Source organism: Corynebacterium felinum (genome assembly GCF_030408755.1).
Classification (GTDB): domain Bacteria; phylum Actinomycetota; class Actinomycetes; order Mycobacteriales; family Mycobacteriaceae; genus Corynebacterium; species Corynebacterium felinum.
This window is the reverse complement of sequence record NZ_CP047209.1, coordinates 2,652,346-2,710,016: the sequence shown is the minus strand read 5'-3', so window position 1 is coordinate 2,710,016 and position 57,671 is coordinate 2,652,346. Positions and strand designations below refer to the sequence as shown.

Sequence of the window (57,671 nt, the reverse complement as noted above, 5' to 3'; positions counted from 1 at the left end):
TGATAATAAGGTTGAGTTCACCAACACTTACACCCGCGATACCGGTACTTTTACCCTTACTAAGAATTTTGAGGGTATCGATGCCAAGGATGCGAAGCTTGTGGCCAAGACTTTCAACTTCACCTACACCTGTGGTGATGCCTTGAAGGATGAAAAGCTCGTTATCGAAGCGAAGGATGGCGTCTGGGCATCTGCTACCTCCAAGCCAGTACCAACTGGCCAAGAGTGCACCATTACCGAAGCCGCGCCTGAAGAAATCGAAGGCTGGGTGTGGCTAGGTTCCAAGGGTGCTGATGGTGCTGTAGCAAAGGACACCACCATCACTGTTCCAGCAGGTACTAAGGATCAAGTCCAGGCAGTGACCGCAACGAACGTGTACGAGCGTGCTAAGACCACTTTCACTGTGGCGAAGAAGCTCGAAGGCGATGCCAAGGATCACGCAAAGGTCACTGCGGCAAAGTTCGGTTTCACTTACACCTGTACCGTTGACGGCAAGGCTGTAGAAATCGACAAGCCAAACTTTGAAATCACTGGTGCTAGTGAATGGACCAGCCCAGAGATTCCGGTTGGCGCTGAGTGTGTTGTTGAAGAAACCAAGGCTGAGATCCCAGGATTTATTTGGGCTGAAAAGCCAGCAGCTGGCGCGAAGGTGACGAAGACCATCAACGAGCTTGCTGTTGCTGATAACAAGGTTGAGTTCACTAACACCTACGCCCTTGACGCCCGCAGCGTGAAGATCAGCAAGAAGGTAGCTGTCGCACAACCTGAACCAGCCCAGGCTGACAACGAGTTCGTTGCCGAAGCAGCTGAGGTTGCAAAGGATAAGGACTTTAACTTCCGCGTTGTGTGTACTTCCGCACTCGTGGAAGAAAACAAGGTGGACAAGGAATTCACGCTGAAAGACGGCGCGACCGAAACCATCGAGAATGTGCCAGCAGACGCAGTCTGTGTGATCACTGAGAATGATCCAGCTGTCAAAGATGCTTCCCTGACCGTGAGCGCAGCTACTGGCGAAGTGGATAAGCTTGGCGAATCCACGGTTGTTGCTGAGGTTGAAAAGACTGAAGCTGCCACCAACGTTGAGGTTGTTAAGGATCTGAGGTTTGGCAAGAACAATGCTGAGGTCGCTGTCACAAACGCATACGCTGCGCACACCGGTACTTTGACTGTTGCAAAGCAGCTTGAAGGCACTGCTGCGAAGCATCCTGTTGCCCAGAATGCACAGTTCGATGTGACTGTTATCTGCGCACAGGATGGTACGGAGTACCTGAACAAGGATGTGAAGGTTTCGGCGAAGAAGAACTTTGTGTTCAAGGGTATCCGCCCTCATTCCGAGTGCACCGTTGCTGAAAAGCTTGACGACGCCGCCATCGCTGAACTGGAAAAGCAGGGTCTGCGTGTGAACAAGGAAGCATCTGCGAAGGTTTCGGAAATCCCAGCCGTGACCAAGGATCAGCCGAATGCTGTTGTCACTGTGACGAATACAATTGATGAGCTTGGTAAGATCTCTGTGACCAAGGTTTTGGCTGGCTTGACCGGCGAAAACCAAGGTAAGGACCGCGAATTCACCATTACCGCCACCTGGAAGGAAGGCGAAGGTGACGCTGCTGTTGAGAAGACTCAGGAGCTTAAGGTGCGTGCCGGCGAGACGAACATCGAACTTCCAGCGCTGCCAGTAGGTACCGAGGTTACTTTGGTGGAAACCATGCCGGAAGATAGTGCTCTTGCAGCATGGAAGACCCCGGAGTACTTCGGTGAGAAGGTTACCGATAGCGGTGCGAACAAGGCAGTTGTCGTTGTTACACCAGACACTTTCGGTGAGGCACTTGCCGTGACCGTACGAAACACCGCGAACCCACCAGCATGGTGGTTGCTCATTGGTCTCGTGCCAGTGCTGGGCACGCTTGTCGCCGCATTTGCACCGAAGATGCCACCGGCTCCAGCGACGCCGGTAGCTCCACAAGCACCTCAGGGTGCTGGTCAGGTAGCACCGCAGGCTCCTCAGGGTGCTGGTCAGGTAGCACCGCAGGCACCATCGAAGGGCATTGCGAAGCAACCTACTCAGGCACCTTCGAAGGGTATCGCTAAGGGTGAGCAGGCGACGCCTGCTACTCAGGCGAAGTCGCAGCGTCAGCTGGCCCAGACCGGTGCGAGCGTACTAGCCGTGCTCCTTATCGGCCTTATTCTTGCTGTACTCGGCGTATTCCTGATTCGCCGGAAGAACAGCTAAAAGCTCCCACACCTGCATATTTTCATTCCCACGGCTTCGCTCCAAACCTCCACCAATAAGGGTGGGGGTACGGGGCAGGGGATGAAGGTGATGTGTGGTGTTGGGTCAAGCGCCCAGTGCGCACAAAGGGAAACGTTTTCTAAGAGAGAAACGTTGCACCTTTGTGTGTCGCTGGGCGCTTTTGTATGCCCTATGTATACAAATGAGCTGGGGGAATGTGGGAGAGGGGTGGCGGGGGAATGAAAGGGAGCGTCTAGGTGTTGTTCACGTGGTTGTGGAGTTGAGGAGGGGGTGGGGCGAGATTTTTTGAGTTTCTTTAAGAAATGTCGCGCGCGGCAGAGGGTGGTGAATGGGGGGATCTTAGAAAAATGGACAATGGTGTACGGGGGAGAACTCAGGCCAAAAAAATGGGGCATATAAAGAGGGAAAGATTTTTAGGCAGTAATGTTAGTGCAGGTTAGGGCATGTTTTGTGGCTGCAGTGATTAAAATAAATAGAGCCTATGAGTGATATTGCGCAAAGGGGTAGTGTGTGCTGTTTTATCTATCACAAAGAGTCTCAAAATAATATAAGTAATTACTGAGAGTTAAAAGGGGAAGGAAAAGCGGCAATAGATATTGTTGAACAATGCCCAGGGTGGAGGTGGGTGGGAAAGGTTGCTGTTGGGGCGGAGAGGTGGCCAAAAGTATGTGAATGTCAAACCCGTTAAAAATTGATATCGACTATCGATATAGTCGGTGAAATTCATGCTTATCGTGTGTGGCGGGGGTGCTATGCAACTTTCGATCGACCAGCATTTTCTGCAGGATCGTAGCTATGAGAGGATGAATATAAGGTGTGTGAGCGGGGGATTGTGGTGGGTGCTGTGGGGTGAGCTTCTGTTGCCAGGTTGTTGATGGGTGAGGGTTGATAGGCGCAGCCTTGTTTCTGAGAAAGATTATTCGTCTGAGTCAATTGAACATAAATTTCATTTGATCTGGATTTGTCTAATTTCTAAGCTAATTTTTGTTTTTCACGAGCAGCCTTTTTCGGGGCGCATTTTTTATGCCCAACAAACACAGACGAAAACATCTTGTGGTTGGTGCACAATCCAGACGATAGGAGACGAACCCAGGTGGTTCAGGATTTTTCCAATAAGCGGCGCGGAGGCGCGCGTGCGCGGGTAGCACTCATTGTTGCAACCCTCGCAGCCTCACTCACCAGCGTTGTAGGCCCAGTCGCTCACGCCGAGGAAGGCGTCGATAAGCGAAAAGACTATGCCACAAGCATTGTTGCCCGCCACAATAAGCAAGTAGTCACCGAGGACACAAAGCCCATCGCGCTCAGCCCAGGGACCAGCTTCGAGCTCACCTTCCATTGGGCGGTGGGCGATAAAGCAAAGCCAAAAGCAGGCGACTACATGCACTTTAAACTGCCTGCGTGGATGGTACCGACAGTTACTAACAACAACCTAGCTGCCGGCGACTACACCACCTGTTCCTTCGAAGCAGGTAAGCCTGATGTGCGCTGTACATTCACCGATTTTGTCGAATCAGCCAACAGCAAAAACATGGATGGTTACTTCGGAATCGAGATGAAAGCACTGGCCACCGACAACCCTGAACCGGTGCGCTGGAACGAAACCGCCACCAATATTTACCAGATGCTCACCAAGCAGCCGACTGGTCGCATTGTTGCCGCTGGTGTCAAAGGCTCCGACGCCAGCAGCTCCCCGCTGGCCAAGGGCGCTAACTGGTCTGCTGACGTCACCCACGAGGGCGCAAAGTATCAGCAAATCCTGTGGTCGGTGGTTGTTCCACCATCAAAGCTGAAGGCCGCGCCAGAAGGCGTGCTGGAAAATAATCGCTTGGTCATCAGCGATGTGCTCCAAAACCTAGAAATCACCCACCCAGATACGGGTGCAAAGGTTTCCTTGCCCCAATTCTTTAGCCCCAAGATTAATGTCACTCTCTCACGCCGCGATGGAGCAGCAGTGACGGATGGCGTGTGGAATATCTCTGGCAGCGGTGGCTGCACAGCTAAGGCTGGCGGTGATCCTGCTGACAAGAGCTACTATCAGGGCACTGATATTCGCTGTGCCGAATCTGTCGCCACCGTCAGTGTAGCCGACGGCACCGTGAACGTGCAGAACGTAAAAACTGAGACAGTGACGGCAACGATGCCACGCGCGGGTCAGATCACGCGCAACAACGAAGTGTCGATTGTCATCGACAACCCTGTACCAGATGCGGCATACCGTCTCACCATGTACACCTGGCTGCCGATGGATTTGCTGCCACCGAACCGCGATGGTTTCGAGCAGTACACGTTGCACAACACCGCGCAGGTGGGCACTGAGGCTGTTGCTGCGCCCAATGGCTTCCACGCATATACTCGCGCGTGGGGTGGTTCGAAGGGTGACCCTGACTTCACCACGGTGAAAATCGCGAAAGCAGTGAAGGAAAACGTTGCAGGTCAGCTGCGTGATAGCGCAGAATTTACAGAAACTGCCTTCCCGGTTGTGGTTAAGGTTGATGGTCAGGTCAGCCAAGACTGCACGGCGGTTTCGTCGCTGAAGCCCTGTGAGGTGAAAATCTCGAAGGGGCAGTCGCTGGAAATCACTGAGCCGAAGCCAACAGTGGGTGGTTTTGCGTGGAAAGACGGTGTGTTTAGCGTCAAGGACGACCCATCACGGAAGACTCAGGTTGAGGTTGCTGGAAATGCCGTGCGCATTCCGGCGGGCGCTGGTGTGTTGGGTGAGAAATTCACTGCTGTCTTAACCAATGAGTTTTCTAAGACTGGCGGCAGCTTTGCAGTGCGTAAGTCGGTTGTGATTGATGATCAGGCTGTGGCGGCAAACAAGGAGTTCAGCTTCGAATACGTTTGCGAGCTTGGTGATGAGGTTGTTGGTCATGGCACGATCACAGGTGTGCGCGAAGGTGTGGCACAGAAGGTGGATAAGACTTTCCCTATCGGTGCTGTGTGTGAGATCGCTGAGAAGCGTGACGACGCCGCCATCACCGGATACACACTCGGCCAGACCCCAACCCAGCGCGTAACCATCGGCAACGCCGGTGAGGTAGCTACCGCTGAGTTCACCAATACCTACAGCCGTGACATGGGTAAGTTCCAGGTTCAGAAGGTACTCACCGGTGATGCGGTACCCCGCAACGACTTCACTGTTGAGTACACCTGCACCGACAACCCAGCGCTCAAGCGCACCTTGACTTTCGCAAAGGGCGACACCACAACTCAAGATTCCGTGGCGTTGCCAACCGGCACCAAGTGCACCGTGACTGAAAAGGATGCACAAGTTCCAGGTTTCACGTGGACCCACAGCATTAAGAAGGGCGAAGAACTCAGCAACGAAGTTGTGATCGCTGCGGATAGCACCCCTGTGGTGACCGTGACCAACAACTACGCAACCCAGTACGGTGGTTTCCAGATCGCAAAAACTGTGGTGAACCAGGGTGCTGATATCCCTGCCACCTACGATTTCACTGCAGTGTGCAAGGACAACGCTGGCGTGGAAATTCTGAATAAGGACTACACCCTAACCCCAGGCACCCCAACCGAGCAGGTGAAGGTTCCTGTTGGTTCCACCTGCACCATCAGCGAAAAGAACGATCCAAGCGTTGATCCTGTGAAAGTGGGTTGGACCAAGTCTTTCACCTTGGCTAAGGACGATGCGCAGCCTGAGGCTGTTGCTGGTGAGGATGTCACCTTTACTGTTGAGAACGAAAACACCGTGTACTTGGTTCATGCAACCAACACCTTTGTTCGCCACACGGGTACCGTGACCGTGGCTAAGACCGTGTCTGGTCCTCAAACCGACGCATTGGCTGCACGCGACTACACCTTCAACCTCACCTGCACCGATGGTCAGAAGGCGACTGTGACCGCGAAGGGTGATGGCGTTGCAGTTCCTGCAGGCATCGACGTTCCGGTGGGCGAGAGCTGCACCGTAACTGAAGATGCTGCTACTGCTCAGGCAAACAACTTCGACCTGGTTGTACCAGCTGCCCAAACCGCAGTTGTTGAGCGTAAAGATCAGGTTGTTCCACTGCGATTCGATAACGCCTATACGCAGCACACCGGTACTTTCAGTGTGGCTAAGAAGATCGACGGCCCACAGTTGCCGGTACTGGTGGACAAGGAATACATCTTTAACGCAACCTGCACCGACGGCCAGAACACCACCGTGAAGGTCAAGGGCACTGGCGAAGCTGTTACCGCCGATGTGCGTCTGCCAATCGGCATCGAGTGCACCATCACGGAAGATGCTGCCGCAGCGCAGCAGGCACACTTCGACGTGGTTGTTGCACAGCCACAAAAGGTAACGATCGCGAAGAAGGATGAGGTTGTTCCAAGCACCTTCACCAACACCTACTCTCAGCACATGGGTACTTTCAGCGTGGCTAAGCAGGTCAACGGCTTGATGGATTTCATGGCAGCAAAGCACGAGTTTGCTTTCAACATCACCTGCACCGATGGTCAGAAGGCAACTGTGATTGCCAAGGGTGATGCGAAGCCTGTCGCTTCCGGTGTGATCGTCCCCGTGGGCACCGAGTGCACCATTGCCGAGGATGCCGCTGCAGCCCAGGTCACCGCATTTGATGTGACCTTGGCACCGGAGCAGAAGGTGGTTGTTGAGGCGAAGGATGAGAATAAGACTCTTACCTTCATCAATGAGTATGCGATCATGCCGTGGGTTCCAGCAGTTGCGATTGCTGTGCCACTGGTGGCTGCCGGGGTTGGCGTGCTGGCGAGCATGCCAGTAAACCCAGCACCTGTCGCGGTATCCCCACAGGGCCCAGCAACTGTCGCTGTTTCCCCGCAGGGTCCAGCATCTGCACCTGAGCAGGCTCAGGTTCTGGCGAAGACCCCAGTGCAGAAGGGTATGGCTAAGCAGGCCGCTCCTGCTGCGAAGAAGCCTGCACTGGCAAACACTGGTGCAAGTGTTCTGGGAATCGTAGTTTTGGCTCTTGCCTTGATGGCAGCTGGCGTATTCTTCATGCGCCGTAAGCAGAGCTAAACCAAACACATAAATTTCTACCCTTCCATCTCAAAACCATGTACTTGGGTGCGAGGTGGGAGGGTAGTTTGCTCGTGCGTGATTCTTATTTTTGCAGGCGGGCAAAATTGTGAAAAAGGTGCGTGCACGAGAATGAAAATGTTCTGTGCGCTTGCCAAGTGTTCGTGTTAACCCGCTGTATGCCTGAGCATTGTATTTCACGAAAGATGAAGGGAATAAAGTTGCGGGAACCAGCGAGTTAACCCAGTTCTGTGAGTTTATCGATCAGCGCGGGCATCGCGGAGGCACAAGTTCTCTCACCTTGACTTGTGAAATGTGGATTGAGTTCAAGGTGATCAATATTTGCACAAGCTTGAGCGAATTCTGCGATGGGAAAATCCGCACAGATATTCTTTTTCCCGACAATAAACCCTAGCCCGGATTTTTCATGGGTGTGGGGTGAAAAGGTGAGCAAAAAGTAAAGAAAGTGCTTCTTGACCTGCTAGAATAGAGATGTTTTGAAGTCAATAATCTAGGCAGAAAGAAACACTTTCAAGGTGAAGACTACCACATACATTCCACGGGTTGCTAGCTGTTCTCATCTTGTATCCGGTGCGGGGGTGTTACCGTTTGCTCACGTAGCCGAATTGGTGGGAATAAGTGACTGCCTTGATTCCGCTTTGCCGCGTTCTGGGCTCACGCACACGTTAGGGGATGTGTGGGTGAATCTGGCTTTATCGTTGATTGCTGGTGGGGATGATGTCCACGACATCACCTTGCTTTCTTCTGTTTCAACCGCGTTAGCATCAAAATCGTTACCGTCAGTGACAACCGCATGGCGGCGGATCACAGAATATGCAGATACCAGCGAGCATGTGCGAGAAGGGTTTATCCACGCAGCGAAACAAGCTCGCACTAGGGTGTGGGATTTGTTAGGTGATCACGCTCCGCATCGGGTGGCAACAGTTGAACAACCACTGGTTATCGATATTGATGCCACGTTGATTACCGCACATTCCGATAAGGAAAACGCGACGCCTACCTATAAGAAAGGCTTTGGTTTCCACCCGTTATGTGCCTTTATTGATTACACCAGCATCGGTCTGCCTGGTGGGGAGTTTCTTAACTGCCTGCTTCGACCAGGAAATGCCGGGGCAAACACAATTCGTGATCACTGCCAGCTTGTTGACGAGATTCTTGCCACCCTGCCTGATCACAGTGATGGTCAACCCTGGGGCAAACGATTAGTCATCCGTGCTGACAGTGCTGGTGGGACAAAGAAATTCATCAGTTTCCTCAACGATCACAACCTTGGGTATGTTCTGGGTTATTCCGCCCCGCCGACAGCGCGCATCACCCTTGACCATCACCTTCAATCCCAACAAACAACCAACGCTGATACACAACACTTGGGAACCAGTGCTCACACAGGCAAAGACTGTGATCGGTGGGATACTCGGGTGCCGATTGTGCGTGCTTCAGGGGATCTGGTTTGTGATGAGAACCATTTCCTTGAAGACATCACCGGACTACTGCGCACCGCAAATATAGATGAGCACCAACCTTTGGTGAATCTTCTAGCTGACTACCCCGAGGATATGCGTGTTATCGCACGAATCGAACCACCCCACCCAGGGTGCCAACACAGTCTTTTCAACCAACATGGTGTTCGCGCCCAACTGTGCGTAACGAACCTTATTGGGAATATTCAACACATTGACTACTGCTACCGTAATCGGTCTTTATGTGAACAACACATCAAAGACACCAAAGACCAAGGCCTTAGTAAACTGCCGTTTAAACAATTCGGGGCGAACCAAATCTGGTGTTTGATCGTTGCACTATCCCACCAACTTCTTACCTGGACGAAACTCATCGACGCCTGCCACCACAAGGATCATTCACACCAAGAAACAAGCAAGCCTTGGTGGACATGGGTGCCGAAGACTATCCGTGTAAGGTTTGTTGCGGTTGCATCAAAAATCACCACAAGCAGCAGACGCATCATCCTCCAGCTTGACCAGCACAACCCCCACACCCACACACTGGTCACGCTTATTGGCTACACCCAGAGCCTTCTACAGCCACGCTGGAAGAAACGAAAACCCTAACACCCCTAGGCCCACACACGCGATCTGGCAGCCACACTGCAGGCACACCCCAACCCCCAAACCCCACACAACTTTATGGACGCACACCTTGCCCTAAAAACCACGAATCAAAGGGCGAAGGTGAACCAACCAACCCCACAAACACACCACCCCAACCCACCACCACCAAACCCACCCCATGAAAAATCTGGGCTAGCTTCTTCAGCTCTTTTTGAATATGCGACCGAGGAAAATGGACGCCACAAAGCCGACGATGATGTGCGAAGAGCCAAGAATCAAAACTCTCGTATGAGACCACAACGTAGTGCTGCGTGTGCTTCGTTTTCGATTCCTTCGCCTCGCTGACAGCGCGGTTGATTTGATCATCGGAAGATTCGTCAACGTCAATCACATAGAATACATAGGTAAAAGGGCTATTTTTGTCACGATTAATTGACTGCTTGGATCGCGATACGATTAGCTCAGGTGAATGGGGAACAGCCTTGATTGAGACATTGGATAAATGAAGGATTTCTTTTAACCTTTCGAAGTAGACCCTTTCGGTAAGCTCTCCCTGTACAACCAACATGACAGATGGTTTCGTATCACGGCTTCCGGCTTTCCCACGCCGTCGAGGCTTCACGTTTCTAGCCATGGGCGTACTCATTTACTGGTGACTTCAGCTTTTTACGCAGCGCAGAAAGCGCTTCCGCGATTTTGCTTGTTTGCGCAACAGGCAACGCGCCAAAGACTCCCTGGAAATACCGTTTCTCGATATTGTGCTGTGCGCGAACAGGAAACTCCGACAACGCAAAAAAATCTGAGTATGTATCTTTCTTCTCCGTGAACCACACTTCGGATGCACTGAGGGCTGAATCAGGGTGATTACCTAATAAGGTTGAATCGTGTGTGGTGAAGATCAGCTGTGCACCTTCAGTATTCAAATGCTCATCGGCAAAAAGGCCAATGAAAGCCCGAACAAGTATCGGGTGAAGGCTCCCATCTAATTCGTCAATGACTAAAAGGCGTCCATATGCCAATGCGTAGACCGCAGGAAGAATATGGTCGATCCACGCGCGAGTGCCTAAGGACTCATCATGTTCGGAAAGTGCAAAGCTCGCTCCATCATTTCCGTGATGGAATTCGAGGAAGCGCAAGTAGCTTTCAAAGTCCTCGCCATCGGGATGTGATTTTGCAACGACTATTTCACTACCTCGGGTTTCTTCACTGCTGAAGAAGAACTCCAAGTCGTTAGGAAGCTGTTCTTCCTTGACGCTTACGTCATTGATGCCTACATCTGCCGCAGCAGCCACATGCGCAATCAGCTCCAACCATTCCACATGTTCAGCTGCCATGTTTGTGATCCATCCATGCCTACCCTCCTGATCGAAACGACTTTGGTCAATGATGGGAAGAAGGCTGTCGAGCCACCATTCGGCGGCACCAAAGAATGAGCCCTTAGATTTCACGCGACCCCACGCGCTCAAAGTAAGCGACCACGGTGTGAGGAACTGGCTAATGTTCTCCGCAGTGGCCTTTTTAATACCAGAGGCAGGGTGGAAAACGATATCGTTTCGACTCCGCTCGAAGATCGGCCGCCAAGTGCGTACGGCGTTAGCAAAAACTGATTCGAAAACTACACCTTCCTTATCCACTTTTAGTTCCCACCGGTAGCGAACATCGTTCCGCACATACTCAGTGATATACGTGGTAGAGCTGGTTGTATGGAGTTTGTGGGGTGAAAAGAGAGCTTTACCTGGAGTATTCGATAGTAGTGATTCGCAAATTGCCTTCTGGAGTAAGCCTAGTGGTTTGAGAATAGTTGACTTACCTGATGCGTTCGGGCCAAAAATAGCAGCACGCTTTTCCACCACATCTACCCACTTTTCATCACCGCGCGGGCGCACTGTATGAAAAGTGGGTTTTTGCATGTCAAGAGTGGTTTCTTTGGCAAAAGGGCGAAAGTTCTCGACTGTGAGTGAAAGCAACATGCTCTCCATCTTATCCATGCAAAAGTCAATTTTTGCAGTTTTTATGCAGAATTTATCTAACTGGCAGCAAAGCTGTTCAAACAACTAACGATTTTTACATAAATCCTACAAAATCAAGGCGACGTGATGGCGGCGTCGACAAGCTTTGCTGTGCTTAGATTTTTGGGCGCAGGTGGACTACGCTTTGATAGCGTGACTGACGCAAAAAAGACCCCAGCAAACGACGTCCCCGAGCAGCTGCGGATTCGCCGCGAAAAGCGCGCCAAGCTGCTTGCCGAGGGCAAGGACGCATATCCTGTCATCGTCGACCGCACTATCTCTATCACCGACCTGCGCAAGCAATTCGTGGTACTCAACGATGACAACCGCGATGACGCCAAGGTTGATGGGGTCACCTACCTCGAAGCTGGCGACGAAACCGACGTGGAAGTTGCCATCGCCGGGCGTGTCCTGTTCATTCGCAACACCGGCAAGCTTTGCTTCGCAGCCCTGCAGGAAGGCAACGGCACCCAAATCCAGGCCATGCTTTCGCTGGCAGTCGTTGGCGAAGAACAGCTCGCGAGCTGGAAGTCCGATGTTGACCTCGGCGACATCGTGTCGGTGCGCGGCAAGGTCATTGCCTCCAAGCGCGGCGAGCTGTCCGTGATGGTGTCCAGCTGGCACATGGCATCGAAGGCACTGCGCCCACTGCCCGTCGCTTTCGCCGACATGAGCGAGGATTCGCGGGTGCGTCACCGCTACACCGACCTCATCATGCGCGAAAAGGCGCGCGAAAACGCCATGACCCGCATCAAGGTGATGCGGGCACTGCGCAACTACCTTGAATCCCAAGGATTCCTCGAAGTTGAAACCCCCATGCTTCAGACCCTGCATGGTGGTGCCGCAGCGCGCCCATTCATGACCCACTCCAACGCCCTCGACATTGATCTGTACCTGCGCATTGCACCTGAGCTTTTCCTCAAGCGCTGCGTTGTTGGTGGCATTGAGCGCGTTTTTGAGGTCAACCGCAACTTCCGCAACGAAGGCGTGGACTCCTCCCACTCCCCAGAGTTTGCCATGCTCGAAACCTACCAGGCGTGGGGCACGTACGACGACGGCGCTGAGCTGATCAAAAACCTCGTGCAGCAAGTCGCACTCGATGTTTTTGGCACCACCACAGTCACGCTTGCCGACGGCACCGAATACGACCTCGGTGGCGAATGGAAGAGCATCGAAATGTATCCTTCCCTCAACGAAGCGCTGCAGCGTAAATTCCCCGGCCAGCCTGAAGTGACCATCCACTCCACCGTGGAAGAGCTCAAGGATATTGCGAAGGTGATCGGCCTCGACGTTCCCGCAAAGGGCGGTTGGGGACACGGCAAGCTTGTTGAAGAAATTTGGGAAGTGCTGTGCGAAGACCAGCTCGAAGGCCCCATCTTCGTGCGCAACTTCCCAGTCGAAACCTCCCCACTGACCCGCCAGCACCGCGAACTGGAAGGCGTGACCGAAAAGTGGGACCTGTACGTGCGCGGCTTTGAGCTTGCCACCGGCTACTCGGAGCTTGTCGACCCAGTGATTCAGCGTGAGCGCTTTGAGGACCAGGCACGCCTTGCGGCCGGCGGTGATGATGAAGCGATGGTCTTGGATGAAGACTTCCTCGCCGCAATGGAACAGGGCATGCCACCGACAGCCGGTTGCGGCATGGGCATCGACCGCCTGCTGATGGCACTGACCGGCCTTGGCATCCGCGAAACTGTTCTGTTCCCAATGGTGAAGCCTGAGCGTTAACACTTCGTACCCAAGCGCGAAACCTCAAGCGTGTGTGTTGGCGTCATACCAACGCACACGCTTTAAATGTGCGCACACTCAGTGGCGAAATGTATGAATGTTCGAGCAGGGGCTTAGAACATAATGGGTTTTCTTATCGGGAATTGCAGTGTGAAAAGAACACTGGGGAGCCGACGAAGCACTAAAGCTTGATCGACCTGATTGGGCAGGATACGCCCTGTACACCACGCGCCAAAAGCATACCTATGAATACGCGGGGATTGATTCAAAAATACTGATTCGACTTTCAGCAAACAGGTGAAAAATTGACCTGCGGTTTTACAGGTAGCACTTGCTCTATGTCGAATCAATAATTTCCTTATATATAGAACAAAGCCCTCATGCCTCTACCAAGTACAGTGCTACCGTTGCGCATACGATCACAGATTAGATGCGCTCAACGCTACGCCCGTGAGTCACAATCCGACTTCCGTACCCATCGGCATGTAAGGCTGAAGGTTACGCTCGGTAAGTTGCAAGCCACGAAAGCAAGTGAAGCGGAACATGCAAGCTTGCACGTGTTTAAGATCAGCGTGATTTTGATGATCCCAAACCACTACGTACCTCTGCATACTTGGTCACGGAGCTCCACCCACCAAACCTTCATAACCGCAGGTTAGGGGTTCACAAGCGGTTTTCTTCTGAGAAAAATTCAATAAATTTTGCCATCTCAAAACCCAATACGCTCTGGGGCGGTGAAGCGAAACTAACAAGTGTAAAAAGGGCGCAGATACCTACAGCGGCGGGAGGGGAGTGTGGTAGGGGATTGTAGTGCGAATTGGTGTGGCCGCTTTAGAAAAGAGGTATCACTTGTGATTTTTTGCTTGGGCAACAGCACACCTTAACGGGGGTATAGCGGGGTAGAACATGTGCATTATTCTATGAATAACTTGGGTCAAACCCTGCTAAAAGTAGATTTTTGCTTAATGTTGGTTTAGTTCTCCCTGATGTGCGGAGCCTGGGTGTTCTGACAGGCTTTGGGTGAGGGCAAACTATGGCCGGTTGTTGTGAAGTAGCGAAAAGATGGTATGCATGATGCGCTAGTGCTATGGGTGGGGGTGGTGATCATGCGGTATTGAAACTCGTGCGTAAATAAACATGTGCGGGAAATATTGTAGTTACAGCAAAAGGTTTTTCCGCTGGGTGACGCGAGATGTATGCCTTTTTGCTTACACTTAATTTCGAGTAAGAAATCTAGGGATTTAGTGAGGGATCGGTCTGGCTTTGGGGTGTGGGATTCCGGTATTGCTTGACGTGGCGGCTCAGAAAGTAGCAGATAGTATGTGGGTTTTGTTTGTGCTTAATTCCGGTTATGCCCGTTTTTAAAGTTCGCATATATTCCTTATTGCGGGAATATTACTTAGATAGCTGCTGGTGGGTGCGTAACTGAAGGAGATTTGCTATTAATATGAGCTTTGTTTGCGAGGCCTTCTTGACCCCGCCGGAACAAACGCAATCATTCATACTCATGGATAAGTTTCATAAGGAAAGAATGAGAGTTTTCTTCTTGCGGGGGAATGAGGTTGCGCACTTGTAGGCATTGCGCCGACCGTGCTGGGCGTCTCTGGTGCGGGAGAAGTACAAGGAGTTAATTGGAACCATGAATCATTCCACGCATGCGGATGATCGAACTGTGTGGCACAAGCCGTGGCGGAAAATACTATCTGTCGTTGCAGCTGCCGCAATTACGGTTGTTGGAGTTCACGTGGTGCATTCGCACTACCTGCCCGCTGCTTTCGCTGACCCAGCAGCCTCAGTATCACACGGCGACAAATACGCCACTGGAGTCCGTATTAGCGGAACCGCTGGGCGCAAGATCCCCTTCGACCAAGCACGCGATTTGAAGGAAAATGAGAGATTCATTTTTAATTTCGACTGGGCAGTAGGCACGCATGAGCGTCCAAAACCAGGCGATACCATGACCATTACCCTGCCGGAATGGATGCTTTCGGACGTGTCAAACCAGTCGGTGAAAGACGCCAACGGGTATACGAACTGTGTTGTCACCGCCAAGAGCACCGAAGTGGTGTGTACATTCAGCGAAGCAGTAGCCACAGCTAATTTGATGAATCTGCGCGGATCTTTCCAAGCGGAGCTTACTGCCCAAGGTGGTAAATCATCCAGCCCAATTATCTGGGGTGGAGAGGTCAATGCCTATAAGCGGATCACTGGCAAAGACAGTGGTGTGGTGGAAAAAGCCCCTATTGTGGGAGCTAAGGTTGATGGAACCGAGGTAAAAAAAGGAGGTGTGGTTGCCAGCGAGCATACACACCAGGGGCAAACTTACCTTCAGGTTTTGTGGACTGTTGAACTTCCACCAGCTGTTGTTGGGAATGAAATTAAGGTCAAGGACCAACTTCAGCCCTTAAATATCGAAGATCCTGACACCGGAAAAACGATTGAACTTCCGCAATTTCTTCCCCCAGGACACATTGGCGGAGGTAGATTTACCGTTATGCGTCGTGACCACCCCGATCGCCCTGGCGATTGGTCTGACCATGACGGGGCTCTTTGTCAGCCCGGCGGGGATTATCATAAGTTTGACCTTGACTGTGGTAAAAAAGTTGCGGTAGCTAACTGGGCTAATGGCGCAATCGAAAACGGAGATCACCGCGAAACGGAAGTTTTTACTCTCGATGGTGTACCGGGTGAACATAACTGGGATAAAAGCACAAACTTCACCTTGACTATGTCTTCGCCCAAAGAAGGTGCGGCCTACCGTATCAGCTTTTACACCTGGATACCGAAGCATCCTGCGATTAAAGGCGATCAAGGTGTGAATAATCCGAAACTTCACAACACTGTGGTGATCAACGATAAGGAAGAAAATCAGCCTGCTGGCGCGGCTTCTATTCGTGCAATTTTTTCCTCTGAGGCGTTTGCTGATCTGACCAAGACCCGCATCATTGTGCGCAAAGAAGTCGAAGGTCCTGCAGGGGTGGAGTCGGATGTGGAATCCTTCCCACTTGTTCTCACCCAAGACAATAAGGCAGACCAGGCATGTAATGTCACGGTGAATCAGCCTTGTGTTCTTGATATCGAAGCAAATACACGGGCAAGAATTGTTGAAAATGCTGTAGCCCAGTCTCAGCACCAATGGCAGCCTGGTGTATTCACCCTTCCAGCCAGCCAAATTGGGAAGAACACCACATATGATATTCAACCTAATCAGCTGAATATCACGAATGGCGCACCAGGTGAGGCTATTACGTTCATCCTGACCAACCGTTTTACTGCTGCCGCCGCAGAAGGAAAGTTCAAGGTGCGCAAGCAGGTAAATAAGCCTAATGGCCTTGACCTGGCTCAAGCCTTTAACTTTAACTTCCGCTGTGAAAAAGGCACGGATGTTGATCCAATTCTCGGTAACTTCACCATCCCCGCAACTGGTGGTGAGTACACTTCCGATCGGATCCCAGCAGGTTTTGAGTGCACCATCATTGAAGACACCACTGTCACGAGGAACGAGGCAGAAGGGAAAAATCACACGCATGCGGTGGATGAAGAAAGCAAAGTTGTCACCATCGAGGCGGGGCAGGATAAGCAGGTCGAGTTCACCAATACGTATAGTCCTGTAGCAACCGGCTTTTTAGCGGTGCAAAAGAATGCACGAGGATTGTCGCAAGGCGCAACCCTTCAAACGGTCAATGTTTCCTTCACCTGTAACCGGGATTCCAAGAGCCAAGGCGATCAGCAATTCGTAGCAAACACGCCAAAGATTGTGCCCATTACAGTCGGCGGACAAGCGCAACAAGTAGGTGAATTCTACGTAGGCACTGTTTGTACCTTCGATGAGGTAGAGGATTCGGCCAAGGTTGCTGATCACACCGGACCAGAGGTCAGTTACATGCCTGGTACTCAGCGGATTGAAATCGGTGAAGGTCAGGGAGAATCCAACACCGCAGTGATCACCAATACCTACACGCCTGTGAATTTTGGCGTGCTGAAGGTGAAAAAGACCGCATCGGTTGCAGGGGCTACCACTGCTGAATTGCCAGCAGAAATTCCTGCAAACGTCACTGTGAAGCTGCGCTGCGATAAGCCATCGCGAGCCGGAAAATACACTGCTAACACCGACTTCGCCGTTGAGGTGCCACAAAATGGTGCAGAGGTCAGCGTTGATGAAGGCTTCGCACACGGAACCAGCTGTGCATATGTCAGCGAAGAAGGTGCAGGGCACGCCAACTACCAGTTGGCAACACAGGCAAGCCAGGCTGTGACCATTGGTGCCGATGCTGATGCGAACCGCATTACGGTGACAAACACCTACACCCCGAAGACAAACACCTTCACTGTGGTGAAGAATGTGCAAAAGCCAGCTGAGCTAAATCTGACCAAGCCATTCCGCTTCACCTACACCTGTAACGGTAGTGGTGGTGAAGAAACCGGCGAGCTGGAAATCCCAGTAGCAGGCGGGCGAGTAGAGACGAAGCCTTTTGCAGTAGGTACTGAGTGCACCATTACAGAGCAGGTGGATGAAACCGCTGCTGAGGCGAAAGCCGCGAACCACATTCATCAGGTCGATCAACCAAGCCAGCAGGTGACCATCAAGGTTAACCAGAAGGTGGAAGCTGCGTTCACCAACACCTACCGTGAGGAGGAAAAAGGCACGCTGTATGTGAACAAGGCGGTTGCCGGTTTGGCTCCTGGTGCTGAACTTGAGTCGGTGACTGTGGCGGTGACCTGTGATCGTGATTCGGTCAGCACAGGGGAGAAGGCCTTGAGCAAGGACGTGGTCAAGAACATCCAGGTATCGCCGAAGGCTGCTGCTGTTAACGTAGGCGAGTTCTATGCGGGCACCCAGTGCCGCTTCGAAGAAGTGGCAGACAGTGCAAACGTGGATAACCATGCCACCCCAGCGGTTACCTATAATCCCGCTAACCAGATTGTTTCGGTACAGCCAGGTGATCAGCCAGACCGCAACCGGATGGACATTACCAACACCTACACCGAAAACCCCAAGGGCGTGCTGTTTGTCAAGAAAGATGCAGTTGGTGTAGCCCAAGGTGTCACCGCCCCAACCGTGACTGTGGATATCAGCTGCAACGCCCCACTTGTGGGGGAGACCGCAGCGTTGAAGCGCACAGTACAGCTGGTGCCTGGTGCTGAGGCAACCCGCATTGGTGAATTCTATGCAGGGGCTGCCTGCACCGTTGTTGAGCAGGCTGATACAGCGCAGTTGGCTGAGCATAAAGGCCCTGTGGTCAGCTATGAACCAGCAGGTGGCGCCATCACTGTAAAGCCTGGTGCGACTTCCCAAGAGAACCTCGTTACAGTGACCAATAACTACACTGAGGTGCTTTTCGGTGCGCTGCGGATTAAGAAGAACACCACTGTTGCTGGTATCGAAGGTGCGCAGGTGCCACAGTCGGCTCAGGCTACTGTCACCGCAAAGGTGACCTGTGATCGGGATTCCCGCAAGGGTAAGTATGTGCGCAACCGTGCCTTTGATGTGCCGGTTGAGCAAAATGGCCCAGTGGTGGTCGTCGATGAAGAATTCGAGCACGGCACGGTGTGCAGCGTGAGCGAAGAAATCGGTGCTGAAGCGCAGGCGTATACCCCAAAGGTGTCTATTGACCGCGCTGTCACCATTGGTGCTGATGAAGCACAGAATCTGATTACTATCAGCAACACCTATGAGCCACAGCAAGGTTCGTTTACTGTGATCAAGCGGGTTGATGATGTTGCTGGTGCACTTCCGGCGGGCACGAGCTTCCACTTCGATTACACCTGTGTGCATCCGCAGTTTGCTGAGCTGAATAAGTCGGGCACGCTGACTATTCAGGGTGCAGGTCAGGCTGTTGTTGATGGTTTGTCGCAGGGAATGACCTGTACGGTTGTTGAAAAAGATGCAGGCATTGATCATGTGGAGTGGAAGGTAACTGCGGATCAGCAAGATGCGCAGATCACCGTTGCTGATGGGCAGCCCGCAACCATTACTTTCACCAATACCTACACCGTTCCCACAGGTGGGTTGAGTGTGACAAAGAAAGTTGTGCGCGAAGATGCTTTAGGTTTGGGTGCATCCATTGCGATCGACCCCAATAAGGAATTTACTTTCACCTACACCTGTGAGTTGCCTGGTGCGCAAGGTGCTGGCACACGCGCGAATTTGGGTGAGCCTTCACGCGGTGAGTTGAAGGTGAAAGCGGGCGGCACTGAGTCGGTGACCCGTATTGTTGCCGGTTCGTCCTGCCTGGTTCAAGAGGTTGCTGAGTCGGCGCAGGTGGACAATGCGACGGTGACGTTGCCGCGGCCGCAGCGTGTCGACGTCGATAAGCGTGGGCTTTCAACGCTGAGCATGACCAACACCTATGCTGCCACGACCGGTTCCATCACGGTGCACAAGCAGCTCGAAGGCTCGGCAAAGGGCTTGCAGCACGTACGCGACCACGCCTTTGACATGAACGTGCACTGCACCAAGGAAGCGTGGAAGCTGAACAAGGCGCTGAAGGTTTCTGCCACCACACCGGTGACAGTCACCGATATTCCAGCGGGTGCGAACTGTGCGGTTACTGAAGAGCTTGCAGGTATCCAGATTGCTGGGGTGCGGGTCGATACCGATCCAGCCGCAGTGACCAATGTGCCGGTAGCGCCGGTAGTTGCCGGGCAGACTACGGATGTCACGGTGCGCAATGTGGTCACTGAGCTTGGGCGAGTGCAGATTGTCAAGACCCTTGCCGGGCTGAGCGCTGGCCAAGGCGAAGCCCTGGAATTCCAGGTAAGCGCGACGTGGCAGGACAAGAATGAGCACAAGGAGCACGTGCTGCGACTGAAGGCGAATCAGCCTGTTGTTCTTCCCGATGTGCCCGTGGGTACGGTGGTGAAGTTGGTTGAGACGAAGCCTGCGGATACCGCTTTTGCGGTGTGGAAGGACCCCGAGTTTATCCTGGGCGAGACTTCAGTCAATGATGCTGATGGTGCCGGTGTGGTGACTGTTGCGGCGAATACTTTCACCCAGCCGATGGCACTAGAGCTGCGCAATACGGCTAATCCGCCGTGGTGGTGGGGCTTTGTGGCGCTGATTCCACTGGCTGGCTCCCTGATCCCGATGGTTCCACAGCCACCTGCGCCACCGGCAGGTGCAAATCATCCTGCTCCACCTGCTGAAAATGGCGGGAATGCTGCTGCGAAGTCGCAGGCCAAGGGGCAGGCGAAGCAGGCTGCGGGTGAACCTCAGTTGGCTGCTACAGGTGCGGATGTGCGCGTGCTGTCTGTGCTGGCGCTGCTGCTTGTGACTTCGGGCGCGGTGCTTGCGTTGCGACGTCGAAATAGCTAAAGCGCTATTATAAAAAGTTTTGTGGCCCTTAAGATTTTTCTTGAGGGCCACAAAGCTTGAACGGGTTACCTGGGGTGACTATCCTGCGAAAAGGGGGCGTGCAGGCGGGGTGAAACTGAGTTTTCTCAGCCAGATTAGTGCGTGTCCACTTTGTTTCCGGCTAAAAATTTGGCGGGTGTAAACCCGTGGGAAATGCGCCTTGTTGAAAACCTTTTCCCAGCAAAAAGCCAATTTTGTGGGACAATTGTGCTCTTGTCAACAACCTCCAGTGAAACCAGCATCTATTAGTTTGAATTTATTTATCACTGGCCATCACCCCCTTTGGGGTACTCGAAAAGGGGTAGGGACTTAACATTTGTTCATCTTTTGTGGGGGTTTGTTTGAAAAATTGAAGATTAGTTATGTGTCATGTGACAAATCCTGATACCAATAAATCGGACTATTTGAACATTGTTGCTTTGAAAGGATTTCGAAGAACTATGAAGCGATATACTCTGCTCTCCAAGGTGGGTGCTGTCTCTGTTGCAGTTGCCCTCGGCGCTGCATTCTCCCCAGTGGCTACCGCCCCCGCCTTTGCTTCCGAAGACGAACTCGTCATTGAGTACGGCGGCGACGAAGAATTTGACCCTAATGCTGAATACCCTGATTCTCTGGGCATCCCAGAAGAGGAGTTCCGCGAGGGTAAGGAGCGCCAAGAGCGCGAGGCTGAAGAAGCGAAGAAGCGCGAGCAGGAAGCTGCCGCTGCAGCTGCACAGACAGAATCGACTGAGCAAGCTGAGGCACCCACCGGCCAGGCTGAAGCATCCTCCACTGAGCAGAACCAGGCTCCTGGTGCTGCCCAAGGCTCCGAAGCTGCCGCTGGCGAGAGCGAAGGCGACATCTCCATCGATCTTGAAGAAAATCCTGATCTTGTTGTCAGCGAAGATGGTGGCGTAGGCGTACCGAAGCAAGAGTACGACGAAGGCGTACGCCAGCAGGAAGAAGAAAAGAAGAAGGCTGAAGCAGAGGCTCAGGCACAAGCTGAGGCGCAGCAGAACGAGCAAACTCAAGCTCCTTCCGGCTCTGCTCAGAGCACTGAGGATGCCGCTGCACCGACTACTTCTGAGCAGGCACCAGCTCCACAGGCAGATGCTACCGCTGAGCCTTCTGCGCCTACAGGTGATCCCTTCACCCCAACCCCTGATCACGGGGTAGATGTTGACCTGCCACAGAAGGATCTTGAGCTTCCACCTGTGAAGGCACCAAGCCCTGAACCAGAACTGCCTCCAAGTGGCCTGCAGCCTCCGCACGGTCCTGAAGACAAAGTTGAGATCGAAGTACCTATTTCCGATCTGACGGAAAAGCCCACCGTGGAAGAGCTTGACCGTATGCTCAATGAAGCACGTAAGCAGCGCGATGACCTTACTGGTCAGGTAGCGGAAGCGGAAAGGAAGCTTGCTGAGGCTGAGGCTAAAGTTCGTGAAAAGGAAGAAGCGCTGCAGGCAGCTAACGTAGAGAATGCCGCTGAACTGGCTAAAGCGAATGAGGCTACTCAGAAGCTTCGCGAAGAACTCGAAGCCGCTAAGGAAGAGCACGCTCGTGCATTGTCTGCAGAGCAGATCAAGTCCATGACTGATTTGGCAGATGCTCGTGCAAAGGCACTGCAGGCAGTTGCAGATGCAGAAAAGAAAGCTGCCGACGACTTGAAGGCTGCAGAAGAGCGCGCTGCTCAGGAACTTGAGGCAGCAAAGCAAACGGCTGCTCAAGAATTGGAAGCTGCGAAGCAAAAGGCAGCCAAGGATCTTGAAGATGCTCAGACTGCAGCACAAGAAGAGAAGGCAGCCCTAGAAGAAAAGGCTGCTCGTGATTTGGCAGTCGCGAAGGAAGAAGCCGCAGAGAAGCTGAAGGTAGCTGAGCAGAAGGCTGAAGAAGATTTAGCCGCCGCTCGTGCAGAAGCAACCCGCCAGTTGCAGCAAGCACAAGAAGCTGCTATTGCAACTTTGCGTGAAGCTCAAGAGCAGATGGATCGCGAGGTTGCTGCCGAGCGCCAGAAGGCCACGGAAGCGCAAGCTAAGGTGAAGGAAGCTGAAGATGCGCTTGCCGCTGAGCGTGCAAAGCTCGAAGCTGCTGTTGCTGCACAAAAGAAGGCTGAAGCTGACCTTGTGAAAGCGCGTGAGCAGGCAGCCGCTGAGCTGGAGGCCGCAAAGCAGAAGGCCGCTGAAGATAAGGCTGCTGCGTTGAAGGCTGCTGCTGATGAGAAGGCTGCGGTAGAGCGCAAGGCTGAGGCTGATCTTGCTGCTGCTCGTGATAAGGCTGCTAAGGATCTTGCCGCGGCTGAGGCTAAAGCCGCTGAAGATAAGGCAGCTGCGCTGAAGGCTGCTGCTGACGAGAAGGCTGCAGTTGAAGCTAAGGCAGCTGAAGAAAAAGCTGCGCTTCTTGCACAGGCAGCCGCAGAAAAGGCAGAGCTGATCAAGCAGCATGAAGCAGCGCAAGCGGAGCTGGAAAAGCAACTTGCCCAGGCGCGTGAGCAAGTAGATTCGCTGAAGAAGAAGGTTGCTGATACCGAGCAGAAGCTTGAAAAGGCCGAAAGCAAGGTTGCAGAACTTGAAAAGAAGGTTGAAGAAGACAACAACGGTACCTTCGGGGCGATCAAGAAGGTGATCAACACGATTGCTGGTTTCTTCAAAGGCATCTTCGACTGGTTTGCACAACTGTTCAAGTAAAAAACTCAAGGTGTAAAACCTTAAAACCCCCCTCATTCTTTACCCACGGGAAAGAATAAGAGGGGTTGTTCCCATCAGGGGTGCACACAGGGGGAGTGGTAGTTAGGGTAGCTTCACCATTAGTAGCCCCACCGCTAAGGTGTGTTGCTATGGAAGAACACGCGCAGCACTCCCCACCGCCAGCGCAATTCGGGAGGAAAGAAAAACAACTCCTCGCCGTGCTGGTGCTCACCACAACGGTGATGATTCTCAACGAAACAGTATTGGCGGTTGCGTTGCCGGCAATCATGGTTGATTTTGCTATCACGGAGTCTGTGGCCCAATGGCTCACCACAGGTTTCATGCTCACCATGGCCTCAGTAATCCCCATGACAGGGTGGGTGATTGAAAGGTTCAGCACCCGGCGCGTGTTCTTTGCCGCCATCAGCCTGTTTTTCCTCGGCACCGTGATCGCGGCCAGCGCCCCGATCTTCGCATTCCTTTTAGCCGGGCGCATTATTCAAGCAACTGGCACCGCCCTTGTGTTCCCCCTGCTGATGACCACTGTGGCTAGGGTGGTGCCGATCAATCAGCGCGGTCACATCATGGGTATTGTCACCGTCGTGATTGCGGTCGCCCCAGCCCTAGGTCCAACCACATCCGGTGTGATTTTGCGCTACGCCAGCTGGCATTGGGTATTTTTGTTCATGGTGCCGTTTGTTCTGCTCAGCGCGGTCGCCGGTTTTGTGTTGGTGCGCGATTTCGGCCCGGGGCGCGCAAGCAGTCTTGATTTTTATTCCATCCCGTTAGCCGCGGGTGGTTTTGGTGGTTTAGTCTACGGTCTAAGCACGATTGGCACTGTGCTTTCCACCGTGATCCTGGGGGTGGCGCTTGCGTGCATCGTGGCGTTTGTGCACCGCCAGCGCAGGCTTGTCGACGCCGGAAACCCCCTGCTTGATCTGCGCACCTTTGAAAACCCCACCTTCCGTAACGCGCTGATTATCATGGCGCTTTTGCTCGGCATGTTCCTCGGTAGCGTGACCATCATTCCGATCTACCTCCAAAAAGGATTACTGGTAGGCACGGTTGTCTCCGGGCTTGTGGTGATGCCCGGCAGTTTGATTCAAGGATTAACAGGGCCCAAAATTGGTGCCATCTTTGACAAAGTAGGGCTCAAACCACTGCTGATCCCAGGAGTTCTACTCGTGACCATAGCGACAATTGGCATGTATTTGACCACCGCTAATACCGATTCGTTAGCGCGCTACAGCTTCCTTGAGCAACCACTGGCGGTCAGCCTAGTGGCATTGTGCTTTATCCTCAACGCCCTAGGGTTGGGATTATCAATGACACCGCTGATGACAACCTCGTTAAGCGTATTGCCCAAAAACCTCTACTCACACGGCTCTGCCACCATTGCCACCCTCCAACAACTCGCTGGCGCTATAGGCACCGCCGTGCTCATTTTGGCGCTTTCACGTTCAGCGCACACCCCCACCGGCGCGTCCTATTCTTATCTCGTGGCCATTCTCATCGCAGTCATCGTGATCTTCTTTGCGCTGCGCATGCTCCCCCACATCCCCACTCAACCAGCACCCAAACACCCACAATGACCAGCTACAACCCTAACCCTTTTCGCCAACCCCAACCCCAACCTCGCAGCACACGCACCACAGTGATTATCACACTCGTTGTAGTGGCAGCGGTTATTAGCGCACTGATAACCTACATGCTGACGCGACCCACCGATCGGCAGCCTGTTGCCGCGCAGCCGACTGCGACTACCGTCGTGATAAGCCACGAACCCAGCACCCCAACACCAAGCACTCACACAGCCACTGTCACCGCTACCCCACCCCCTGTTACAGTAACTGTGCCAGATACGCAGGAGGCGACGTCGACAAGCGAGAAATGCGATGGACGCTACATTCTCATCGTGCACTCAGCACTCGCCGCGCCGGGAACATACCCGCAGGAAGAAATCAGCACCGCCCTATCCACCTACCCCGGATCACAAGTAGGAACACCCGGATTCTGCTCCTCTATTCGCGGCCAACTCAACGGGCACACCATCTACCCCATCTACATCGACTACGGGCACAACCCCGAAGCCGCCTGCGCCGGAAAAACCCAACACGGCGGCAACGTACGCAGCCTCAATACCCGCAGTGACTTCTCCGCACCCTGCTAACAATCACTGCGCGGGTGGCTTCGGCGCATCCTTTTTCGGGCGTCCGCGCTTCGGCAACTCACCCGCCGACTTCGGAAGCCTGCCACGCTGGTGCAAATTCTCCCGCAACATCAACTCGATCTGCGCATTCACACTCACCATACTGTCGTGAGCTAAACGAGCAATTGCATCATAAATAGCGGGATCAATGCGCAAAGGAACGCTCTTACGGGGCATAGAACCACTCTCACCTCCACCCAGCAAGCCAGCACTTCATTAGCTGTACAGCGAACCAGTATTAACCACCGGCTGCGCCGAGTATCCGAACACAAAACAACCAACAAATTAGACACCATCGCTGCACGGCGCTCCGGATCAAGATCCACGATCTCGCGGCGCTCCAACTCCTGCAACGCCGAATCCACCATAGTCACAGCGCCCTCAACAATGGTCTCGCGGGCATCAACCACAGCAGCAGCCTGCTGACGCTGCAACATCGACTGCGCAATCTCAGGGGCGTAGGCCAGCGCAGACACACGCGCCTCAACAATATCGATACCCGCAACCGCAGTACGCGCCGACACCTCATGCGCCAACTCCTCACTGACCACATCAGTGCTGCCCGACAGGGAAGGAACGTGGGCAATATCTTTAGAATCATAAGGGTGGGTAGTTGCCACATGGCGCAGTGCCGACTCCGCCTGCGAATGAATGAACTCTTCCACATCCTCCACCGCAAACGTCGCTTTCGCAGTATCAGCAATCTGCCACACCACAATCGCACCAATATTCACAGGATTGCCGTTCAGATCGTTGACCTTCAGCGTCTCAGTTTCAAAGTTACGCACGCGCACACTTAACTTCTTCGTGGTGTGCAGCGGCAAAATCATGTGCAAGCCATCAGCACGCACCGTGCCCTTATACTTACCGAAAAACTGCACCACCAAAGTGTGGCCAGGGCTGATCACGCGCACCATGGATGCAAGAAGGACGCCAAAGAAAATCAAAACAACGCCGATAGCAACCTGCGCAATGTTCTCACTGTTTCCACCGAAGGCGACAAGGCCAGGACCGCTGATCAAAAGCAGCGCAATGATAACCAAGCCAATACCGGCACCAGCCCCAGACAGTGAGGTGGCGGGAGTTTCAGTGACTGTGACATTCGTGTGGGAGGGCGCGGCCAAGGGCTGCGGGATGGAGTTCTTCACCGGGGCGGTGGGGGCGGGTTGGGACATGGGGGTGAACCTTTCTGTGTGAATTCTTCTGCGCACATCACCGTGACCCCCTTAAGGGGGAGTGGTGTGGTAGCTGGGAAGATCCTCGTGTGTGGGACTCTTGTGAGTTGAAATATGTGTGTTGAAATACGTTGGGATAAGGAAGCACGAGGGATCGAAACGAAGAATAATGTGATATCAGATTAACAAAAAGTGATATCACATTCAAGCGGGTGTGCTTGGTGGTCTAAGGGGTCGCTGTGTTTGGTTCGTTGTGGCTGAGTTGTGGCAATGCGCCTAGCACATTGCAAGAGCGGGGCTTCACAGTGGGGCTTCACACTGGGGTAAACCACAAGCGCCAGCTGCCAGACTTTGCCACCACAAGCCTGTGTTCGCTACTGGCGTACAGCTACGAAAACCCCCTGTGAACTGCGATAGTGCTCATTTCGGTGCAACCTTCGGCCAGATTGGTGGTATATGGGCGAAAAGGCTGCGTTAAAGTGGTGAGCATTAGATTTTTAGAACCAAAGAAGGAGTAGCGAGAATGTTCGAGCGTTTTACAGACCGTGCTCGCCGCGTCATCGTATTGGCGCAGGAAGAAGCCCGGGGACTGAACCACAATTACATCGGCACCGAGCACATCCTGCTCGGGCTTATTCATGAGGGCGAAGGCGTCGCAGCCAAAGCGCTCGAATCTATGGGGATTTCATTAGTCGCTGTCCGCCAAGAAGTCGAAGAGATCATTGGCAAAGGCGCAGAACCCCCAGTTGGGCATATTCCTTTTACTCCACGAGCAAAGAAAGTTCTGGAACTCTCTTTGCGCGAAGGCCTGCAGATGGGGCACAAGTACATTGGTACTGAATTCCTGCTGCTCGGCCTCATCCGCGAAGGTGAAGGCGTCGCTGCCCAGGTGCTGGTGAAGCTCGGCGCTGACTTGCCGCGCGTACGCCAGCAGGTTATTCAGCTGCTGAGTGGTTACGAGGGCGATAACCCTGAGCAAACTCACGACGGCGGGGATGCTGTCGGCGCAGGTGCTGGCCCAGGTGCCGGTGCTGCCGCTGCCCGCGGTGGTCGCGGTGGTGGGGAGCGCTCCACCTCTTTGGTACTCGACCAGTTCGGTCGCAACCTCACCCAGGCTGCCCGCGAGGGCAAGCTGGACCCTGTGGTGGGCCGCACCCAGGAAATTGAGCGCATTATGCAGGTTCTTTCCCGCCGCACCAAGAACAACCCCGTCCTGATCGGTGAACCCGGTGTGGGTAAGACCGCCGTGGTTGAGGGCCTAGCGCTGGACATTGTTAACGGAAAGGTCCCAGAGACCTTGAAGAACAAGCAGGTGTACTCGCTTGATTTAGGTTCCCTTGTTGCAGGTTCCCGCTACCGCGGTGATTTCGAAGAGCGCCTCAAGAAGGTACTCAAAGAGATTAACCAGCGCGGCGATATTATCCTGTTCATCGACGAGATTCACACCCTGGTTGGTGCCGGTGCAGCCGAAGGTGCTATCGATGCCGCTTCGCTACTGAAGCCAAAACTGGCTCGCGGTGAACTGCAGACCATTGGTGCCACCACCTTGGACGAGTACCGCAAGCACATTGAGAAGGATGCTGCGCTGGAGCGCCGCTTCCAGCCGGTGAACGTGCCAGAGCCTTCGGTGGAAGACACCATCGAAATTTTGAAGGGTTTGCGTGACCGCTACGAAGCACACCACCGTGTTTCCATCACCGATGGTGCACTCGCTGCGGCGGCGAATCTCTCCTCCCGCTACATCAACGACCGTTTCTTGCCAGATAAGGCCGTTGACTTGATTGACGAGGCTGGTGCCCGCATGCGTATTAAGCGCATGACCGCACCGGAGTCGCTGCGTGAGGTTGATGAGCGTATTGCGGCTGTGCGTCGTGAGAAGGAAGCTGCAATAGACGCCCAGGACTTCGAGAAGGCCGCTGGTCTGCGCGATAAGGAGCGCCAGCTGGGTGAGGAGCGCGCTGAGAAGGAAAAGCAGTGGCGCAACGGTGATCTGGAAGATATCGCCGAGGTTGGCGAGGAGCAGATCGCTGAGGTGCTGGCACACTGGACCGGTATTCCTGTGTTCAAGCTTACCGAGGAAGAGTCCTCGCGTCTGCTGCACATGGAAGATGAGCTGCACAAGCGCATCATCGGCCAGGACGATGCCGTGAAGGCTGTGTCCCGCGCGATCCGCCGCACCCGTGCTGGCTTGAAGGATCCACGTCGCCCTTCCGGTTCCTTCATCTTCGCTGGTCCTTCCGGTGTGGGTAAGACTGAGCTGTCGAAGGCGCTGGCGAACTTCCTCTTCGGTGAGGATGACGCGCTGATTCAGATTGATATGGGCGAGTTCCACGATCGCTTCACCGCATCTCGCCTGTTCGGTGCTCCTCCGGGATACGTGGGCTACGAAGAGGGCGGACAGCTGACTGAGAAGGTTCGCCGCAAGCCGTTTAGCGTTGTGCTTTTCGACGAGATTGAAAAGGCGCACAAGGAAATCTACAACACCTTGCTGCAGGTCCTCGAAGATGGCCGCCTCACCGACGGCCAAGGCCGCGTGGTGGACTTCAAGAACACCGTGCTGATCTTCACCTCCAACCTGGGCACCCAGGATATTTCCAAGGCTGTGGGCATGGGCTTTAGTGCTGTGGGTGAGCAGGATGCGCAAGGCCAGTACGAGCGCATGAAGAACAAGGTGCACGATGAGCTGAAGAAGCACTTCCGCCCCGAGTTCCTCAACCGTATCGACGATATCGTGGTCTTCCACCAGCTCACCCAGGAGCAGATTGTTCAGATGGTTGACCTTCTGGTCGGTCGTGTGGAGAAGGCTCTGGCAGCGAAGGATATGGGCATTGAGCTGACCGAGAAGGCAAAGAACCTGCTTGCTAAGCGTGGCTTCGATCCTGTTTTGGGTGCTCGTCCGCTGCGTCGTACGATCCAGCGTGAGATTGAGGATGCACTGTCGGAGAAGATTCTCTTCGGCGAGCTAGGCGCTGGTGAGATCGTCACTGTGGATGTTGAAGGCTGGGACGGTGAGTCCAAGCAGATTCAAGATGCCAAGTTCACCTTCACCCCTCGTGTGAAGCCACTGCCTGATCTTCCTGGTTTCAGCGCAGCTGAGCAGGCACAGGAGGATGTGATTGAGGCTGCTGAGGTGGTAGTTCCAGAGGCTGTGGACACCCTCGAAGAGCCAGCTGGCCGTCACGCGAAAAGCGATGACGACCTCGCCTAATCTTTAGCACAAACACCGTGTGTGTTGTGAGCATCGCAAGACGCTCTCACACACACGGTTTTTGTCTACCTAGGCTTTGTGGAAAACCTTGCTGTAGCGCCCAGCCGTACACCGTGAAAAGTGCCTATGAATGTCAAGTTGATTGATTCAAAAATAATAGTTAGAGTTTCAGCTCGTGGGTGGAAATTTGACCTGCGGTTTTAGTGGTAGCAGTTGCTCTATCTCTAACTGATATTTTGCTAAGCTCCATCCGCGCAAGGCTTATGTGCCCCAAAAGGGGGAAACCTCCATGCTTAAGCACAGTTGTTGGGGGCGGGTTCATCGTTGAAACGGTCAAACATGTACTTCAACGATTCAGGAGCCGCCAAAAACAGGGGCATAGAATGCGTCAGCGCAGAACCCGGGATCACCTGGATCGGCTTGATATCCCACTGCCGCATGAGCACCTGCCCGCCTTGGGCGCAGAAATCTTGGGCCATTTGCTGCACCTGATCGTTTGGCACGATATCGTCTGCGGTGGCGGTGCCCACCATCATGGGGGCGTTCAGTGGCATCGTGCCAATGCGCTGCTGCGCTAAGGTTTGGGCGATTGCTGGCTCATGGAGCAAGATCTCACCCATGCGCCTGCTTGTGGTAGAAAATTCCGAGGTTGCTTTGAATCCGTCCCGCAACGCAAGATCCGGTACACAACTGGTAGCTGCGCGCGAAAGGAAGATCTTGCCTTCGTCGGTGAGGTATTTTTCAATGGCATTTTTGAAATCCATATTGCGGGCGGCGAACCCATTGATCGCCATGCCCAGCACCCCGGATAAGATTGTGCCGTCCACGGTGAAAAAGACTTTCTCCAGATCGGCAGGGGGTGCGCCGGCAAAAGTTCCTTTCACATTGAGCTCAGGGGCATAGGACTGGGCGTGCTCCGCCGCAGCGGCCACAGCGCCGCCACCTTGGCTGTAGCCATAAAAGCCGACAGGGGAGTTGTGGGGCAGATTATTTACTCGCAGGGCTGCGCGGGCGGCGTCGAGTACGGCGTGCGCTTGCTCAATGTTGTTGACATAGGTGTGAACCCCTGGTGTGCCGAGCCCAATATAGTCGGTGACTACTACGCGCATGCCGGAGGCGGCGGCGAGGTATTGGAGGGGTAATTCGTAGTTGAAACCAATCGCATGATCGGCAGTATCAACAGCACTGGTTAACCATGGTCCGCGTGAGGGCGCGCAAATATTGCCCTGCCCTCGTGTGCCTGGTGCGAACACGAGGGTGGGAACCTCACCTTTGCCTAGCCACGGATTCGCAGGCTCAATCACATAGCCTGTCACCGGCACTGGGTTGTTGTCCTGATCCCGCGAGGTGTACATGATTTTTTGGGCGTAGGCGCGAAAACCTGGGCCCAGCACGTTGAGAAGGTGCGGGGCGGGTTGTGTTTTAATGATTGCGCCGGGGGTGGGGTCGAACTGTGCGGGTGGCTGGTAGAAGGCGTCGTCGCTGGGGTTTTCAATCCACGAATCGGCCCTATTGGTTGCTGCCCAATTGAGTCCTTCGACAAGCTGATGAGGAGTCACCGCGTGTGCTGGTGTGTGCACACATAGGGTGCTCAGCGTGGCAAGGAGAGTGACTGACATTAGCCGGACAAATAAGTTCATGCGCAAAAGTTTATCTGTCTTAGGCGGGTAGATGGAATTTCTCCTTGGTGTGTTCGGCTAATCCGTCTTCAACTAACGAAAATAGGCAGCGGTCAAACTGGGCGGCATCCGGCCACACTTGTGCCAGCTCGCTGCGTGGAACAGGTTCGGTGGCTGTGCGTAAGACATGCATAATTTTGCCGCGCACCTGCCTATCGGTGCCGTGAAACTTCTGCACCCTTCCTTTGGCGCGTTCGACTTCTTCGGCGCTCGGCTTAGGGCACCCCAGCTGTTGCCAGGTGCACAGCTGTTGCACGGGGCATTGTTCGCATAGTGGGGCAGGGCGGCAAATCAGCGCCCCGAGTTCCATCAATGCGACGCTGACAAGCGGTGCGCCTTGTTGTGGCAGTAGCTGTTCTACTTGGGCTAGGTCTTTTTTCGTGGTGGTATTGCTGCGCACCAAGTAGCGTCCGTCGAGTATGCGGCGCACAACCCGGCGCACATTTGTGTCAATCACCGGCACGCGCTGCCCAAACGCGAACGCTGCGACCGCCGAGGCGGTGTATTGTCCAATGCCGGGCAAGGCTAGGAGCTCTTCAAGGGTGTCGGGCACCTTACCGCCGTGGCGTGTCGTGATGGCACTGGCGCATTCTTTAAGCCTTAATGCGCGGCGTGGGTAGCCGAGTGAGCCCCACGCTTTGACGACGTCGGCAGTGGGGGCGTCGGCGAGTGCGGCGGGGGTGGGCCAGGTGTTCATCCACTCGCGCCACGCGGGCTCCACGCGGTTGACGGGGGTTTGTTGGCTCATTACTTCGCTGAGCAGAATTCCCCAAGGGGAGGTAGCGGGGGTGCGCCAGGCGATGGTTCGGGCGTTCGCCTGGTACCAGCTGCTTAAAGCCTTGTTCAGAGCGGGTATTTCGACGGTGTTGAAACTGTGGTGGGTCATGAGAATTAACAATTGTAGTGAAGAAAATCCGCAAACTATGCTTCCGCGTGCGAAAATAAGAAGTTATGAACGATATTGCTCGCGATCCGAAAGCGGTATGGCTTGGCCTTCTCGAAGGCAACCGGCGCTTCGCGGAAGGCGTCCCCGTCCACCCCAATCAGTCCGTGTCCCGTCGAGAACAATTGCAGATGGGGCAGGCACCACGAGCAGCGATCCTCACCTGCGGCGACTCCCGCGTTCCCGTCGAGTTGCTTTTCGACGTCGGCCTCGGCGACCTGTTCGTTGTGCGCACCGCTGGCGAAGTCGTTGATTCCGCCGTGCTCGCCTCCCTAGAATTCGCCGTTGCGGAACTCGGCGTTGAAGTACTCGTGGTTTTAGGCCACGAATCCTGCGGTGCCGTGGGCGCTACTGCCAAAGTTGTGCTCGACGGCGAGGATGTACCCATAGGGCACCAGCGCACCATCGTGGAACAAATCGCTCCGTCCATCTTGGAGGCGAAGTCGAAAGGCGGGCACTCCGCCGAACATTTCGAGCGCGCCCACGCCCACGCGATTTTGCGCAAAATCATGCAAGTATCCCCAGTGATCAACACTGCCGTGGACAAGGGACGCACCGCTGTGGTCGCTGGACGGTACCGACTCAAAGACGGCCGCGTCGAAACTGTTTGGACCGAAGGCGTCTAAAACCCTCAGATTCCACAAAAACCCTAGCAACACACCTTGGCTTAAACCCCAGTTGCTAGGGTTTTGCATTTAGGCTGGTTATTGTGGAACGCCGAAACAGAAACTACTCATACTCCCGCCCGCCATCACGGCCAGCGCCCGAACCCGCCGAACCACGCCTCCCACCCGAGGTGTACTACCGACGCCGACGCGCCGCAGCCATCATTGGTCTGGCAGCCGTCGCGGTACTCATCATGGTCATCGCGGCACTCGTGAGCAAAGAAGACTCACCAACCCCTGCAGCCTTGATCACCAGCAGTGCTGCGCCGACAGCGCACAGCACACCGGCGTCGACAAGCGTGGTGAGCGAAACGACAAGCAGCGAACAGGCCAAGGATGAGGGTGTGAAGGAAGTCGACCCCTCACAGTCAGCTGAACCCACCGAAGACCCTGAGCGCAAAACCACCTGTAATGTCGATGACCTCGAAATAAGCGCCTCCACCAATCACCCCTTTTATGCTGCGGAAGACCTGCCAAGCTTCTATATGACAGTGAAAAACCCCACCAGTGCTGATTGCGTGATCGATCTCGGACGCGACCCGCTGCGATTCGAGGTATATTCACTCGACGCCAACCAGCGCGTGTGGTCCGATATTGACTGCAACGCACCAGTAGGCACTGGGGAGCAGACTTTTAGGTCAGGCCAGGAGCGCAAGTTTGAGGCGAAATGGTCGCGCACCACCTCCACACCGGAAACCTGCCAGGGCCGCCAATCTGTTCCGGCGGGCAGCTATTATCTGCACACAGTGATCGGCACGAACGCGTCCGCGCCGATCGACTTCCACCTCCAGTAACCTCCCGCTTAGCTTAAGATTCGCAGCGCATCGGTCAGAGTTTCGACTTCCACCACTTTCATCCCCGCCATCGTCACCGAACACTTCGGGACGATGGCGGTGGTGTATCCCAGCCTCTTTGCCTCCTGCAAACGCCGCTGCACATTTGGCACACGGCGAATCTCGCCAGCTAAACCAACTTCACCCAACACCACCGTTTTCTTCGGCAACGGGGTGCGTGAAAGCGCTGAGGCGGTGGCAAGCGCAATAGCGAGGTCTGTGGCAGGCTCACCCACCTTCATACCGCCCACGGTTGCCACATACACCTCTTTATCGTGAGTTTTCTTCCCCGCACGCGCCGCAAGAACCGCCAACACCATGGGCACGCGCGTGGGATCAAGCCCAGTAACCGCGCGCCGCGGATTCTTCGACTCCGTTGGCACCACCAACGACTGCACCTCCGCCACAATGGGGCGCACACCATCCATAGCCACAGTCACCGCAGTGCCATCAGGGGTGGTCTCGCGGTGGCTTAAAAATAGACCCGAAGGGTCTTCGACCTCTTTGATGCCATCGTGCTGCTGTTCAAAACAGCCCACTTCATCGGTGGCACCAAAACGGTTTTTAATACCCCGCAGCATGCGCAAACTGGAATGACGATCCCCCTCGAAATTCAGCACCACATCCACCAAGTGCTCCAGTACACGCGGGCCGGCGACGTTGCCGTCTTTGGTCACATGGCCGACCAGAAGGATGGGGATGTTGGTGTTTTTCGCCAAGGTGGTCAGTGCCGCGGTGACGGCACGCGATTGGGCAACGCCACCGGCTACACCTTCGACCCCTACAGCCGACATGGTTTGAACTGAGTCGACGATAATCAGGCTGGGCTTGAGCGCCTCCACGTGGCCGAAGACAACATCGAGGTTGTTTTCCGACGCAAGGAACAAGGTGTCTTTGAGCGCATTGGTGCGCTCGGCACGCAGGCGCACCTGCCCTGCTGATTCTTCTGCCGTGACATATAAGGCCACCCGGTTTTTCCCAGCAGAGTCCTGCTGCTCTGTCCACCGTGCCGCCACCTCCAGCAGAAGGGTGGATTTACCCACACCGGGTTCACCTGCGAGTAACACCACAGAGCCGGGCACAATGCCTTTGCCTAAGACTCGGTCGAGTTCAGCAATGCCGGTGCTTAACGTGGTAGCAGCACTGGCTTTAATGCTGGTGATTGCTTGGGCTGGGGAGGTAGGAGCAAGCCCTTTGGATACCGCACCCAGCGTGGCAGCGTGTGCCACGGAGCCGGTGGCTTGGGTGTGTTCCTCCATGGAGCCCCATGAGCCGCATTCGGGGCAGCGGCCCAACCATTTGGGGGAGGAGTATCCGCATTCGGTGCAGGTGTGTACGCTGCGCGCTTTTTTCGCCATGCTGCTCACCCTACAAAAGGAAGGAAACATGAAGAAATTTCCCCTAGAAAGCAACCTAAGAATTGCTCCTTCATTTTCTTAGAGTATACTCAGTTATGGCTTGTGATTGAGGGAATGGTGAACTCCATTCATCGCCTTCTTAGCTGCGTGTTTATCAAAATATGCAGCAATAAATAAAACATTGTAATTTTCTTAAGAAATAGAGCTTATCAATCGAACGTAAGGGGAAGAGGATGCCATTAGCGCACCCACTGGCGCACGCCGGTATTACCCTTAGTCTGCTCATTTCACGCGTGCTCCTTGTCCCCATCGAAAGTGCTGTTCCCACCCATGTGCCCCGTACGGCGGTTGAGTCGAACTGGAGCCACTTTGAGATCGCCGGATTTGTTGTCTACGCCATCGCCATCGCCCTGATTATCAGCGGAATTTTGGGCATAATCTTCATGCGCAAAGACTAAACCCCCTCCTCGCCACAAGCGGTGAGCAGGGGGTTCGTTGCCTGAAAGGCTTTTAGTGGTGGTGCTTCTCAGCGCCAGTCTCACGATCAACCATGCCGGACTCCAACACTGGGGTGGAGATGGTAGCAGAGGTGGTCACGGTTGCGTTGTCGAAGGTGAACACAACTTCCTTGGTGCCACCGAAAGCGAAACCAGGGTTCTCGGTGGAGGTGGTCACGTGAGTGACACACGCCCCCTTGGGCTCAACCAGCTTCTTCATCTCGGAAGGAACGTCAGCTACCAAGGTGCAGTTCGACTTGATGGCGGTTTCGCCCTTGATGGTCACTGGCTTGCCGTCAATGGTGACAGATTTCAGGGTGTGGGTGGCATCGGAGTTGTCCTGGTTGATAGCGGTGAACTTCACGCCAGTCTCGCCCTTATCGGTGACGTGGATCGTGACGTCGCGCACTGCCACGGTTCCATCTTCAGAATCTGCGGAAGCGCCGTCAACAGCAGCGACCTGGCTAGAGGTCTGGGTGACCTGACCTGCAGAGCAAGAAGCCAGGATCAGCGCGGAAGCAGCAGCGGCGGTGATCATGGCGCCGCGGCGGGCAACGGTCTTCAAAGGCTTCACAGTGTTCGTCCTCCATCATGGTGGGTATGGTTCAGGCTGGGAAACCTGAGTGTAAAAATAGTCTTCTACTACTTTAGTCCTAAAGGGGTGTTTCGCACATTCAACAATGGCCACTTTCGGCCAAACGGGGGCATACAAAAGGGTGAACAGTGCGCCTAATGTGATCAAAATAATAGGCAGGTGGGCATGATGTTTATTTTCTCCCACATAAGCGGGCAGAAAACCACAGTGCTGGTGGTGGTTGTAAACCGTGGGGTGGGTCAGGGCTCAGGCGTGCTAGAATTTTTCTGGTATGTGTTGACGCAAGGTACACTTATTCTTTTAGCGTTTGCTCTCCCCTTGTCCCGGTGGCGCGTACCGGGGAGGATGCTTATGGGTAGGCGCTTTGCTCGAAGGATATTTGAGGGAGTTTTAGTTTTATGGAATTCAAGGTTGGCGACACCGTCGTATACCCCCACCACGGCGCGGCAGTCGTTGAGGCGATTGAGCATCGGGAGCTGAATGGCCAGACCTTGGAATACTTGGTTCTTCAGATTCACCAGTCGGATCTTGTGGTCCGCGTTCCTTCGAAGAATGCTGAATTGGTCGGTGTGCGCGACGTTGTCGATGATGACGGCCTGCAGAAGGTATTCGGTTACTTGCGTGAGACTGATGTTGAAGAGGCGGGCAACTGGTCGCGTCGTTTCAAGGCGAACCAGGAGCGTTTAGCGTCCGGTGATGTGAATAAGGTTGCTGAGGTTGTGCGTGATTTGTGGCGCCGCGACCAGGGCAAGGGCTTGTCTGCCGGCGAGAAGCGCATGTTGGCTAAGGCGCGTCAGATTTTGGTGGGTGAGCTGGCTCTTGCTGAGATTAAGGATGAGAAGAAGGCGGATGAGCTGCTCGCCGAGATCGATGCGACGATTGAGCGCCACAAGGCTTTGGGTATCGAGGATACCGAGGAGAAGAAGGTTGTTGAGGATGATGATATCGACCTCGACGATCTCAGCTTCGATGACGAAGACTAAAAAATGACGTCGCAGGAATTAACGCGCCAGGCCGTTTGTGGTCGGCGCGTTTATGCGCTCATTGCTGCGGCTGGGACAGGTTCGCGTTTGGGGGCTCAGGTTCCGAAGTCGTATGTGTTGTTGCGGGGGAAGTCGCTGCTGGAGCGTTCGGTTATTGCCATGATTACGTCGGAAATTGTTGATGAGATTGTGGTGTTGGTCAGCGCTGAAATGTTTGATTTCGCCCACCAGCTGCTTTCACGGGCGCAGCTGTTTGAGGCAGCTGTGCCGGTGCGGCTGGTTGTGGGTGGGGGTGAGCGCGCCGATTCGGTGTGGGCGGGTGTGCGGTCGATCCCCGATGAGGATGCTGTGGTGCTGATTCATGATGCCGCCCGTGCCTTGACTCCGCCGGGGATGATTGCGCGTGTGACTCGCGCGGTGTTAGAGGGGGCGCCGGCGGTGATTCCTGTGTTGCCTGTGTCTGACACTATTAAGAAGGTGGCGGGTTCGTTCGTGGTGGATACGCCGAATCGTGCTGATCTACGCGCTGTGCAAACTCCGCAGGCTTTTGATCTGGCGCTGTTGCGTGCGGCGAATGAGAAGTATTTTGCGGCGAGTAATCCAGGTTTTGTTGCTACCGATGATGCTTCGCTGATGGAGTGGTGTGGGGTTGATGTGCGCTGCGTGCCGGGTGATCCGATGGCATTGAAGATTACGACTCCCCTTGATTACACGCTGGCTGCCGCTGTGGTGGACCAGGCTGAACCGACGATTTTTGAGGTGCCCGATGTTTAATCCGATTATTCCCCGCGTGGGTATTGCTACTGATGCGCATCAGGTTGAGCGGGGTAAGCCGTGCTGGATCGCCTGTTTGCTTTTCGACGGCGTCGACGGTTGCGAGGGACATTCCGATGGGGATGTGGTTGCGCATGCGCTTGTCGACGCCCTGCTGTCGGCGGCAAACTTAGGCGATTTGGGGTCCTTTGTCGGCGTCGGCAAGCGTGAGTATGACAACGTCTCAGGTGCGCGGCTACTCACGGAGTGTCGGGCATTGTTGGAAGACAACGGCTTTGTCATTGGCAATGCTGCGGTGCAGTTGGTTGGCCAGAGCCCGAAGATGGGGCCTAGGCGTAAGGAGGCGGAGCAGGTGATGAGTGGGATTTTAGGTGCGCCGGTGTCAGTATCGGCCACAACCACGGATCACATGGGCTTTACCGGCCGTGGTGAGGGGCGTGCTGCGGTAGCTACAGCTGTGGTGTGGAAGCAGCAGGAGATGTAAGTTTGCCACGCTAATCTGTTCGGATAAGAGCCCATACGTTGTGGTAGTTGCCCATCACGAGGCCGACAAATCTGATCCACAATTCCAGTGCGGATGCGTCCCCGAATAAGCCGGTGAGCGTGATCCAGGATTTACATTTGGTGTTCGCACTAGAATTTTTGTGGTTGAGGTGTAAGGCAACAAAAACAAGCGCAGTTTACACGATGGCTGTCATCGTCTGAGGGCATAGAGTCACACTTCGAAAGCGTCGTGAAGTATTTGAGCATGGTTGTGCTGGTGCCCGCAAAGCGTTAAGACGACGGTTGTACGCGTACCAATTTCTTCCCTCTAATCGGTGTATGTATGTTTTGACCTGCTGTCGGATTGCGACGCTAACAATGCTGAAAAGGTGCCTGCACAAGAGGAATTGGTGAGCAGGAACCTTAAGATCCGCAGGTAAGAAAATAGCCATGTGCGTGTTTTGTTAAGTGTGCGCACATGGCTTGCTGTGTGTGCGAAGAATTAGTTCTTCTTTCCAAAGTAAGCACGGATTTTTTCGATGACCTTCCAGAAGAAGGTGACGAAGCTGACAACCAAGCTTGGTGAGGATTGAACGAGTGAGCCATCCACGATTTTCTTTTGTGCAGCTTCACGGTCTTTTTCCGTGATTGGCACTAGTGGGCAATAAATTGGTTGAGGCAGAGCAGCATGCGTTTGCTCACCACCAGGGACGTACGTAAAAGGATTGCGACGATTTGGTGGCTGTTGTTTCCAGCATTCCCATAGTTCTTCGACGGTTGATGCTTTAAAGGCGAGCAGTGTGTGTGGTTTGAACTCTGAGTGCACGTCGAAGTCTAATTCGCCTGCGGCTTGCTTAGCGGCACGTTCTTTTGCTTTCTGCTCGATTTTTTGGGCATTGTCCAGAATGATTGCCCTCTGTTCGGGGCTATACTCTGGGCCGATCTTTAGTTCAACAGCCCCAGCAGAAGGAGTCATGACAATAGATGTAGCTACGGCAACTGCAGCGACACAGCTAGAAAACTTCCTCATTTTTCTCCCTGTCGTAGAGTGTGGGCATGTCCAAATTATTAGCAGCGCTCAAAGCGCAAGCATATTTAACTTTTATATAAAGTAAAGTCACTTTTGATATTTATTACCCTTTTTAATTAATGGTGTGAAAGTTGTGTGGTATCAACTCAGGCTTGCACTGAAACCGCATTCACCACGGTTTATTGTCGAACACTTGGGAAGTAGCAGGCTGTTCTATGTTTTCATTTCCTTCGGGTGTAATGGTGAAGGGTATGCATTTTTTTCTGTTGAGGAGCTGTTTATATATTGTTAGTCAATCAATACTATCGAGGATGGGGGTGTTTTCGCTTACCTCATAAATAAAGGAAAAAGCTGATTGGTGTGTTGTAGGTCGTCTATGCAACACCTTCTAAAGTTTCTTGAGGGAAATATAACTAATAGCAACTAAACTAAATAAGCCTGCAGAAAACAAGGTTCTCTCACCAGAAAACCGCTTGTGAAGCCCCAACCTGTGGTTGTGGGGGCTTAGTGGGTGGAACGTTGGGGCATAAGCACGCGGGAGTGGAGGAATTCGGAGTGTTTGGGCTGATGAAAATCACGCTGAACTTAATCACGTGCGTGTGTGTATGCTCTGCCGCACCGGGTAGTCCTTGATTGTCCACCAAGATTTACTCACAAGGACACAGTCGTGAGTCGTGCGATTTAAAGATCCTTAAGGGTGGTGGCATTCTCATTGTCTCTGTGGTGAAAAACTAGGTCTGCCTTCGTGGCTTGCAGCGTGGCCGAGTTAACCATCAGCCTCACGATCCTGTGGGATTGGAAGCCGGTTCGTGACTTACTGGCGAGTGCATCCACTCTGTGATTGCGTGTGCATATCTAGCACTGTTCTTGGTAGGGGCATGGGGGCTTTGCGGTATGTAAGAGCAATATTAATTCGACATAGAGCAAGTGCTACCTGTAAAGCCGCAGGTCAATTTTTCACTTGTTTACTGAAAGTCGAATCAGTATTTTTGAATCAATCCCGGCATATTTATAGGTAAGCTCTTTGGTTGCTGTGTGCAGGGTTTTTCCTGCCTCAGTGCGCTGGTGGTTCCTGAGCTTTCTTTTCACAATGCTTCTTCCTGATGGGGAAACCTTGCTATATAAGTGCTTGCTTAAAATATTGTTGGGTTGGTGTGAGTAAACAGGAAGTATCAGTGGTTCTGTAGTGAGAATTCGGCACATGAAGCCCATGTAGGGGGTGTTGACGGGGGCAATTTCACCGCAAAGCGTTGTGTGCAACGTTCACAGGATTGATAATGAAGACATACTTTTCAACTTTGGGTGTTACTGAAAATTTTTAATTCAGGCATGACCGGGGTGTGAGGGATCCACAATTTTTATTCACGTCGGAATGTGGTGGCTTTCGCCGCAGTCTGCTTGATCTAAAGGTTGGTTGTCGCACCGTGAGTAACACTTGTTTTGACTCAAACGCTCCTTTAACTAGGGCCGCGCGCGTACTGAGTAATAATGCTGTGCTAGTGACCACGGGCGATGTACACCAGGTTTTGGTGGGGCGTGGTATTGGCTTTGGTGTTAAGGTTGGCGATACTCTCGCTATCACCGATGAGCATCAACGCTTTGTGCATCTGACCGACGAACAGGCGCAATTTTTTGAATCATTGCGCGCCATTGACGGGCATCGTGTTGAAAAGTTTTCTACTGCGGTGGATCTTGCGGCCGATATTTTAGGCCCCCTTCACCCCAGTGTGTACGTGTTGTTGGTTGAGCACCTTTCTTTCGCCGTCGATAGGCTAAGGCGAGGCGAGGGGATTTTTAACGCGATCGCCGGGGAGATCAAAGCTGTATTCCCCGATGAATTCGCCGCAGCTGAAGTGATGCTGCAATACATTAATTCCCACCTGGATAATCTTGAGCTTCCGCACAGCGAGGCGGGCTTTATTGCCCTGCACCTCAACGCCGCGCTCGGGGGCACGAGCGTGAAAGCGCCGCTTGCCCAAGCAAATCAGCTGGCGGAACTTGTCGCTTTTACCCGACGTGTGTTGGGGATTGTGGATAATCCCGCTATAGGTAGCAGCCATGATGATGGTTTGGAACTGACGATCGCCCGGCTGATACGTCGAGTGCGCAAGGGCGCGTGGCGCAGAAATGACGCCACGATGGGGATTGGCCAACAGCTCACCGTTGAATTTGATTTAGCTCAACAAGTTATTTGCCGCATTCTTTCATGTTCTGAGATGCCTGCTTATGCGAAGGGGGAGGCGGCTTTCTTGGCAGTTTTCCTCCATGGCTGTGTGCAGGAGTGTGAGCTCAGTCGTGACAAAGCGCAGCGGCAAAACTAAAGATAAGAAAGGAACTACCGTGAAAGATAAGGTAGTGGGCGGGCTGCAGAGTCTCGCCAAGGCGCTGATGGGCGCGGTTGCTGTGCTGCCAGTGGCGGCACTGCTGGTTGGTATCGGTTACCGTATCGACCCCGAAGGTTGGGGTGCAAACTCCCTTTTCGCTGACCTTCTGATTAAGTCTGGTCTGGCTGTTTTGGAGAACCTCGGGCTGATCTTCGCTGTTGCAATCGCCTTCGGCCTGGCCAAGGATAAGAATGGTGCGGCGGCGTTGTCGGGCATGATTGGTTTCTTGACTGTGACCAAACTGCTGAATGCTGATGCTGTTGCTGGTTACCGCGGCATTGATGTGGAGAGCTTGGAAGGCCAGCAGTTGCTGGAGTGGGCTGCCCAAGGCTGGAAGGCTGTGGGCAACGGCAATGTTCTGTTTGGTATTTTGATCGGTATTTTGGCTGCGTGGACGTATAACCGCTTTGAGTCGACCAAGCTGCCTGATTTCTTGGCCTTCTTCTCCGGCCGCCGCTTGGTACCTATTTTGGTCTCCTTCTTCGCCATGATTTTGTCGGCTGTGCTGTTTGTTTTGTGGCCTTTCGTCTACGGCGTGTTGTTTAACTTTGGTGAGGCCATTCAGGGCATGGGCGCGATCGGTGCCGGTATTTATGGTTTCTTCAACCGCCTGCTGATTCCTACTGGTTTGCACCACGCATTGAACTCAATCTTCTGGTTTGATGTGATCGGTATTAACGATATTGGTAATTTCCTCAAGGGTGGTGAGACGATCGCTGCGGCGGCTGCTGCTACTGACCAAGCTTCCTGCCCAGGTACGTGGACTGGTTCGACCTGTGAGGTTATTGGTGTTGTTGGCCGCTACCAGGCTGGTTTCTTCCCTGTGATGATGTTTGGTCTGCCTGGTGCTGCGTTGGCTATGTTCTTGCGTGCACGCCCTGAGCGTCGCAAGGTTGTGGGTTCGTTGATGCTGGCTGGTGCGTTGGCTTCCTTTGCCACGGGTGTGACTGAGCCTCTTGAGTTCTCCTTCATGTTTGTTGCTCCGCTTTTGTACTTGGTGCATGCGTTGCTCACGGGTCTTGCTGTGGGTATTGCTGCGGCGATGGGCTGGACTGCTGGTTTCGGTTTCTCGGCTGGCGCGTTCGATATGTCGCTGTCGACCGGTAACCCGATTGCGAACCAGTGGTGGATGCTGCTGGTGATGGGTGCGGTGTACTTTGCGCTGTACTTCGGTATTTTCTACGCGCTGATTGGTGCGCTGAATCTGCGTACGCCTGGCCGCGATGATGAGTCTGATGATGCCGCTGATGCTGTGGTTGTGTCGGATGAGTCGGTGAGCGGTGTTGCTCGTCAGATCATTGCTGGTTTGGGTGGTGCTGCCAATATTTCTTCCATTGATTACTGCGCGACTCGCCTGCGTGTGCTGGTCAATGATTATGTCAAGGTCAGTGAGAAGGAGATTAAGAAGGCTGGTGTTGCTGGTGTGATCCGTCCTTCGCAGACTGCGGTTCAGGTTGTGATCGGTCCGAATGTGCAGTTTGTTTACGATGAGGTGGTGCGCCAGCTGTCTGGTGCTGCTGTTGCTTTCGAGGGTGAGAAGGCTGAGTAATGTTCGGTTGGTCGAAGAAGAAAGTTGATCTTCTCACCCCGTTTCCTGGGACTGTGATGGATGTTACTGCTGTGCCGGATCAGGTGTTTGCTGATGAGATGCTTGGTCCGGGCGTGGCGGTTGTTCCTGATGAGTCCTGCCAGGTGTTGGAGGTTTGTGCTCCTGTTTCGGGTCAGATTGTGACGATTTTCAACACGATGCATGCGTTTGCTATCCGTGACAAGAATGGTGTGGATGTTTTGGTGCACATTGGTTTGGATACGGTGGCGTTGCGCGGTGCTGGTTTTGAGGCGTTTGTCTCCGCTGGGGATTCTGTTAAGGCTGGTGAGCTGGTTGTGCGCGTTGATGCTGCGGCTGTGCGTAGGGCTGGTAAGTCGTTGATTACTCCTGTGGTGTTGACGAATAAGAAGCAGGTTGCGAATGTTACGGCTGCTGCACACAAGGTGCAGCGTGACGACGTCGTTGCGCATGTGACCTTAAATTAGCACTCGTTGGTGCGTTCCCCCCGGCTTTGGGCTGTGTCCCGGCCGGGGTTTTATTATGCCTGCTTATCTGCCTTGCGAGGTGGTGAGGGAGGTGAGGGTATGTGGAACGATACCGTGAAATTATGGGCGCAAAGCTTTCAAGAATGCATACACGCCCTGATGAACACATGCCCACCACCACAGTTGATATCAGTAGTAATGATCCTAGCCCAGATTTTTCATGGGGTGGGTTTGGTGGTGGTGGGTTGGGGTGGTGTGTTTGTGGGGTTGGTTGGTTCACCTTCGCCCTTTGATTCGTGGTTTTTAGGGCAAGGTGTGCGTCCATAAAGTTGTGTGGGGTTTGGGGGTTGGGGTGTGCCTGCAGTGTGGCTGCCAGATCGCGTGTGTGGGCCTAGGGGTGTTAGGGTTTTCGTTTCTTCCAGCGTGGCTGTAGAAGGCTCTGGGTGTAGCCAATAAGCGTGACCAGTGTGTGGGTGTGGGGGTTGTGCTGGTCAAGCTGGAGGATGATGCGTCTGCTGCTTGTGGTGATTTTTGATGCAACCGCAACAAACCTTACACGGATAGTCTTCGGCACCCATGTCCACCAAGGCTTGCTTGTTTCTTGGTGTGAATGATCTTTGTGGTGGCAGGCGTCGATGAGTTTCGTCCAGGTAAGAAGTTGGTGGGATAGTGCAACGATCAAACACCAGATTTGGTTCGCCCCGAATTGTTTAAACGGCAGTTTACTAAGGCCTTGGTCTTTGGTGTCTTTGATGTGTTGTTCACATAAAGACCGATTACGGTAGCAGTAGTCAATGTGTTGAATATTCCCAATAAGGTTCGTTACGCACAGTTGGGCGCGAACACCATGTTGGTTGAAAAGACTGTGTTGGCACCCTGGGTGGGGTGGTTCGATTCGTGCGATAACACGCATATCCTCGGGGTAGTCAGCTAGAAGATTCACCAAAGGTTGGTGCTCATCTATATTTGCGGTGCGCAGTAGTCCGGTGATGTCTTCAAGGAAATGGTTCTCATCACAAACCAGATCCCCTGAAGCACGCACAATCGGCACCCGAGTATCCCACCGATCACAGTCTTTGCCTGTGTGAGCACTGGTTCCCAAGTGTTGTGTATCAGCGTTGGTTGTTTGTTGGGATTGAAGGTGATGGTCAAGGGTGATGCGCGCTGTCGGCGGGGCGGAATAACCCAGAACATACCCAAGGTTGTGATCGTTGAGGAAACTGATGAATTTCTTTGTCCCACCAGCACTGTCAGCACGGATGACTAATCGTTTGCCCCAGGGTTGACCATCACTGTGATCAGGCAGGGTGGCAAGAATCTCGTCAACAAGCTGGCAGTGATCACGAATTGTGTTTGCCCCGGCATTTCCTGGTCGAAGCAGGCAGTTAAGAAACTCCCCACCAGGCAGACCGATGCTGGTGTAATCAATAAAGGCACATAACGGGTGGAAACCAAAGCCTTTCTTATAGGTAGGCGTCGCGTTTTCCTTATCGGAATGTGCGGTAATCAACGTGGCATCAATATCGATAACCAGTGGTTGTTCAACTGTTGCCACCCGATGCGGAGCGTGATCACCTAACAAATCCCACACCCTAGTGCGAGCTTGTTTCGCTGCGTGGATAAACCCTTCTCGCACATGCTCGCTGGTATCTGCATATTCTGTGATCCGCCGCCATGCGGTTGTCACTGACGGTAACGATTTTGATGCTAACGCGGTTGAAACAGAAGAAAGCAAGGTGATGTCGTGGACATCATCCCCACCAGCAATCAACGATAAAGCCAGATTCACCCACACATCCCCTAACGTGTGCGTGAGCCCAGAACGCGGCAAAGCGGAATCAAGGCAGTCACTTATTCCCACCAATTCGGCTACGTGAGCAAACGGTAACACCCCCGCACCGGATACAAGATGAGAACAGCTAGCAACCCGTGGAATGTATGTGGTAGTCTTCACCTTGAAAGTGTTTCTTTCTGCCTAGATTATTGACTTCAAAACATCTCTATTCTAGCAGGTCAAGAAGCACTTTCTTTACTTTTTGCTCACCTTTTCACCCCACACCCATGAAAAATCCGGGCTAGGGGTTTAGTATAAAGCGTGGCAAAGCCCAAGAAAGGGATTCTCACCAATCGCACGCGAAGGAAACCAGGTGCCCGTTAGTAGCGCTCTTGTAAAAAATGGGGGTATAGAAAAAACTGTGGCTCACCAGAATTGGTGAGCCACAGTGAGAAGCCAAACCTAGAGCGCGATTAGAACTTGATGTTCAGGTGCTTTGCGATCATTGGGAACAGTGCGGCGATAGCTGCCACGATGCCACCGATGATTGCGAAGATGCCCCACGTTGGGAACTTCTTGTCCTTGTTATCGGAGGAGCCGCTACCAGGCTTCTCGGTAGGAGCTGGGGTGGTTGGCTTAGGCTCAGCAGGCTTGTTCTGGCTTTCAGCCAGCTTGCGCAGGATCTCTTCCAGCTTAGCGGCGCGGTCCTGCTCAGCCTTGATGCGGGCCTTAGCCTCTTCCTCAGCCTTCATGCGAGCAGCCATTTCAGCGTTGAAGCCCATGTCGATGTTCACGAGGAACGCAACATCTTCCTGCCACTCGGTGTTGGCAATAACCTCAGCGAAGACACGGTTAGCTTCAGCGATCTGAACGCGACGCAGCTCAGCAGCCTCAGCGGAAGGATCAGCCAAGTCGGTAGCGAAGTTTGGTCCGAACTTCTTCATTTCCTCTTCAGCATCAGCCAGTCGCTTTTCGATGTGTGCGCCGGAATTTGCCAAGCGAGCAACCAGTGCGCGGTACTCGTGACGCAGGGTGGTGTTATCACCATCCTTGTTCACGATGTTCTTGTCCTGATCGAGCTCGTAGAGCTCAGCGAAGCGAACGGTCGCAGCGTAGATAGCCTCAACCAGGCGCAGTGCATCGCGCTGAGCGGTCGCGCGGTTAACCAGCAGCTGGCGAACGATAGCGTCAGACTTCTGAGCTTCAGCCTGTGCAACGCGAGCAGCCTTGGTCAGGTCATCCTTCTGCTTCTTCAGCTCAGCAATCTTGGTGCTTTCAGGATCGAGGAGTTCCTTCACAGCCTCAGCTGCGGCAAGAGCCTTCTCGAAAGCTGGGAGATAGGTGCGCTTGATGTAGTTGTTCTCATCCACATCAGCGTTCTGCTCACGAGCTGCATCGTAGCGGTCGTTGAGCTTCTTCATGGTATCTGCATACTCTGCAGAATCATCGGAGAAGGTGGGCAAAGCAGGCTGAGTGTTACCTGCAACATCGTTAGCAGCTTGGATCAGCTTGTTAACCTCGGCAACCTTCTTTGCGAAGTCAGCAGCGAGCTTTTCTTCAGCCTTCTTGATTTCGTCGCCCTTGGCGGCAACAGCCTTCCATGCATCAACTGCAGCCTGGTCCTTTTCCACAGCGTACTTGACCGACTCGCGAGCCTTGGTGATGTTATCAGCCGAGGTCTTCAGCTCAGCGGTAGCACGAGCAAGATCATTCTTCAGCGCAGCAACAGATGCCTGCTCAGAAGGATCGTTGACCACAGCACCAACGGTCAGCTCAGTTTTTGGAAGAGCCTCCAGGTACTTCATGGTGGCGTCGGTCCAAGCCTTAAGCTGATCCTCGGTGTGGTTAACCGCAGAAACGTTCACAGCCAGGGAGCCGTCAGCGCCGTTGAATGCGTTGAGCACATTCTGGCTTGGTGGGGTAGGAGCGTTGGCAGTAACAGCGGTTTCCTGAGCGAAAGCAGGAACAGAGAAGCCGGACAGACCGGTAGCAACAGCGATCGCGCCAGCAAGAGCGGCGGTGCGAATGCGGTTCTTAAACATATAGGTTCCCCTAAATAGGTGTTTGTAGACAGAAATCAGACATCTGGAAGAAGGGGGGTGAATGGGGGTGTTGCAGAACGAACCCATTTACCCTAAAAGAATCTGAGAGTGCATTGCGACGCGAGCGCATAGTTTTTCAGCACAATGAGCCGAAAAATGCTACTTGCTCAACTGGCAGTGCAGCCTTGTCGCTATGGATAAGGCTAAAGCAGGAATGGGAATAACACCAGCGTAAACGTATAAAATTCACTGCATGTGTGGGAATTTTTCGGCGAATGTGAACGTTATCAATAGTGCTTTTGATTGTTAAGCTGGAAAAATGTAGCACAGATAATATCTTAATAATATATAATATTTCCAATAGGAGCTTCCCCACTTTTGGGGGGTTTGCTCAGGGTTTCCATATATTTTTATGCATATCTGAAGTCCGTTTAGTATTAGTGGTGATGCAATCCATTGTGGGAAAATGTGAATAAAATCTACTTGTTCAGCACTTTTGCAGTCATTCAAAAGGTGGAATATGTTCATCAAGCCTCAAACCAATCCATCCCGAAGTGCAGTACAGCTCACCGCCTTCCTTAATAAGGTGTATTTGGGGAAGGTGAACTAAACTGTTCTGCGTGACTCTACGCATCTTTGACACAGGAACCCGGTCCCTTCGAGACTTCACGCCCCTGCGTGAAGGGCACGCCTCGATATACCTGTGTGGTGCCACGCCACAAACACAACCCCACATCGGACACGTGCGCTCCGGTGTCGCCTTCGACATCCTGCGCCGCTGGCTTTTGGCACTAGGCTATGATGTTGCCTTCGTCCGTAATGTCACAGACATTGACGACAAAATCCTCACCAAAGCGGCAGAAAACAACCGCCCCTGGTGGGAATGGGTTGCAACCCACGAGCGCGCTTTCACATGGGCTTACGATCAGCTCGGCGTCCTGCCCCCTAGTGTGGAACCACGCGCAACTGGGCACGTCACTCAAATGATCGACTACATGCACAGGCTTATCGACGCCGGATTCGCCTATGCAGACTCCGGCAGCGTCTACTTCGACGTCCACGCCTGGGTCAATGCCGAAGGCTCCGACTACGGCCACCTCTCCGGAAACCGCATTGAAGAAATGGAACAGGGAGAAACCGACAACGCCGGCAAACGCAGCCACCTCGATTTCGCACTCTGGAAAGCAGCCAAACCTGGCGAACCCAGCTGGCCTACCCCCTGGGGCGATGGCCGACCTGGCTGGCACCTCGAATGCTCCGCCATGGCCACTTGGTACCTTGGCGGATCCTTCGACATTCACGGCGGTGGACTCGACCTGCAATTCCCGCACCACGAAAACGAAATCGCACAATCCCACGCCGCAGGCGACGGTTTCGCACAATACTGGATGCATAACCACTGGGTGACCATGGCTGGGGAAAAGATGAGTAAATCACTTGGCAATGTCCTGTCCGTCCCCGCCATCTTGGAGCTGGTTCGCCCCGTTGAACTGCGCTACTACCTAGGCTCCGCGCACTACCGCTCCATGCTGGAATATTCCGAAGGCGCGTTGCAGGAAGCCGCCCAAGGATACCGCCGCGTCGAGGCATTCCTCGACCGTGTCGGGGATGTAGAGGTAGGAACGTGGACGCCCGGCTTTGAAGAAGCAATGAATGACGACCTCGCAGTGCCAAGGGCACTGGCCGAAATCCACAACGCAGTGCGCGAAGGCAACACCGCGCTTGCGGAAGGTAAGGTAGAGCAGGCACGCGAAATCGCAGGAAGTGTTAGGGCCATGGCGGCAGTCCTTGGTGTCGATCCGCACGCACCTCACTGGGTGCAGGCAACAACCCACAACGACAACGCCTACAAAGCCCTCGACGTACTGGTCCAATCTGAACTGCAGCGCAGAACACAAGCCCGCGCGGAGAAAAACTGGGCGCTGGCCGATGAAGTACGCGATCGGTTAGCACAAGCAGGGATTACCGTCACCGACACCCCCTCCGGCCCTGAGTGGTCGCTGGAAAACTAAAACTTAAAGGAAAAAATATTCATGGCTGGAAACCAAACCAATCGCCCAGGTCTACGCAAGACCAACAAGAAGGGCGCAACGAAGGGCTCTGGCGCTGTCCGTCGCCGCGCACTCAAAGGCAAAGGTCCTACCCCTAAAGCGGAAGATCGTGTGTACCACGCAGCGCATAAGCGCAAGCTGGAGAAGATCCGCCGCGATAAGGGCCGCCACGTCAAGGAAGAAACCACCGAACTGGTGGTTGGCCGCAACCCTGTGGTCGAGTGCTTGCACGCCAAAGTGCCCGCCAACGCTCTCTACATTGTGGAAGGCACTGGCAACGACAATCGCTTAAGCGAAGCTGTCCAGATCGCCCATGCCCGCTCGATCCCACTGATCGAAGTGCCACGCCACGAAATGGATCGCATGACCGGCAACGGTATGCACCAAGGCATCGGTCTGCAAATCCCAGCATTCAAATACGCTGAAGTGCACGACCTGATCGAACGCGTGGCTGAATCTGGCGAAAACGGCATGATCGTTGTTCTCGACAACATCACCGACCCTCGCAACCTGGGCGCTGTGATCCGCTCCGTTGCCGCCTTCGGTGGGCATGGCGTGGTTATTCCAGAGCGTCGTTCCGCATCGGTGACCGCTGTTGCGTGGCGTACCTCCGCAGGTATCGCAGCTCGTCTGCCTGTGGCGAAGGCAACCAACATCACCCGCACCGTCAAGGAATTCCAGAAGAACGGTTACCAGGTAATCGGCCTAGATACCGGCGGAAACTCCACCCTAGATACCTATGATGGCACCGGCAATGTTGTGATCGTCGTGGGTTCTGAAGGCAAAGGTATTTCTCGTCTGGTTAAGGAAAACTGTGACGATTTGATGTCCATCCCCATGACCAGCTGGGTGGAATCCCTCAACGCCTCAGTTGCTGCAGGCGTTGTACTGAGCGAATTTGCTCGCCAGCGCCGCGTGAACTAACGCAACTGGAAAAAATCAATGAGGTAGTCGGTGGCAAGGAAATCGGTGTGTGTTGGGCCTAAAAACTCCGATTGAACCGCACCTGCCACCGGCACCACATGCCCCACACCATGTAAGGCATAGCCCGCCACACCGGGATAGTCGTAGAGCTCAACACCGCGATGGCGCGGGGGTGGGGGAGTAAAGGAAACACCAGTATTGAGCGCGGAATACAACGCTAAGGTGCGCTCAAAACTTAGAACCTCGCCACGGCAGGCGTTGCTAAAAAGCTGCAATCTGCCCCCATGAAAAGGCGCAATCGGGTCCTCAACTCCATGCATTAACAGCAGGGGAGTGGGAATGAAATCCTCCGTGGAACACAGGAAGTTGTCCTTTATAGGCTGCGTGGCGGCAAACACTGCGGCGCGGGTCAACAGGGCGGGGGCGTCGAAAAGCAGACGCAGAATCATCTGACCCCCATTTGAATAACCCGCACCAAACACCCTGCCATTGTCGCCACGGTAGTGCTCAATGAGCTCAGATAAAAACAGCACATCATCCGTGCCCAACGCACGAGTCTTTTCGCGAAGATCTACCCGGCCATCATTCCAATGCCTGCCCACCCCATCGGGATACAACACCGTATACCCCAAGCTTGCAAAAACATCAAACTGGCCTGCCGTAAAACGACGCCCCACCTGGCCTGACTGCGTAGAACCATGCAACCACACAAACACATCCGGCGATGACACACCAGAACTGATCTTCCCGTATGTGCGCCGTTGCCCATCAGAGCAGCGAAACTCACCGCGAATAAACTTCACAACACCTCACAGCTGACTAGCCCGAACAGCATCCTTGTGCGCGTGATGCCGACGTCGAAAAGCAATCGTGCGACACACACCATAAATCAGGAAAGAAATGCTGGTCACCATCACCGACACCGGCAAACCCGGCGCCAGCGACACTACCAAACCACCCACCGACGACACCAACGCAAACACACACGACAACGCAACCGCATGAAGCGGCGAACTCGTCACCTGCACCGCAGCCGCACCCGGGGTAATCAACAACGCCATCACCAACAACGCGCCCACAATCTGCACCGACTGGGAGGCCGACAAACCCACCAACACAGCAAACAACAAACTATAGCCGCGCACATTCACCCCCGAAGCCGCAGCTAACAGCGGGTCAGCAGAAGCAAACAACAACGGACGCCACACCAACACCACCACAGCAACAACCATGACAGTAATCGCAGCCAGCACCCACACACTCGTATCGCGCACACCCACAATCTGGCCAGTGAGCAGCGAAAAAGCGGAGGAAGAATTGCCGGGATACAGGTGGATAAACAGCACCGACAAACCAAGGCCGAAGCTCATCACCACACCCACAGCACTATCCTGCTGCTTGAGCCCCAACAAACCCAGCACCACCGCAGCCACCACAGCACCAGCAACCGCGCCAATACCAATGTTGAAACTAAACAACAGCGCCGCAGCCGCACCCATTAACGCCAACTCGCTGGTCGCATGCACCGAAAACGACATCTCCCGCAGCACCACAAGCGGAGCCATCACACCCGAGAGCACCCCCAGCAACAGCGAGGCAATCAGCGCGTTGTGCACAAAACCCACAGAGAGCAAATAACTCGTATCAGCAACAAACGCACTCATTTAGACCACCACCACTCGACCGTTCACGCGGGCAACCTCAACATGCGTGCCATACAACTCCGACAAAGACTCAGTTGTTAACACCTCATCCACCGAGCCAATCTTGTGCCCGCGCGGTGTTAAATACAGCACCTTCGTCGCACAATGCAGCACCGGGTTAATGGAGTGAGTCACGCACATAATTGCCGTCGATTTCTCCGCCATACGCTGCTGCAACAAATCCACCACATGTTTTTGCATACCGGGATCTAAACTCAGCAACGGCTCATCGCACAGCAACAGATCAGGGTCGCGGGCAAACGCCTGGGCTTGGCGAATCAACTGCTGCTGCCCGCCCGACAACAACCCCACGCGCACATCCGCGATGCCTGTTGCCCCAACCTGGGCAAGAAGCGTATCGACGTCGCGGCGTGATGCCCTGCGTTTTCTCAGCACCCCATGAGCGAGAGCAAGAGAGACAAGATCGCGGGCACGCAACGGTAAATCGGTGGGAAACATCCGCTGCTGCGGGATGTAGCCCACCGTGCCTAAAAGCTTCAGACTTCCACTGCTTAAACTGCGGGTGCCCAGCACCGCATTAATCAGCGAGGATTTACCCACCCCATTAGGGCCAAGGATGGCGAGGAAATCACCGGGGTGAAGCTCAAGACTTAGATCCTGCCATAAGGGGGAAATGCCCGCCTTGTGAAAAGAAAGTACGGCGGGGGAAGAAGTTGAAGTCACAGTAGCCTTTTATGCGCTGAGGCGATCAATAGTGTGGGTAAGGAATTCTAAGTAGGTTTCCCCTTCGGCGGGAGTCTCATACACCTCCACCACTTTCACCCCGCAGTCGAGTGCGACATCCACTAGCCTGCGGGTGAGATCAGTGGAGGTTTGGGGGTTGTGGATCAAAATATCCAGCTCGCCCGACATGATCACCTCTAAAAACTTGGCCACATCTGCTGCAGTAGGTTCACGCTCGGATAAGGTGGCACTGCGATAGTGTGCAGGGGTGATTTCTTGCATGGGGGTGTAGGCAATCAAATAGTCGGCAATCGGCTCTGTCTGGGCAATAGAGCGCGTAGGCAGACGATGAAGCCGCTCGTGAATATCATCCAGTGACTTCAAAAACCCATCCAAATCCACGGTGGCGTGAGGCGAGATATCAGTGATCGCCGTAGCAAGGGCGCTGGCTACCTGTTCCACAGCCAGGGGATCGAACCAGATATGCTCATTGTTGGCAATACCGGGAACATTGGACTCATCAGAATGCTTGTGCTCATGATCATGGTCTTCGAGGGGAAGGGCGTGGATGATTTTGTCTTCTTTGATGTTTTTATACAGCCACGCATCGTAGCCGCCCCCGCCCACCACGACAATATCGGCTTCGTGTGCCTGTGCGAGATCTTTAGCGGTGGGCTCGAAAGTGTGGGGATCTTGGTTCGTGCCAGAAATGATGGGGGTGACATGAACCTGCACTCCTGTGGCAACTTTGCCGACTTCGCGGGCAATCTCGCCCCACACCGAGGTAGAGGTAACAATGGAGATTTCTTTAGCAATCAACGTTGCCCCAGGGGTGGGGTTGAGCACTTGGGTGGGTGTACTGGGAGAACACGCAGTGGCCACCAGGGTGGAGGTGGCCAGTACCAAGGCGAGGGGAAGACTGCGAATATTCATACACGTTAATAAAACTAGTAATAGGAACAGTTGTCAATTGGAAACCTATTGAAAAAGAAGGCTTATAGATTAATTGGGGGTAGATTCCGGTTATGCTGCATTTTTACTCCATTGGGACCATGTGTGAAAAAGTGCACTTTTCGCGCCAGGAGTAAAGAAAAAATTCCGCCATGATTTAATTTTATTTGGAACACTTATGTGTCCTAGGTCTCTGTTTGGTGAGTGCGTTCCCTCGGATGGGGGTAGGGGATTCTGGAGTGTTCACTGTTCGTATGACACTCGCAGCAAGGTGGGTTGAACCCCCGTGAGGGGAGGTTTCCACTACGTTGAAGGTGAAACACTGATAAACCACGATGAAAGAACAATGAGATGAAGAATAAGAAAAATACCCCTGTTCGAGTTTCCTTAGCGTATTTAGCCAACGAGCTTGGGGTTTCGCGCACCACGGTATCGAATGCATACAACCGCCCTGAGCAGCTTTCTGTCCAACTACGCAACAAAATCCTGCGCCGCGCTGAGCAGCTTGGCTACCCTGGGCCGGACCCGACGGCACGAAGTTTAAGAACAAAGCGAATCGGCAGCGTCGGCGTGCTGCTCACCGAACACTTGACCTATGCTTTCGAGGATAGGGCTTCGGTCGACTTCCTCTCCGGCATGGCCGATTCATCAATCGGCACCCAGAATTCTTTAACCCTTGTGCCGGTCGGCCCCGACTCCGCGGAGGAAGAATCCGCCCTTGTGCTGGTCAATCAGGCCGTGGTGGATGGGTTTGTGGTGTACTCGGTGGCGGAAAATGACCCCTACTTAGCGGCTGTTCACCGCCGCGGCCTGCCGGTAGTGGTCTGCGATCAGCCCAATAATGATGATCGCTTCCCCTTCGTCGGCATTGATGATTTCGCCGCGATCGCCCCAGCCGCCCACGCGCTTGTCGACGCCGGGCACACCCGCATAGGCATCTTATGCATCCGTTTATCCCCCGACAAGAACAACGGACCTGTCAGCCCCCAGCGCTTGGCCGCGGCGAAACACCACGTGCAAAAAGCCCGGGTGGAAGGTGCACTGAAGGTGTTCGCCTCAGCAGGCATTGATCCTGCCACGGTGCCCATCGTCGAACGCCATATTAATGATCCGAAGAACAATATCTGCGCGGCCAAAGAATTACTCTCCACCCATCCGGATCTCACCGCAGTGCTGTGCACCACCGACACCATGGCTTTTGGTGTGCTCGAATACGCGAAACAGCACAATATTCAGGTGCCTCAAGAACTGTCAGTGACCGGCTTCGACGGCATTGCCCCAGCCTTAGAGCGCAACCTTACAACTGTTATCCAGCCCAATAAGGAAAAAGGTGCTACAGCTGGCAAGGTGTTGGCCACCATGATTAAAGGCGGGGACTATCAGCACCGGAGTTTGCTAGAAACCAGCTTCTTCCCCGGTGCAACCGTCACTAGCCCTTAATACACAACAAGGTGTCCAGTTTTGCCACAACCTCAATGAGATCCTGCTGGTAGGCGATCACTTCATCCAGGTTCTTGTAGGCTGCCGGTATCTCATCCACAACACCACGATCTTTGCGGCATTCCACCCCGCGGGTCTGGTGCTCAAGATCGGCAAGGGTGAATAAGTGTCGCGCCTGGGATCGGCTCATCACCCTGCCCGCGCCGTGGGATGCGGAACAGTAGGAGTTGGTATTGCCCAACCCGCGCACAATATAAGCCCCTGTTCCCATGGAACCGGGGATAATTCCCAGCTCGCCTTTCTTGGCGCTAATGGCTCCTTTGCGGGTGATCACCAAATCGAGGCCCTCGTAGTGTTCTTCGCTGACGTAATTGTGGTGGCAGTTAATGGTTTCACCACATGTGAAGGGCGAAAGGTGCCTACGTAGCGCTTCGATGATGGACGCCATCATGATTTCGCGGCTGAAGGCTGCGTAGCGTTGCGCCCAGTTCAGGTCGTGCATGTAGTCGTCCCATTCTGCGAACTAAGGATAAGCCCTAGAAACCGGATGGTTTCTAGGGCTTATCGGGGCCACTACAGCGGGACGCTTCGGTGAGAGGCGGCTGCGGGAACTGTTATCAAGAATGATAGCGTGCGGGGTCAAGTGTCACAATTTACGGCACTCCCCAACGCTTCATAGACTCACATGAGCATGCTCACCGAGGGGTAACGGGTGGCGGGGCAACCTTGGCACAGAGGCGCATGTTTGTAAGCTGCGGGTCGTCGTGTAGTTGGTGAGCAAGTTTTCGGTGTGGATAAAAGGCAGGCCACGTTTCAGCTTGGTGTCTAGCGCCAACTCCTTGGCAGGCTGGACAGCTTCCTCAAAGTGACCCTGATCGCTCAACAAGTCAAGTGCTTGGGAGTAAAATCCGTGCACTTGTTGCCACTGGTTACAGCCCAACGTGAGGGTGGCTTTCACTTTCATAAACCGCACCGAGTTGGCGGGGTCGACCTGTGCTGCTTCGCCGATCAGAGGCAGAATTCCCATAAGCGAGAGTGCGCATCCCCAACTTGCTCTCCAACGCAGCAATGTCAGTCATTTACCCTCTCGCCTCTAAAAACTTGACCCGCTCACATACTAGCTGGGACAAAAATTCACCCACCGCAGGCACATTCTCCAGCCTGCGTGTGGCAAGAGTGGGGCCGGAACCGACCTTGACGCCTAAGTCGGCGTCGTCAAGCACAGCAAAACCATCCTCATCAGTCGTATCGTCGCCAATAAACACAACCGCATCAGGACGCAACAACGCCTTCGCTTGGCTAATCCACACCCCCTTATTCATGCTCACCACAGAAGCCTCCACAATAAACTTGCCCGGCTTCATGCTCACCCCAGAGATCTGAAGCGCACTCGCACGCGCATACACCTCATCAGCACGAGCACGATCCGCACACGCAATCACATGCAACACCCGATTAAACGGCTTATGCTCCACAAACGCGCCGGGAAGATCGACAATGAGCTGCTCAAACGCCTTAGTTGCCGCATTCAAAGCCGCGCGCTGAGCATCACTGAGCGTACTATTCGCAGCCACCTCCAACGTCGACTCCGCCCCATGCGAACCCGCCAAAATAAGCGGATCACCCAAACCCGACACCCTACGCAACCCCGCCAAATCACGACCAGACAACACCGCCACACGAGTATCAGGCAACATAGCTAAACACTTCAGCGCAGCAACCGCCTCATGATTGATCGGCACATTCATCGCATCAGTCGAAAACTCCGCCAAGGTGCCATCAAAATCACTCACCACCAACAACGAAGGAACACGCGCAATCATGGCTGCACCAAACGAATCGCACGCGGCTCCACCGCCGAAGGCGAAGACTCCCGCAACACAATCTCCTTCGCATTCACATGCTCAATCGACAACGGGCCCGACGTTAAAATGCTGGTCAACGCATCATGAATAAACTTCGGCTTCCCCGAACAACCAGCAACCTGCTCCAAATCAAACTCAGCATGCGTAATCGTCATTTCAGTAGCAGCCTCCAAAATCACAGGCTTATCATCTTTCGTATACACAGCCTGCGCCTGCAACGGGGCACAACCAGTAAAACCAGCCACCGTCGAACGCCCCAAACTCAACGCCACAGCCCCCGCAACCTCATCCGGCACACC

General features: G+C 53.8%; 37 protein-coding genes and 2 pseudogenes (2 of these 39 only partly in view). 20 read left to right on the top strand and 19 right to left on the bottom strand.

What is annotated here, in order from left to right; translation table 11 throughout:
- From CFELI_RS11400 to CFELI_RS11390, 3 genes are all read left to right on the top strand, one after another.
- On the top strand, window positions 1-2,230 hold the 3' end of the coding sequence (locus CFELI_RS11400; protein WP_277104444.1) for a DUF5979 domain-containing protein. Its footprint begins 2,669 nt before the window's first position; the window shows 2,230 of its 4,899 coding nt (coding positions 2,670-4,899); its start codon lies beyond the left edge, outside the window; the stop codon is at window positions 2,228-2,230.
- 1,114 nt (window positions 2,231-3,344) lie between these two features.
- Window positions 3,345-7,244: a DUF5979 domain-containing protein gene (locus CFELI_RS11395; RefSeq protein ID WP_277104443.1), complete on the top strand. Its 3,900-nt coding sequence runs from the start codon at window positions 3,345-3,347 to the stop codon at window positions 7,242-7,244.
- Between the two features lie 536 nt (window positions 7,245-7,780).
- The gene (locus CFELI_RS11390) at window positions 7,781-9,334 is read left to right on the top strand and encodes an IS1380 family transposase (protein WP_290258967.1); all 1,554 of its coding nucleotides are present in this window, start codon (window positions 7,781-7,783) and stop codon (window positions 9,332-9,334) included.
- A 73-nt stretch (window positions 9,335-9,407) separates the two neighbouring features.
- On the opposite strand, the gene CFELI_RS11385 is transcribed toward CFELI_RS11390, so the two are convergent.
- Window positions 9,408-9,902 (bottom strand): RloB family protein, encoded by a 495-nt coding sequence (locus tag CFELI_RS11385; protein WP_290259029.1) that lies wholly within the window; start codon window positions 9,900-9,902, stop codon window positions 9,408-9,410.
- Between the two features lie 58 nt (window positions 9,903-9,960).
- Complete coding sequence (locus CFELI_RS11380) at window positions 9,961-11,388, bottom strand: AAA family ATPase (protein WP_277105126.1); 1,428 nt, start codon at window positions 11,386-11,388, stop codon at window positions 9,961-9,963.
- 108 nt (window positions 11,389-11,496) lie between these two features.
- Between CFELI_RS11380 and lysS the strand changes: the two genes are divergently transcribed.
- The 5 genes from lysS to CFELI_RS11355 all read left to right on the top strand — a co-directional run bounded on the left by lysS (window position 11,497) and on the right by CFELI_RS11355 (window position 25,258).
- Window positions 11,497-13,071, top strand: coding sequence for a lysine--tRNA ligase (gene lysS / locus CFELI_RS11375; protein WP_277105125.1), 1,575 nt, complete (start codon window positions 11,497-11,499; stop codon window positions 13,069-13,071).
- Between the two features lie 1,639 nt (window positions 13,072-14,710).
- On the top strand, window positions 14,711-20,386 hold the full coding sequence (locus CFELI_RS11370; RefSeq protein WP_277105124.1) for a DUF5979 domain-containing protein: 5,676 nt from the start codon (window positions 14,711-14,713) through the stop codon (window positions 20,384-20,386).
- 479 nt (window positions 20,387-20,865) lie between these two features.
- A complete protein-coding gene (locus tag CFELI_RS11365; RefSeq protein ID WP_277105123.1) occupies window positions 20,866-23,088 on the top strand; it encodes a hypothetical protein in 2,223 nt (740 codons plus the stop codon).
- Window positions 23,089-23,237: 149 nt separating this feature from the next.
- Complete coding sequence (locus CFELI_RS11360) at window positions 23,238-24,680, top strand: DHA2 family efflux MFS transporter permease subunit (RefSeq protein WP_277105122.1); 1,443 nt, start codon at window positions 23,238-23,240, stop codon at window positions 24,678-24,680.
- Window positions 24,681-24,742: 62 nt separating this feature from the next.
- Window positions 24,743-25,258: a hypothetical protein gene (locus CFELI_RS11355; RefSeq protein WP_290259028.1), complete on the top strand. Its 516-nt coding sequence runs from the start codon at window positions 24,743-24,745 to the stop codon at window positions 25,256-25,258.
- 3 nt (window positions 25,259-25,261) lie between these two features.
- Here CFELI_RS11355 and CFELI_RS11350 read toward each other — a convergent pair whose 3' ends face one another.
- Both CFELI_RS11350 and CFELI_RS11345 read right to left on the bottom strand, forming a co-directional pair.
- Window positions 25,262-25,474 (bottom strand): type II toxin-antitoxin system antitoxin, encoded by a 213-nt coding sequence (locus CFELI_RS11350; RefSeq protein ID WP_277105120.1) that lies wholly within the window; start codon window positions 25,472-25,474, stop codon window positions 25,262-25,264.
- A 39-nt stretch (window positions 25,475-25,513) separates the two neighbouring features.
- Window positions 25,514-26,472: pseudogene (locus CFELI_RS11345) on the bottom strand (SPFH domain-containing protein).
- Between the two features lie 523 nt (window positions 26,473-26,995).
- Here CFELI_RS11345 and CFELI_RS11340 point away from each other — a divergent pair.
- Entirely contained in the window at window positions 26,996-29,680 is a 2,685-nt protein-coding gene (locus CFELI_RS11340) for an ATP-dependent Clp protease ATP-binding subunit (protein WP_277105119.1), read from the top strand.
- 293 nt (window positions 29,681-29,973) lie between these two features.
- Here CFELI_RS11340 and CFELI_RS11335 read toward each other — a convergent pair whose 3' ends face one another.
- Both CFELI_RS11335 and CFELI_RS11330 read right to left on the bottom strand, forming a co-directional pair.
- A complete protein-coding gene (locus tag CFELI_RS11335; RefSeq protein ID WP_277105118.1) occupies window positions 29,974-31,320 on the bottom strand; it encodes a lipase family protein in 1,347 nt (448 codons plus the stop codon).
- A 19-nt stretch (window positions 31,321-31,339) separates the two neighbouring features.
- A complete protein-coding gene (locus CFELI_RS11330; RefSeq protein WP_277105117.1) occupies window positions 31,340-32,245 on the bottom strand; it encodes an HhH-GPD family protein in 906 nt (301 codons plus the stop codon).
- Between the two features lie 65 nt (window positions 32,246-32,310).
- Between CFELI_RS11330 and CFELI_RS11325 the strand changes: the two genes are divergently transcribed.
- A complete protein-coding gene (locus CFELI_RS11325; RefSeq protein WP_277105116.1) occupies window positions 32,311-32,928 on the top strand; it encodes a carbonic anhydrase in 618 nt (205 codons plus the stop codon).
- 83 nt (window positions 32,929-33,011) lie between these two features.
- Complete coding sequence (locus CFELI_RS11320; RefSeq protein WP_277105115.1) at window positions 33,012-33,761, top strand: hypothetical protein; 750 nt, start codon at window positions 33,012-33,014, stop codon at window positions 33,759-33,761.
- Window positions 33,762-33,769: 8 nt separating this feature from the next.
- Here CFELI_RS11320 and radA read toward each other — a convergent pair whose 3' ends face one another.
- Entirely contained in the window at window positions 33,770-35,158 is a 1,389-nt protein-coding gene (radA, locus tag CFELI_RS11315; RefSeq protein WP_277105114.1) for a DNA repair protein RadA, read from the bottom strand.
- A 233-nt stretch (window positions 35,159-35,391) separates the two neighbouring features.
- Between radA and CFELI_RS11310 the strand changes: the two genes are divergently transcribed.
- Window positions 35,392-35,616: a hypothetical protein gene (locus tag CFELI_RS11310; RefSeq protein WP_277105113.1), complete on the top strand. Its 225-nt coding sequence runs from the start codon at window positions 35,392-35,394 to the stop codon at window positions 35,614-35,616.
- 52 nt (window positions 35,617-35,668) lie between these two features.
- On the opposite strand, the gene CFELI_RS11305 is transcribed toward CFELI_RS11310, so the two are convergent.
- Entirely contained in the window at window positions 35,669-36,229 is a 561-nt protein-coding gene (locus CFELI_RS11305) for a hypothetical protein (protein WP_277105112.1), read from the bottom strand.
- 419 nt (window positions 36,230-36,648) lie between these two features.
- Here CFELI_RS11305 and CFELI_RS11300 point away from each other — a divergent pair, with 419 nt between their 5' ends.
- Genes CFELI_RS11300 through ispF form a run of 3 tightly spaced genes read left to right on the top strand, consistent with a single transcriptional unit; the run spans window position 36,649 to window position 38,491 of the window.
- Window positions 36,649-37,233: a CarD family transcriptional regulator gene (locus CFELI_RS11300; protein ID WP_277105111.1), complete on the top strand. Its 585-nt coding sequence runs from the start codon at window positions 36,649-36,651 to the stop codon at window positions 37,231-37,233.
- A gap of 3 nt (window positions 37,234-37,236) precedes the next feature.
- Complete coding sequence (ispD, locus tag CFELI_RS11295) at window positions 37,237-38,007, top strand: 2-C-methyl-D-erythritol 4-phosphate cytidylyltransferase (protein WP_277105110.1); 771 nt, start codon at window positions 37,237-37,239, stop codon at window positions 38,005-38,007.
- On the top strand, window positions 38,000-38,491 hold the full coding sequence (ispF, locus tag CFELI_RS11290) for a 2-C-methyl-D-erythritol 2,4-cyclodiphosphate synthase (protein ID WP_277105109.1): 492 nt from the start codon (window positions 38,000-38,002) through the stop codon (window positions 38,489-38,491). The genes ispD and ispF overlap by 8 nt, the downstream gene beginning before the upstream one ends.
- A 501-nt stretch (window positions 38,492-38,992) precedes the next feature.
- Here ispF and CFELI_RS11285 read toward each other — a convergent pair.
- Entirely contained in the window at window positions 38,993-39,466 is a 474-nt protein-coding gene (locus tag CFELI_RS11285; RefSeq protein ID WP_290259027.1) for a hypothetical protein, read from the bottom strand.
- Window positions 39,467-40,944: 1,478 nt separating this feature from the next.
- Between CFELI_RS11285 and CFELI_RS11280 the strand changes: the two genes are divergently transcribed.
- Both CFELI_RS11280 and nagE read left to right on the top strand, forming a co-directional pair.
- Window positions 40,945-41,841 carry a PRD domain-containing protein gene (locus CFELI_RS11280; RefSeq protein ID WP_277105107.1) on the top strand — a complete coding sequence of 299 codons (897 nt, stop codon included), beginning with the start codon at window positions 40,945-40,947 and terminating at the stop codon, window positions 41,839-41,841.
- A gap of 67 nt (window positions 41,842-41,908) precedes the next feature.
- A pseudogene (gene nagE, locus CFELI_RS11275) lies at window positions 41,909-43,938 on the top strand (N-acetylglucosamine-specific PTS transporter subunit IIBC).
- A 400-nt stretch (window positions 43,939-44,338) separates the two neighbouring features.
- Here nagE and CFELI_RS11265 read toward each other — a convergent pair.
- Together CFELI_RS11265 and CFELI_RS11260 are read right to left on the bottom strand one after the other, a co-directional pair.
- On the bottom strand, window positions 44,339-45,892 hold the full coding sequence (locus tag CFELI_RS11265; protein WP_290258967.1) for an IS1380 family transposase: 1,554 nt from the start codon (window positions 45,890-45,892) through the stop codon (window positions 44,339-44,341).
- Window positions 45,893-46,185: 293 nt separating this feature from the next.
- On the bottom strand, window positions 46,186-47,754 hold the full coding sequence (locus CFELI_RS11260; protein WP_277104875.1) for a hypothetical protein: 1,569 nt from the start codon (window positions 47,752-47,754) through the stop codon (window positions 46,186-46,188).
- A gap of 620 nt (window positions 47,755-48,374) precedes the next feature.
- Between CFELI_RS11260 and cysS the strand changes: the two genes are divergently transcribed.
- Together cysS and rlmB are read left to right on the top strand one after the other, a co-directional pair.
- Window positions 48,375-49,766 (top strand): cysteine--tRNA ligase, encoded by a 1,392-nt coding sequence (gene cysS, locus CFELI_RS11255; protein WP_277104876.1) that lies wholly within the window; start codon window positions 48,375-48,377, stop codon window positions 49,764-49,766.
- Window positions 49,767-49,787: 21 nt separating this feature from the next.
- The gene (rlmB, locus tag CFELI_RS11250; protein ID WP_277104877.1) at window positions 49,788-50,729 is read left to right on the top strand and encodes a 23S rRNA (guanosine(2251)-2'-O)-methyltransferase RlmB; all 942 of its coding nucleotides are present in this window, start codon (window positions 49,788-49,790) and stop codon (window positions 50,727-50,729) included.
- On the opposite strand, the gene CFELI_RS11245 is transcribed toward rlmB, so the two are convergent.
- From CFELI_RS11245 to CFELI_RS11230, 4 genes are read right to left on the bottom strand one after another with little or no spacing between them, the layout of a single operon-like run.
- Window positions 50,726-51,532, bottom strand: coding sequence for a CE1 family esterase (locus CFELI_RS11245; RefSeq protein WP_277104878.1), 807 nt, complete (start codon window positions 51,530-51,532; stop codon window positions 50,726-50,728). The genes rlmB and CFELI_RS11245 overlap by 4 nt on opposite strands.
- 6 nt (window positions 51,533-51,538) lie before the next feature.
- Window positions 51,539-52,393, bottom strand: a complete 855-nt coding sequence (locus CFELI_RS11240) for a metal ABC transporter permease (RefSeq protein ID WP_277104879.1) — start codon at window positions 52,391-52,393, stop codon at window positions 51,539-51,541.
- Window positions 52,394-53,116, bottom strand: coding sequence for a metal ABC transporter ATP-binding protein (locus tag CFELI_RS11235; protein ID WP_277104880.1), 723 nt, complete (start codon window positions 53,114-53,116; stop codon window positions 52,394-52,396).
- Window positions 53,117-53,125: 9 nt separating this feature from the next.
- A complete protein-coding gene (locus CFELI_RS11230) occupies window positions 53,126-54,049 on the bottom strand; it encodes a metal ABC transporter solute-binding protein, Zn/Mn family (protein WP_277104881.1) in 924 nt (307 codons plus the stop codon).
- Between the two features lie 369 nt (window positions 54,050-54,418).
- Between CFELI_RS11230 and CFELI_RS11225 the strand changes: the two genes are divergently transcribed.
- Window positions 54,419-55,507 carry a LacI family DNA-binding transcriptional regulator gene (locus CFELI_RS11225; protein ID WP_277104882.1) on the top strand — a complete coding sequence of 363 codons (1,089 nt, stop codon included), beginning with the start codon at window positions 54,419-54,421 and terminating at the stop codon, window positions 55,505-55,507.
- On the opposite strand, the gene CFELI_RS11220 is transcribed toward CFELI_RS11225, so the two are convergent.
- From CFELI_RS11220 to CFELI_RS11205, 4 genes are all read right to left on the bottom strand, one after another.
- On the bottom strand, window positions 55,497-56,009 hold the full coding sequence (locus CFELI_RS11220) for an RtcB family protein (RefSeq protein WP_277104883.1): 513 nt from the start codon (window positions 56,007-56,009) through the stop codon (window positions 55,497-55,499). The two genes, CFELI_RS11225 and CFELI_RS11220, sit on opposite strands and share 11 nt — an antisense overlap.
- A gap of 171 nt (window positions 56,010-56,180) precedes the next feature.
- Window positions 56,181-56,534, bottom strand: a complete 354-nt coding sequence (locus tag CFELI_RS11215; RefSeq protein ID WP_277104884.1) for a hypothetical protein — start codon at window positions 56,532-56,534, stop codon at window positions 56,181-56,183.
- Between the two features lie 52 nt (window positions 56,535-56,586).
- On the bottom strand, window positions 56,587-57,330 hold the full coding sequence (otsB, locus tag CFELI_RS11210) for a trehalose-phosphatase (protein WP_277104885.1): 744 nt from the start codon (window positions 57,328-57,330) through the stop codon (window positions 56,587-56,589).
- A protein-coding gene (locus tag CFELI_RS11205; protein ID WP_290259023.1) for a hypothetical protein crosses the window boundary here: on the bottom strand, window positions 57,327-57,671 show its 3' portion. 132 nt of this gene lie beyond the right edge of the window; only the last 345 of its 477 coding nucleotides appear in the window; the start codon falls outside the window, past its right edge; its stop codon occupies window positions 57,327-57,329. Before CFELI_RS11205 ends, otsB begins: the two co-directional genes overlap by 4 nt.

What these genes read in the sequence shown, in the direction of transcription:
- rlmB (WP_277104877.1), top strand. Translation starts at nt 49,788, where the DNA reads ATGGCTGGAAACCAAACCAATCGCCCAGGTCTACGCAAGACCAACAAG.
- ispD (WP_277105110.1), top strand. Translation starts at nt 37,237, where the DNA reads ATGACGTCGCAGGAATTAACGCGCCAGGCCGTTTGTGGTCGGCGCGTT.
- radA (WP_277105114.1), bottom strand. Translation starts at nt 35,158, where the DNA reads ATGGCGAAAAAAGCGCGCAGCGTACACACCTGCACCGAATGCGGATAC.
- CFELI_RS11350 (WP_277105120.1), bottom strand. Translation starts at nt 25,474, where the DNA reads ATGCCCCGTAAGAGCGTTCCTTTGCGCATTGATCCCGCTATTTATGAT.
- CFELI_RS11360 (WP_277105122.1), top strand. Translation starts at nt 23,238, where the DNA reads ATGGAAGAACACGCGCAGCACTCCCCACCGCCAGCGCAATTCGGGAGG.
- CFELI_RS11310 (WP_277105113.1), top strand. Translation starts at nt 35,392, where the DNA reads ATGCCATTAGCGCACCCACTGGCGCACGCCGGTATTACCCTTAGTCTG.
- CFELI_RS11240 (WP_277104879.1), bottom strand. Translation starts at nt 52,393, where the DNA reads ATGAGTGCGTTTGTTGCTGATACGAGTTATTTGCTCTCTGTGGGTTTT.
- CFELI_RS11365 (WP_277105123.1), top strand. Translation starts at nt 20,866, where the DNA reads ATGAAGCGATATACTCTGCTCTCCAAGGTGGGTGCTGTCTCTGTTGCA.
- CFELI_RS11285 (WP_290259027.1), bottom strand. Translation starts at nt 39,466, where the DNA reads ATGACTCCTTCTGCTGGGGCTGTTGAACTAAAGATCGGCCCAGAGTAT.
- CFELI_RS11220 (WP_277104883.1), bottom strand. Translation starts at nt 56,009, where the DNA reads ATGCACGACCTGAACTGGGCGCAACGCTACGCAGCCTTCAGCCGCGAA.
- CFELI_RS11325 (WP_277105116.1), top strand. Translation starts at nt 32,311, where the DNA reads ATGAACGATATTGCTCGCGATCCGAAAGCGGTATGGCTTGGCCTTCTC.
- CFELI_RS11340 (WP_277105119.1), top strand. Translation starts at nt 26,996, where the DNA reads ATGTTCGAGCGTTTTACAGACCGTGCTCGCCGCGTCATCGTATTGGCG.
- CFELI_RS11330 (WP_277105117.1), bottom strand. Translation starts at nt 32,245, where the DNA reads ATGACCCACCACAGTTTCAACACCGTCGAAATACCCGCTCTGAACAAG.
- CFELI_RS11215 (WP_277104884.1), bottom strand. Translation starts at nt 56,534, where the DNA reads ATGGGAATTCTGCCTCTGATCGGCGAAGCAGCACAGGTCGACCCCGCC.
- CFELI_RS11385 (WP_290259029.1), bottom strand. Translation starts at nt 9,902, where the DNA reads ATGTTGGTTGTACAGGGAGAGCTTACCGAAAGGGTCTACTTCGAAAGG.
- ispF (WP_277105109.1), top strand. Translation starts at nt 38,000, where the DNA reads ATGTTTAATCCGATTATTCCCCGCGTGGGTATTGCTACTGATGCGCAT.
- CFELI_RS11225 (WP_277104882.1), top strand. Translation starts at nt 54,419, where the DNA reads ATGAAGAATAAGAAAAATACCCCTGTTCGAGTTTCCTTAGCGTATTTA.
- CFELI_RS11230 (WP_277104881.1), bottom strand. Translation starts at nt 54,049, where the DNA reads ATGAATATTCGCAGTCTTCCCCTCGCCTTGGTACTGGCCACCTCCACC.
- CFELI_RS11260 (WP_277104875.1), bottom strand. Translation starts at nt 47,754, where the DNA reads ATGTTTAAGAACCGCATTCGCACCGCCGCTCTTGCTGGCGCGATCGCT.
- CFELI_RS11335 (WP_277105118.1), bottom strand. Translation starts at nt 31,320, where the DNA reads ATGAACTTATTTGTCCGGCTAATGTCAGTCACTCTCCTTGCCACGCTG.
- otsB (WP_277104885.1), bottom strand. Translation starts at nt 57,330, where the DNA reads ATGATTGCGCGTGTTCCTTCGTTGTTGGTGGTGAGTGATTTTGATGGC.
- CFELI_RS11370 (WP_277105124.1), top strand. Translation starts at nt 14,711, where the DNA reads ATGAATCATTCCACGCATGCGGATGATCGAACTGTGTGGCACAAGCCG.
- CFELI_RS11300 (WP_277105111.1), top strand. Translation starts at nt 36,649, where the DNA reads ATGGAATTCAAGGTTGGCGACACCGTCGTATACCCCCACCACGGCGCG.